The organism is Providencia sp. 6390, assembly GCF_058148425.1.
Map to the genome: position 1 here is coordinate 1 of NZ_JBYVYL010000002.1, position 57,671 is coordinate 57,671.

45 protein-coding genes and 3 tRNA genes (1 of these 48 running past the window's edge) are annotated in these 57,671 nt (G+C 40.5%); 31 read left to right on the plus strand and 17 right to left on the minus strand.

What is annotated here, in order from left to right; translation table 11 throughout:
• The 4 genes from AC3Z9T_RS05105 to cycA form a co-directional block, all read left to right on the plus strand.
• Positions 1–2,122 (plus strand): thioesterase domain-containing protein (locus tag AC3Z9T_RS05105; protein ID WP_490125150.1); only part of this gene is annotated, 2,122 nt, incomplete at its 5' end.
• Between the two features lie 85 nt (positions 2,123–2,207).
• Positions 2,208–3,872, plus strand: coding sequence for a cyclic peptide export ABC transporter (locus AC3Z9T_RS05110; protein WP_490125151.1), 1,665 nt, complete (start codon positions 2,208–2,210; stop codon positions 3,870–3,872).
• A 216-nt stretch (positions 3,873–4,088) separates the two neighbouring features.
• Entirely contained in the window at positions 4,089–4,826 is a 738-nt protein-coding gene (locus AC3Z9T_RS05115) for a 4'-phosphopantetheinyl transferase family protein (protein WP_490125152.1), read from the plus strand.
• Between the two features lie 477 nt (positions 4,827–5,303).
• Positions 5,304–6,707 (plus strand): D-serine/D-alanine/glycine transporter, encoded by a 1,404-nt coding sequence (cycA, locus tag AC3Z9T_RS05120; RefSeq protein WP_490125153.1) that lies wholly within the window; start codon positions 5,304–5,306, stop codon positions 6,705–6,707.
• Between the two features lie 64 nt (positions 6,708–6,771).
• Here the strand turns inward: cycA and putP are convergent, their stop codons facing one another.
• The gene (putP, locus tag AC3Z9T_RS05125; protein WP_490125154.1) at positions 6,772–8,256 is read right to left on the minus strand and encodes a sodium/proline symporter PutP; all 1,485 of its coding nucleotides are present in this window, start codon (positions 8,254–8,256) and stop codon (positions 6,772–6,774) included.
• A gap of 768 nt (positions 8,257–9,024) precedes the next feature.
• On the opposite strand from putP, the gene putA reads away from it, so the two are divergent.
• Positions 9,025–13,008: a trifunctional transcriptional regulator/proline dehydrogenase/L-glutamate gamma-semialdehyde dehydrogenase gene (putA, locus tag AC3Z9T_RS05130; RefSeq protein WP_490125155.1), complete on the plus strand. Its 3,984-nt coding sequence runs from the start codon at positions 9,025–9,027 to the stop codon at positions 13,006–13,008.
• Positions 13,009–13,457: 449 nt separating this feature from the next.
• On the opposite strand, the gene fliZ is transcribed toward putA, so the two are convergent.
• A complete protein-coding gene (gene fliZ / locus AC3Z9T_RS05135; protein ID WP_070924709.1) occupies positions 13,458–13,970 on the minus strand; it encodes a flagella biosynthesis regulatory protein FliZ in 513 nt (170 codons plus the stop codon).
• A gap of 1,165 nt (positions 13,971–15,135) precedes the next feature.
• On the opposite strand from fliZ, the gene AC3Z9T_RS05140 reads away from it, so the two are divergent.
• The gene (locus tag AC3Z9T_RS05140) at positions 15,136–15,447 is read left to right on the plus strand and encodes a DUF5339 domain-containing protein (protein ID WP_490125156.1); all 312 of its coding nucleotides are present in this window, start codon (positions 15,136–15,138) and stop codon (positions 15,445–15,447) included.
• Between the two features lie 209 nt (positions 15,448–15,656).
• Complete coding sequence (locus tag AC3Z9T_RS05145) at positions 15,657–16,649, plus strand: hypothetical protein (RefSeq protein ID WP_490125157.1); 993 nt, start codon at positions 15,657–15,659, stop codon at positions 16,647–16,649.
• A 97-nt stretch (positions 16,650–16,746) separates the two neighbouring features.
• Here AC3Z9T_RS05145 and mgtA read toward each other — a convergent pair whose 3' ends face one another.
• The 4 genes from mgtA to cspE all read right to left on the minus strand — a co-directional run bounded on the left by mgtA (position 16,747) and on the right by cspE (position 21,458).
• Complete coding sequence (gene mgtA / locus AC3Z9T_RS05150) at positions 16,747–19,449, minus strand: magnesium-translocating P-type ATPase (protein ID WP_490125158.1); 2,703 nt, start codon at positions 19,447–19,449, stop codon at positions 16,747–16,749.
• 150 nt (positions 19,450–19,599) lie between these two features.
• Positions 19,600–20,298 (minus strand): MgtC family protein, encoded by a 699-nt coding sequence (locus AC3Z9T_RS05155; RefSeq protein WP_490125159.1) that lies wholly within the window; start codon positions 20,296–20,298, stop codon positions 19,600–19,602.
• Between the two features lie 522 nt (positions 20,299–20,820).
• Positions 20,821–21,012 (minus strand): protein DsrB, encoded by a 192-nt coding sequence (gene dsrB, locus AC3Z9T_RS05160; protein WP_490125160.1) that lies wholly within the window; start codon positions 21,010–21,012, stop codon positions 20,821–20,823.
• A 233-nt stretch (positions 21,013–21,245) separates the two neighbouring features.
• Positions 21,246–21,458, minus strand: coding sequence for a transcription antiterminator/RNA stability regulator CspE (cspE, locus tag AC3Z9T_RS05165; RefSeq protein ID WP_008911725.1), 213 nt, complete (start codon positions 21,456–21,458; stop codon positions 21,246–21,248).
• Between the two features lie 471 nt (positions 21,459–21,929).
• Here cspE and AC3Z9T_RS05170 point away from each other — a divergent pair, with 471 nt between their 5' ends.
• Entirely contained in the window at positions 21,930–22,448 is a 519-nt protein-coding gene (locus AC3Z9T_RS05170) for a YlaC family protein (protein ID WP_490125161.1), read from the plus strand.
• A gap of 122 nt (positions 22,449–22,570) precedes the next feature.
• Positions 22,571–22,646 (plus strand) — tRNA-Asn (locus AC3Z9T_RS05175).
• 34 nt (positions 22,647–22,680) lie between these two features.
• Here the strand turns inward: AC3Z9T_RS05175 and AC3Z9T_RS05180 are convergent.
• Both AC3Z9T_RS05180 and AC3Z9T_RS05185 read right to left on the minus strand, forming a co-directional pair.
• On the minus strand, positions 22,681–23,862 hold the full coding sequence (locus tag AC3Z9T_RS05180; protein ID WP_490125162.1) for an anaerobic sulfatase maturase: 1,182 nt from the start codon (positions 23,860–23,862) through the stop codon (positions 22,681–22,683).
• 12 nt (positions 23,863–23,874) lie between these two features.
• Positions 23,875–25,590, minus strand: coding sequence for an arylsulfatase (locus tag AC3Z9T_RS05185; protein WP_490125547.1), 1,716 nt, complete (start codon positions 25,588–25,590; stop codon positions 23,875–23,877).
• A 222-nt stretch (positions 25,591–25,812) separates the two neighbouring features.
• Between AC3Z9T_RS05185 and AC3Z9T_RS05190 the strand changes: the two genes are divergently transcribed.
• From AC3Z9T_RS05190 to AC3Z9T_RS05210, 5 genes are all read left to right on the plus strand, one after another.
• A tRNA-Asn gene (locus tag AC3Z9T_RS05190) sits at positions 25,813–25,888 on the plus strand.
• A gap of 197 nt (positions 25,889–26,085) precedes the next feature.
• Positions 26,086–26,161 (plus strand) — tRNA-Asn (locus AC3Z9T_RS05195).
• Positions 26,162–26,346: 185 nt separating this feature from the next.
• Positions 26,347–27,390: a dihydroorotase gene (pyrC, locus tag AC3Z9T_RS05200; RefSeq protein WP_490125163.1), complete on the plus strand. Its 1,044-nt coding sequence runs from the start codon at positions 26,347–26,349 to the stop codon at positions 27,388–27,390.
• 190 nt (positions 27,391–27,580) lie between these two features.
• Positions 27,581–27,835 (plus strand): biofilm formation regulator BssS, encoded by a 255-nt coding sequence (bssS, locus tag AC3Z9T_RS05205; protein WP_490125164.1) that lies wholly within the window; start codon positions 27,581–27,583, stop codon positions 27,833–27,835.
• A 425-nt stretch (positions 27,836–28,260) separates the two neighbouring features.
• Positions 28,261–28,854: a LuxR C-terminal-related transcriptional regulator gene (locus AC3Z9T_RS05210; protein WP_490125165.1), complete on the plus strand. Its 594-nt coding sequence runs from the start codon at positions 28,261–28,263 to the stop codon at positions 28,852–28,854.
• Between the two features lie 66 nt (positions 28,855–28,920).
• Here the strand turns inward: AC3Z9T_RS05210 and trhO are convergent, their stop codons facing one another.
• Entirely contained in the window at positions 28,921–29,967 is a 1,047-nt protein-coding gene (gene trhO / locus AC3Z9T_RS05215) for an oxygen-dependent tRNA uridine(34) hydroxylase TrhO (RefSeq protein WP_490125166.1), read from the minus strand.
• A 268-nt stretch (positions 29,968–30,235) separates the two neighbouring features.
• Here trhO and AC3Z9T_RS05220 point away from each other — a divergent pair, with 268 nt between their 5' ends.
• Together AC3Z9T_RS05220 and AC3Z9T_RS05225 are read left to right on the plus strand one after the other, a co-directional pair.
• Complete coding sequence (locus AC3Z9T_RS05220; protein WP_490125167.1) at positions 30,236–30,868, plus strand: DUF1007 family protein; 633 nt, start codon at positions 30,236–30,238, stop codon at positions 30,866–30,868.
• Positions 30,859–31,884: a nickel/cobalt transporter gene (locus AC3Z9T_RS05225; protein ID WP_490125168.1), complete on the plus strand. Its 1,026-nt coding sequence runs from the start codon at positions 30,859–30,861 to the stop codon at positions 31,882–31,884. The genes AC3Z9T_RS05220 and AC3Z9T_RS05225 overlap by 10 nt, the downstream gene beginning before the upstream one ends.
• 376 nt (positions 31,885–32,260) lie before the next feature.
• Here the strand turns inward: AC3Z9T_RS05225 and ttrA are convergent, their stop codons facing one another.
• The 3 genes from ttrA to ttrB are packed head-to-tail and all read right to left on the minus strand — an operon-like array spanning position 32,261 to position 37,105.
• Positions 32,261–35,347, minus strand: a complete 3,087-nt coding sequence (gene ttrA / locus AC3Z9T_RS05230; RefSeq protein WP_490125169.1) for a tetrathionate reductase subunit TtrA — start codon at positions 35,345–35,347, stop codon at positions 32,261–32,263.
• A complete protein-coding gene (ttrC, locus tag AC3Z9T_RS05235) occupies positions 35,340–36,368 on the minus strand; it encodes a tetrathionate reductase subunit TtrC (RefSeq protein WP_490125170.1) in 1,029 nt (342 codons plus the stop codon). The genes ttrA and ttrC overlap by 8 nt, the downstream gene beginning before the upstream one ends.
• The gene (gene ttrB / locus AC3Z9T_RS05240; RefSeq protein WP_490125171.1) at positions 36,368–37,105 is read right to left on the minus strand and encodes a tetrathionate reductase subunit TtrB; all 738 of its coding nucleotides are present in this window, start codon (positions 37,103–37,105) and stop codon (positions 36,368–36,370) included. The genes ttrC and ttrB overlap by 1 nt, the downstream gene beginning before the upstream one ends.
• A 251-nt stretch (positions 37,106–37,356) precedes the next feature.
• Between ttrB and ttrS the strand changes: the two genes are divergently transcribed.
• From ttrS to AC3Z9T_RS05305, 13 genes are all read left to right on the plus strand, one after another.
• The gene (ttrS, locus tag AC3Z9T_RS05245) at positions 37,357–39,090 is read left to right on the plus strand and encodes a tetrathionate respiration histidine kinase TtrS (protein WP_490125172.1); all 1,734 of its coding nucleotides are present in this window, start codon (positions 37,357–37,359) and stop codon (positions 39,088–39,090) included.
• A 56-nt stretch (positions 39,091–39,146) separates the two neighbouring features.
• On the plus strand, positions 39,147–39,743 hold the full coding sequence (ttrR, locus tag AC3Z9T_RS05250) for a tetrathionate respiration response regulator TtrR (protein WP_490125173.1): 597 nt from the start codon (positions 39,147–39,149) through the stop codon (positions 39,741–39,743).
• 142 nt (positions 39,744–39,885) lie between these two features.
• Positions 39,886–40,830: a Kdo(2)-lipid IV(A) acyltransferase gene (locus AC3Z9T_RS05255; protein WP_490125174.1), complete on the plus strand. Its 945-nt coding sequence runs from the start codon at positions 39,886–39,888 to the stop codon at positions 40,828–40,830.
• 53 nt (positions 40,831–40,883) lie between these two features.
• Positions 40,884–42,104: a multidrug efflux MFS transporter MdtG gene (gene mdtG / locus AC3Z9T_RS05260; protein WP_490125175.1), complete on the plus strand. Its 1,221-nt coding sequence runs from the start codon at positions 40,884–40,886 to the stop codon at positions 42,102–42,104.
• 403 nt (positions 42,105–42,507) lie between these two features.
• Positions 42,508–44,040 (plus strand): peptide MFS transporter, encoded by a 1,533-nt coding sequence (locus tag AC3Z9T_RS05265; RefSeq protein ID WP_490125176.1) that lies wholly within the window; start codon positions 42,508–42,510, stop codon positions 44,038–44,040.
• 124 nt (positions 44,041–44,164) lie between these two features.
• A complete protein-coding gene (locus AC3Z9T_RS05270; RefSeq protein ID WP_490125177.1) occupies positions 44,165–44,956 on the plus strand; it encodes a PhzF family phenazine biosynthesis protein in 792 nt (263 codons plus the stop codon).
• A 91-nt stretch (positions 44,957–45,047) separates the two neighbouring features.
• Entirely contained in the window at positions 45,048–45,461 is a 414-nt protein-coding gene (locus AC3Z9T_RS05275) for an acyl-CoA thioesterase (RefSeq protein ID WP_490125178.1), read from the plus strand.
• A gap of 184 nt (positions 45,462–45,645) precedes the next feature.
• Positions 45,646–46,101 carry a DUF1097 domain-containing protein gene (locus AC3Z9T_RS05280; protein WP_490125179.1) on the plus strand — a complete coding sequence of 152 codons (456 nt, stop codon included), beginning with the start codon at positions 45,646–45,648 and terminating at the stop codon, positions 46,099–46,101.
• A 451-nt stretch (positions 46,102–46,552) separates the two neighbouring features.
• Positions 46,553–47,599, plus strand: a complete 1,047-nt coding sequence (locus tag AC3Z9T_RS05285; RefSeq protein WP_490125180.1) for an aliphatic amidase — start codon at positions 46,553–46,555, stop codon at positions 47,597–47,599.
• A gap of 76 nt (positions 47,600–47,675) precedes the next feature.
• Positions 47,676–48,698, plus strand: a complete 1,023-nt coding sequence (locus AC3Z9T_RS05290) for an AAA family ATPase (protein ID WP_490125181.1) — start codon at positions 47,676–47,678, stop codon at positions 48,696–48,698.
• Positions 48,699–48,701: 3 nt separating this feature from the next.
• Positions 48,702–49,187, plus strand: coding sequence for an AmiS/UreI family transporter (locus AC3Z9T_RS05295; protein WP_490125182.1), 486 nt, complete (start codon positions 48,702–48,704; stop codon positions 49,185–49,187).
• A 362-nt stretch (positions 49,188–49,549) separates the two neighbouring features.
• On the plus strand, positions 49,550–50,116 hold the full coding sequence (locus tag AC3Z9T_RS05300; protein ID WP_490125183.1) for a tetratricopeptide repeat protein: 567 nt from the start codon (positions 49,550–49,552) through the stop codon (positions 50,114–50,116).
• A gap of 306 nt (positions 50,117–50,422) precedes the next feature.
• Positions 50,423–50,860: a universal stress protein gene (locus AC3Z9T_RS05305; protein WP_490125184.1), complete on the plus strand. Its 438-nt coding sequence runs from the start codon at positions 50,423–50,425 to the stop codon at positions 50,858–50,860.
• Positions 50,861–51,275: 415 nt separating this feature from the next.
• Here the strand turns inward: AC3Z9T_RS05305 and agp are convergent, their stop codons facing one another.
• On the minus strand, positions 51,276–52,529 hold the full coding sequence (gene agp, locus AC3Z9T_RS05310) for a bifunctional glucose-1-phosphatase/inositol phosphatase (RefSeq protein ID WP_490125185.1): 1,254 nt from the start codon (positions 52,527–52,529) through the stop codon (positions 51,276–51,278).
• A gap of 282 nt (positions 52,530–52,811) precedes the next feature.
• Here agp and AC3Z9T_RS05315 point away from each other — a divergent pair, with 282 nt between their 5' ends.
• Together AC3Z9T_RS05315 and AC3Z9T_RS05320 are read left to right on the plus strand one after the other, a co-directional pair.
• Positions 52,812–53,249, plus strand: a complete 438-nt coding sequence (locus tag AC3Z9T_RS05315; RefSeq protein WP_490125186.1) for a GNAT family N-acetyltransferase — start codon at positions 52,812–52,814, stop codon at positions 53,247–53,249.
• Between the two features lie 13 nt (positions 53,250–53,262).
• A complete protein-coding gene (locus AC3Z9T_RS05320) occupies positions 53,263–53,823 on the plus strand; it encodes a GNAT family N-acetyltransferase (protein ID WP_490125187.1) in 561 nt (186 codons plus the stop codon).
• Positions 53,824–53,831: 8 nt separating this feature from the next.
• On the opposite strand, the gene AC3Z9T_RS05325 is transcribed toward AC3Z9T_RS05320, so the two are convergent.
• From AC3Z9T_RS05325 to fdnG, 4 genes are all read right to left on the minus strand, one after another.
• Positions 53,832–54,290 (minus strand): YbaK/EbsC family protein, encoded by a 459-nt coding sequence (locus AC3Z9T_RS05325; protein WP_490125188.1) that lies wholly within the window; start codon positions 54,288–54,290, stop codon positions 53,832–53,834.
• 160 nt (positions 54,291–54,450) lie between these two features.
• Complete coding sequence (gene fdnI, locus AC3Z9T_RS05330) at positions 54,451–55,110, minus strand: formate dehydrogenase-N subunit gamma (RefSeq protein WP_490125189.1); 660 nt, start codon at positions 55,108–55,110, stop codon at positions 54,451–54,453.
• Positions 55,103–55,984, minus strand: a complete 882-nt coding sequence (gene fdxH / locus AC3Z9T_RS05335; RefSeq protein ID WP_490125190.1) for a formate dehydrogenase subunit beta — start codon at positions 55,982–55,984, stop codon at positions 55,103–55,105. Before fdxH ends, fdnI begins: the two co-directional genes overlap by 8 nt.
• A gap of 12 nt (positions 55,985–55,996) precedes the next feature.
• On the minus strand, positions 55,997–57,671 hold the 3' portion of the coding sequence (fdnG, locus tag AC3Z9T_RS05340; RefSeq protein ID WP_490125191.1) for a formate dehydrogenase-N subunit alpha. 1,373 nt of this gene lie beyond the right edge of the window; the window shows 1,675 of its 3,048 coding nt (coding positions 1,374–3,048); its start codon lies beyond the right edge, outside the window; the stop codon is at positions 55,997–55,999.

Consider the following 57,671-nt stretch of genomic DNA (forward strand, 5'->3'; position numbering starts at 1 on the left):
TGCAGGCGATACCCGACTGGTGGCTTACCTCTGCCCACAATCCGGTATCACACTTGAACCTGCCGAGCTGCGCAAGCAGCTCTCGGTGCACTTGGCCGACTATATGCTCCCATCCGCCTTTGTGATGCTTGAAACATTCCCCCTGACCCCTAACGGCAAACTTGATCGCAAGGCATTACCAGCCCCAGACCAATCCGCGATAGTAAGCCACGTGTATGAAGCGCCACAAGGTGAGCTAGAGTGCGCATTAGCGCAAATTTGGCAAACGCTGCTGGGGATTGAGCGTGTCGGGCGACATGATCACTTTTTCGAACTCGGCGGCCATTCATTGCTAGCCGTACAGTTACTAAACCATATGCGTGAACAGCGCATGGAAGTTTCGCTTGCTACGCTCTTCTCTCACCCCACTTTCTGCGATCTGGCCTTTGAAATCGGCCGTAATACATTAGCGGTTTCAGATTCTCCATTTGATGTAAACCCTGTACCGCTCAGACCTGAAGGAGATCTCCTTCCACTCTTTTTGATACATGAATCGACGGGAGACCCGTTAGTGTATTCAACTTTCGCTACATTGCTGCCTTCAACCTTACCTGTCTACGCACTTCAGGCGTTAGGTCTGCATATGTTGCCGTCACCTCCAACCTCAATAGAAGAACTGGCGAAACACCATGTGAATGCGATACGTCGTATTCAGCCTCATGGCCCTTATCACCTTGCGGGATGGTCATTAGGCGGGTCGATTGCCTATGAAATAGGTCTACAGCTGATTAATAGCGGTGAGCAAGTCGCGTTTCTTGGCATGATAGATTCCTATAATTTCAATCGGGAAGTTCCTCAATTTAATGAGCAAAAAAGTGTTTATTTCTCTGGAGATCTCAATGATGAACAGGAAAATATCAATATATTCCTTGCCTATTTACGTAATCATCGGACAATCGCCGATGAGCAAGATTTGGAGGATCTGCGCACATTAGGCAATATAGAGAAAATTATCGCGCACTGTTACGAACGTAAATGGCTTCCTTCAGGCATCACCAAACAAGATATTCTTCTGCGTATTAACAGCCAAAGAACTATCTTGCAATTATCCCAGCATTACCGAGCTAGCGCTTCGTCATTATCAGTCCATCTCTACCGCGCTGAATACACCTCTCATGACGATATTTGGGGAGAATGGCAAGGTATTGTCGGTCAGCATTCCATGCTTCACCCGATTGGTGGCACCCACTACACCATTATGCAGCCGCCATTGCTTAATCAAGTTGCAGACTCGTTTAGTGAGTTCCTATTGCCGACCAACTATACACCAAACATTGTTATCCAGAACGGTTCGCAAGGCGTTCCTCCACTCTTTTGTATCCCTGGTGCAGGCGCCAATGCCTCAAGCTTTATTGAGCTGGCGTTAACACTACCAACACAACAACCTATCTGTGCGTTACAGGCTCGCGGCCTGACAACCCTCAATCAACCGCCTTATCGCAGCGTAGAAGGTGCAGCACGTGCTTATATTCAGGGAATACGGCAAAAACAACCCCATGGGCCTTATCACCTGTTGGGGCACTCTTTTGGTGGCTGGATCGCCTTTGAAATCGCATTACAGCTACAAGCTCAGGGAGAAACGATCGCCAGTTTGATATTGGTGGATACCGATGCGCCAAATAAGCAAGAGGACTCACTAAAATCTGTCAATCGCGTTGAAGCCATTATGAAACTGATAGATATCTATAACATGCTTTTGCCACAACCTTTAACGCTAACAGAGGTTGATTTCATGGATAGCACACCTGACGCGCAGATAACACTATTGCATAGTGCATTAGTGAAAGCAGGTATTTTCTCTGCACACACCCCTACATCGCTGTTGCAGGGTATTGTTCAGGTTATGAGGGCCAATTTGAACACGGTGTATCTACCGCGCGAGCGCTACCAAGGATATCTCTACTTAGTAAATGCCAAAGAGGGCGATAACGATGAAAGAATGACAAATGAAAGCGAATGGAGAATGCATGTTTCCCAGTTATACCCAATATTGATGCCAGGTAACCACATGACGATGCTCTCTACACCACAGGTGGAACAGCTTGCTGATTGGCTATGGCAAACCTTGAACAAACATAAATAGCGAAATCAGAATAGTAGCGCGGCCAGCAATGAGGCTGGCCGTAGCTCTGGGCATTAAGTACGTCTTAATAACGTGTGGACACAATATGAAAACTTCAACAACTAAAAACCCAGCACTAACGCTTTTACTTTCACTCCTGTTCAATTCACGGTGGATATTGGCAATTGCCACCGCTGCCAGCGTCATAAATGGTATTGCCAGCGTTTCACTGATTGCTTTAATCAACAAAGCACTGATCATGCCTGCTGCTGATTATGTACCACTGGCTAGCTATTTTGCCTTATTAACGGTATTGGCCATTGCTTGCCGTATTTTTAGCAGCGTCATTTTCGCAAGGCTAAGTCAGGGGACCATGGCAAAAATGCGTGAGCTGATTTCACTCCGTGTAGCTCGTGCTCCCTTTCGTCAAATAGAAAAGCTGGGCGCTTCGCGTGCACAATCAATTATTACGGATGATTCAACTAACGTTTCACTGTTATTTTTCACCCTGCCAAACATAGTGATGCAAGGTTCTATCGTTATCGGTTGTTTGGGATACCTTGCTTGGCTATCACTTCCTATTTTTTTTCTCGCACTAACCATAATTATTGTTGGTTCATTAGGTTATAGTCTTGGTGGCAGTTCCGCCTTTTCTTCTCTAAGAGCAGCAGGCCAAGCGCAAGATCGCTTATTTACTCACTTCAATGCCCTTTTTTCAGGTGCAAAAGAACTTAAGCTACATGTTTCTCGTGCACATACCTTTCTTAATCAATCACTGGGTAAAGAAATTGATGCTGTGCGCAAAAATCGAACTCGAGCCTTTGGTATTTATGCCTTTGGCGTTGGTTGGATCCTCTTTCTTTTCTATAGCTTTCTTGGCCTAGTTATTTTTTCCCCTACCTTATTACCAGGGCTTGAATCTAGCGCGCTTGCAGGTTATATCATCGTATTTTTATTTATGCTGATGCCACTGGAAGGATTACTTAATAGTATTCCAACATTAAATGCAGCTCGTGTTTCATTACGTAGGATCAGTGCCATATTATCTGAACTGGATGAGCGTGATCCCATCGATAATACCGTCTGCGCGGGTGAATTTGGCAATGCTAACACTATTTGTCTTTCTAGCGTTATCCATAGCTATTATCGTGAAAAAGAAGATAGCGTGTTTCAGTTAGGGCCCATTGATATCACACTGAAACGAGGAGAAATTACCTTTCTCATTGGAGGTAATGGCAGCGGAAAAACCACCCTTGCCAAGCTACTGGTTGGCCTGTACACACCAGAGCACGGTACAATTATGGTTGACGGGCACGAGGTTGTTGAACGTAATCGTGCCAACTATCGGCAACTTTTCTCTGCCGTATTTTCTGACTTTCATCTTTTTGAATCATTGATCGGCTTAAATAATACCGACGCAATGCTAGACTCACGCGCGAATGCACTACTAGCTAAACTTCATCTTGAGCATAAGGTGACGGTAAAAAATGGCTATTTTTCTACTCGTGACCTCTCGCAAGGGCAACGTAAACGACTCGCATTGGTTGTCACCTATCTTGAGGATCGCCCTTTCTATCTGTTTGATGAATGGGCAGCAGATCAAGACCCTCTCTTTAAACGTATTTTTTATCAAGAGCTTTTGCCTGAGTTAGCCGCGCAGGGTAAAGCTGTATTAGCTATCACGCATGACGATCGTTTTTTCCACTTAGCCGACCATTGCATTAAGCTTGAAAATGGCCGACTCATCATTGATAAAGGTGATGCTGTTTAGCACTGGCGCTCGAATGCTTAACTGAGACGTTTGAAAAAATATTGAACGTCAGTAGATTACGCCCCCATTTTCGTATCAGTACAATGTGATATGAATTGACAGGATAAGTGATAGTAATCGATTTTTTGTGAAAGTGTGACTGCTCCCCGTCGTAAACAGCGAAGGTTTACGGCGAAGAGCAGTCACTAAAGAATCTCTATAGTAAGGGTCACCACAATGTTTAGTTTTAAGGAAAATTTGCCCACAGACGCATTTATCCGTTCATTCAAAACAGGGATTGTTATACCAGAACCATCAATACATATTTGTCAGCTTCAGTTTGCTATTTCAGGTTACGACGATGCCTTATTTTCAACATTTGCCGTAGAATTCCCTGAATCACTTTCTTCATCTGTGATAAAACGGCGAGCCGAATATCTTGCAGGAAGAGTTGCAGCACAAACGTTACTCTTGAAAGAGGGGGTGAGTAAAAAAGTCACACTTAGTAACGACAGAAGCCCTAAATGGCCAGAAGGCTGGAGGGGAAGTATCTCCCACACTGAACAGTATGCATTAGCGGTTATTTCACCACGACCAATAGGTTTTATGATAGGTATAGATATAGAGAACCTTGTTCCTGAAACAATGCAGAGCACAGCCGATGTGTTTACAACAGAAAAAGAGAGAAACTACTTGTTCAATAGTGGGATAGATTATCACCTTGCATTACTTATCGCCTTTTCAGCCAAAGAGAGTCTCTATAAAGCACTTTATCCTGTAGTTAAGTTTTTCTTTGGTTTTGAGAACGCGATAATAACGCAAATTAATAGCCAGTATAACACCTTCACTTTGCAATTGACTCGCTCATTATCTACTACATTCTCTGCTGGTGAATATTTTTGGGGCCACTATCATTTTTATGACAATAAAGTGACGACACTAATCTATCGACACCATGATTACACAAAAAATTGATTTTTATAATAAATCTATAATTCCAGCATAATATTAACGTGTGTAACACGACCAATATCGCGGTTGCACCTCGTTATCAATTTATTCATCCATAATAAGTTCAGATGATATCTTTTTGGATGAATATTAGGTGAGTTAAAAATTAGTAAATATCGAAACTAGGTCTTACAAACCGTTTAATACCAAGAGTTCAACTTTCTGGGATCACTTTACATTTGATACGTATCACAATGGCTAGATTCAACATATCAGCTAATCTCAATATTCTGCTATTTTTAGTTAGGTAATTAAATTTTAGTTACTAATGTTAATGTAGTGTTATTGTTAGATTAAGATGTCGCCACTTCGATGACAGTACGTTAAGTTTTCCTTACTCTAATTGAGATTTATGTCACAATATTTTATGCAAACACCGTCACACAACTAAAAATACACTGTGACTGCACATTACTCACCGTCTTGCTTGGATAGATACATATGGAAGAAAATCAACCCGCAATGTCAACGCACTCCTCAGCTGATCGTCATCAGCTAAAACGTAGCCTCAGTAATCGACATATCCAGCTTATCGCCATAGGTGGCGCTATTGGGACTGGTTTATTTATGGGGTCAGGTAAAACCATTTCTCTTGCAGGGCCATCAATCATTTTTGTCTATATGATTATCGGCTTTATGTTGTTTTTTGTTATGCGAGCAATGGGAGAGCTACTACTTTCAGACCTTAACTATAAATCATTCAGCGATTTCTCCGCTGATCTGATTGGGCCATGGGCCGGTTTTTTTGTCGGATGGACTTATTGGTTCTGCTGGGTGATCACTGGAATTGCCGATATTGTTGCTATCACATCATATGTCAGTTTCTGGGTGCCCGATTTCCCTGAATGGGTTACCTCATTTATTTGTGTAATGACATTGTTGACTCTAAATTTAGTCTCAGTCAGGCTATTTGGTGAACTTGAGTTTTGGTTTGCTATGATAAAGATTGTTGCCATTATTGCTTTGATCGCTGTAGGCGGAACATTGATTGCGATGAATTTCCAATCACCAGCTGGTCATACTGCATCTTTAAGCAATATCTGGAATGATGGTGGAATGTTCCCGATGGGGATCAGTGGTTTCTTTGCTGGCTTCCAAATCGCTATCTTTGCTTTTGTAGGGATAGAATTGGTGGGCACCGCAGCAGCTGAAACTCGTGATCCTGAAAAATCGTTGCCAAGAGCGATTAATGCCATTCCATTTAGGATCATTGCGTTTTATGTGTTATCACTGATTGTGATTATGGCGGTCACTCCATGGCGTACCATTTTGGCAGACAAAAGCCCGTTTGTTGAAATGTTTGTACTAATTAGCTTACCAGCTGCAGCCAGTGTGGTTAACTTTGTGGTACTTACATCAGCAGCATCCTCTGCAAACAGTGGTGTTTTTTCCACCAGCCGTATGTTGTTTGGTTTATCTAAAGAAGGTGATGCGCCAAAGCAATTTAGCCGTTTATCTAGCAAAGCAGTTCCTGCTACAGGGCTGATTTTTACCTGTATCTGCCTAAGTTTTGGTATTGTTCTTATCTATTTTATTCCAGATATCATGCACGCTTTCACACTGGTTACCACTGTGTCAGCTATTCTGTTTATGTTTATTTGGAGCATGATTTTGCTTAGCTATCTGAAGTTTAGAAAGCATCGCCCACAGTTGCATAAAGCATCACACTACAAAATGCCTGCTGGAATTGTGATGTCATGGATTTGCTTAGCTTTCTTTGTGTTTATGGTGATTATATTAGCATTTCAGCATGATACGAGACAGGCATTGATGGCAACACCGGTGTGGTTTGTTATCTTGCTCATCGGCTATCATTTCGCTAAACGCCACAAAAAAGCACAATAATAGATTTAAATAGCAAGAAAAAAGGCCGAATAATAATTATTCGGCCTTTTATTTATTTTATCATTTACTTAGTTTTATATTCGGCTTCTGCTTCTTCAAAGCGAGCCTGAGCTGCTGCACTCGGTGCTTTGGTCAGCAAGCTAACAACGACAATCGCAATAGTTGCTAAAATAAAGCCAGGAATGATTTCATATAGCGCAAACCATTTGTATTTCATCCATACCAATACAGTTACCGCACCCACGATCATACCCGCAAGCGCACCTGTACGAGTCATGCGTTTCCATAACACAGACATCAGGACGACTGGACCAAATGCAGCACCAAAGCCAGCCCATGCGTTACTGACTAACGCAAGGACTTTGCTGTTAGGGTCACGCGCGATATAGATAGCTATTGCTGCAACTAACAGCACCATAAAACGCCCGACCCAAACTAACTCTTTTTGGCTGGCATTCTTACGAACGAAAGGCTTATACAAATCTTCTGTTAATGCACTTGCGCATACTAATAATTGGCAGCTTAAAGTACTCATCACAGCGGCTAAAATTGCTGATAACAAAATACCTGCAACCCATGGGTTAAATAGAATTCCAGCAAGCTCCATAAAGATCCGCTCATTGTTGCCCATCACCGATGAAGCTAATGCAGGGTTCATTTCAAAATAAGCAATCCCAAAGAAACCAACCGCAGTTGTACCGCCAAGGCACAAGATCATCCATGTCATACTGATACGACGAGCCGAACGGATAGTGCGATGTGAATCAGCCGCCATAAAGCGAGCTAAAATATGCGGTTGCCCAAAATACCCTAATCCCCAGCCTAACAGTGAAATAATTGCGACAAAGTTTAACCCTTTAAACATATCCAAGTATTCAGGATTTTTCGCTTTAATCACCTCAACAGCAGTATCCATGCCACCTAATGAAAGGATGATCACAACAGGGGTTAAAATCAAAGCAAAAATCATCAATGAGGCTTGAACGGTATCCGTCCAACTTACCGCTAAGAAACCACCGAGGAAGGTATAAGCGATAGTGGCTAATGCACCTAACCACATGGCTTTCTCATAGCTAATATTGAAAGTACTTTCAAATAACAAGCCACCAGCAACGACGCCAGATGCACAGTAAATCGTAAAGAAAACTAAGATCACAACAGCAGAAATAATACGTAAGATTTTGCTATTATCTTCAAAGCGGCTAGTAAAGTAGTCAGGCAAAGTAAGTGCATTATTGTTCTTTTCAGTTTGAACACGCAGCCGCCCTGCCACAAACAACCAGTTTAGATAAGCCCCTAAGCTTAAACCAATCGCGATCCAACTTTCTGAGATACCCGCTAAGAAGATAGCGCCAGGTAACCCCATTAGCAGCCAGCCGCTCATATCAGAGGCCCCTGCTGATAATGCGGTGACGACGCTTCCTAAACTTCGTCCGCCAAGAATATAATCATCAAAGTTTTTTGTTGAGCGATAAGCTAAGTAGCCAATAAGTAACATGCCAGTAATGTATACGATGAACATAATGATCATCGGAGTGCTTACAGTCATTCGCCTTCTCCATAGAATTTTTGTTCCCCGCCTATTTATATTTAATAAAAATATTTGGGATTTATACTCGTCATACTTCAAGTTGCAGGGCTTTTCATTAAGGTATTGTGACTGCGCTACGCTCACCGAGCCACATAGTTTATCTATGCTCCCCGACTATATTCGCTTGTCGCCTACCTGTACCTTGAATTATTTAGAGTACATATTTATTAAGCAGTGATATTCTTTAATTTGTTGCACTTAATTGCACATCTGCTAATTAAATAATAAATGTTATGTGTATTGTGATTATGTTGTGTTGCACTTAATTAAAAATATTACCCCTGCATGCTAGACAAACTCATTTGAATTTAACAAGAAATTAACGTTATTTTGTTCCATAAACGATATCCGCATCACAAATGTTACAATTTTGATAAATTAACCAATAGATTGATTAACTTACAACCGAAAAACAAAATTCAATTAACACAATGATTTTAATCGAAAAATAACAAATTAAACTGCCAACCATCCAATTTAACCAATAAAAATACGATATGTTTCACACTTCAGTTAGAATTGGCTTTAACAATGTTGCACAAAGTTGCAACATGATGCTATTAAGGTGTAACTTTTCTTACATACTCTAAATAATTCAACATTTAGTTATTAGATGACCAGTGAGCAAGTGGCCAGCCGCATACAGATGCGCCTAGTACGAGTGAACGCAGTCAACAACATAGCAATTTGAAAGATGATGAGTATCAATCATTCGAGGAAATAGGGATGAGTAGTACAACAACTATGGGTGTTAGGCTTGATGAAGCGACTCGTGAACGCATTAAAACTGCTGCTCAACGTCTTGATCGCACACCCCATTGGTTAATTAAACAAGCTATATTCAATTACCTTGAACAACTGGATAATCAGCAATTCATCCCTGAAATTTCCGCGGGACAAGATAGCAAAGACGCTTCAATATCAGAAGAAGAATCATTAACTGAATCGAATTATCAGCCTTTTTTGGATTTTGCAGAGCATATTTTACCCCAATCGGTGAAACGTTCAGCAATCACCTCTGCTTATCGAATTCCAGAAACGCAAGCATTGCCAATGTTATTACAACAAGCGCAACTGCCACCAGAGCAAGCCGATGCAGCGCATAAATTAGCCTACTCTATTGCTGAAAAACTACGTAACCAAAAAAATGGTATTGGGCGTTCAGGTCTAGTGCAAGGCTTGTTACAAGAATTTTCCCTTTCTTCACAGGAAGGTGTCGCATTAATGTGTTTAGCAGAAGCGCTACTACGCATCCCAGACAAAGCCACTCGTGATGCCCTGATCCGCGATAAAATCAGCACGGGTAATTGGCAATCACATTTAGGTCAAAGTAGCTCAATGTTTGTCAATGCAGCAACGTGGGGCTTATTGTTTACAGGAAAACTAGTTTCAACACACAATGAAGCCAAACTATCTAACTCTTTAAACCGTATCATCAGCAAAAGTGGTGAGCCACTCGTCCGTAAAGGCGTTGATATGGCCATGCGTTTGATGGGTGAGCAATTTGTAACGGGTGAGACCATTGCCCAAGCTCTAGCTAATGCGAGGAAACTCGAAGAAAAAGGTTTCCGCTACTCTTATGATATGTTGGGTGAAGCCGCACTCACTGAAAAAGACGCTCAAGATTACATGGTGTCATACCAACAAGCGATCCACGCCATTGGTAAAGCCTCTAATGGTCGAGGTATTTATGAAGGCCCAGGCATCTCCATTAAATTATCAGCGCTACATCCACGCTACAGTAGAGCGCAGTATTCACGTGTGATGGAAGAGCTGTATCCGCGTTTATTGTCATTAGTGTTACAAGCACATCAATACGATGTAGGAATTAACATCGATGCTGAAGAAGCCGATCGCTTAGAGATTTCACTCGACCTACTCGAAAAGCTGTGTTTTGAGCCACAACTAGCAGGTTGGAATGGTATTGGTTTTGTCATTCAAGCCTATCAAAAACGCTGCCCATTTGTGATTGACTCGATTATTGATCTCGCGGAGCGCAGCAAACGCCGTTTAATGATCCGACTAGTGAAAGGCGCTTATTGGGATAGCGAGATCAAACGTGCTCAAATGGATGGTTTAGAAGGTTATCCAGTTTATACACGCAAAGTGTATACGGACGTTTCTTATCTCGCCTGTGCGCGTAAATTATTATCGGTTCCTAACCTAATTTATCCTCAATTTGCAACCCATAACGCACATACACTGGCTGCAATTTATCAACTTGCAGGTAAAAACTACTACCCAGGCCAATATGAGTTCCAATGCTTACATGGTATGGGTGAACCTCTGTATGAACAAGTGGTTGGTAAAGTGGCTGATGGTAAACTCAATCGACCTTGCCGTATCTATGCGCCTGTTGGAACACATGAAACATTATTAGCCTATTTAGTTCGTCGCTTATTAGAAAATGGTGCCAACACGTCTTTCGTTAACCGCATTGCAGATGCCACCATCCCTCTTGATGAGCTAGTGGCTGATCCAGTTAAAGATGTTTTAGAAATGTCTAAGACTGAAGGGCAAATTGGCTTACCGCACCCTAAAATTGCACTGCCTCGCGACCTGTATGGTAAACGTCGAGTCAACTCAATGGGGCTAGATATGTCAAATGAGCACCGTTTGGCTTCCCTCTCTAGCGCACTTTTAACCGCGGCAATACAAGAAAAATTAGCGCAACCATTATTAGGTGGCAATTTTAAAGCGACTGAAGCAACAGAAAGTGCCTACCCCGTTATTAACCCTGCTTGTCACGCTGATACTGTGGGTCACGTTCGTGAGGCGACAGTTGAAGAAGCGGATCACGCACTCAATATTGCCAACGATGCAGGAGCGATTTGGTTTGCAACTCCACCATCAGAACGTGCCGCCATTCTATTACGTGCCGCTGATATCATGGAGCAACAGCTACAGCCACTACTGGATGTGTTAGTGCGTGAAGCAGGAAAAACCTATGTAAACGCCATTTCTGAGGTACGTGAAGCCGTTGATTTCCTCAACTATTATGCGACACAAGTTAGAGATGATTTCGATAACAATACCCACCGCCCATTAGGTCCAGTCGTTTGTATCAGCCCATGGAACTTTCCATTAGCGATTTTCACTGGCCAAATTGCCGCTGCCCTAGCCGCAGGTAATACCGTACTAGCAAAACCAGCTGAACAAACACCGCTTATTGGTTCTATTGCAGTATCAATGTTGCATCAAGCGGGTATTCCACGAGAAGTACTACAATTCTTACCAGGTAAAGGTGAAACGATTGGTGCCAAATTAGTCGGTGACCATCGAGTACGGGGTGTTATGTTTACTGGCTCAACAGAAGTTGCCGGTTTATTACAACGTAACATTGCAGGCAGACTTGATGCACAAGGTCGCCCAACGCCGTTAATTGCTGAGACTGGTGGTTTAAATGCCATGATCGTCGATTCATCAGCACTGACAGAACAAGTTGTGACAGATGTTGTTGCCTCTGCATTTGATAGCGCGGGTCAACGTTGCTCTGCGCTAAGGATCCTGTGTGTCCAAGAAGATGTTGCTGATCGCACTATCCGCATGCTAAAAGGCGCAATGGAAGAGTGCCGCATGGGTAACCCTGAACATCTTTCTACTGATATTGGCCCTGTGATTGACAACGAAGCCAAAGAGAATATTGAGCAGCATATCCAGCAAATGCGCAGTAAAGGCAAAGATGTCTTCCAAGCAGCATTCAATAGCCTCGATGACCATCGCGAGCAGCTAGAAGGTACTTTTGTTAAACCAACATTGATTGAATTAGATAATGTTGCTGAGCTGAAAAAAGAGATTTTTGGTCCTGTACTACATGTGATCCGCTTTAAACGTGAACAGCTTAGAGAACTAGTCGATCAAATTAATGCGGCTGGATATGGGTTAACATTGGGTGTTCATACTCGTATTGATGAAACTATCAATCAAGTAGTTGCAAAAGCGAAAGTCGGTAACCTTTATGTCAACCGTAACATGGTAGGAGCTGTGGTTGGTGTGCAACCATTTGGTGGGGAAGGTCTTTCTGGAACAGGTCCTAAAGCAGGTGGTCCATTGTATTTATACCGCTTACTTAGCGAGCGCCCTGACAATGCCGTCAGTCGCACGTTAGAAAGACAAGACAATGAATTACCAATGGATGCAAGTGCTCGCCCTATTCTGCTTGAAACCTTTGACGCGTTCTCAACATGGTCAGAGAAGCAAGAAAATGGCGTTGCCCCTGCCTTACTAGAACGATTTGCACGCCAAGCCCAAGCCGGTACTTCACGGTTATTACCAGGCCCAACCGGTGAAAGAAACACGTATACTTTAACCCCAAGGGGCACAATACTTTGTCTCAGCGATAATGAAAAAGATTGTTTAGTACAGCTAGCTGGGGTATTAGCTAGCGGCTGCCAAAGTTTATGGCCTGAAAGTGAGATGCATCAACGACTGTATAAAGCACTACCTGAAAAAGTTCGCCATGCTGTTTCAATCAGCAAAAATTGGTCTGAACATAGCCAACACATTGAAGCCGTTATCTATCATGGCGACAGTGATCAGCTTAAAGTTGTATGTGAAACTATAGCGCAACGTAAAGGCCCTATTATTTCGGTGCAAGGATTTGAGCGTGGGGAGACTAACTTGCTTCTAGAAAGATTAGTCCATGAGCGTTCATTAAGCATTAATACCGCAGCCGCAGGTGGTAATGCAAGCTTGATGACTATCGGCTAACCAAAGAGCCTGAGCCTTTCGGCTCAGGCTGAGGTTGTTGACGAAGCGGGATAAAAGCGTGGTTTTTCCCGCTCCGTGTTATCAGCCGAAAATCAATAAATTGATTTTCCTCGTTGATTTCAAAAACCTTAACGACCGCCGACAAACAAAATACGTTTGTCAGCAGTCTGAGGCTAAGCCTTTCGGCTCAGACTCTATTTAATATATTATTCTTCAATTCAATAACAATATCAGGTTATAAAATATAAAATTGTTATTTTTTATTCAATTTATATATTGTGGTTAATACTTATTCTTAATATGAGATTACAAATAGGATTAAAAATTTCTATTGGTTATTATTTATATAATAGAGTGCCACAAAAACAAAAAGGTGCCCTATAAGGGCACCCTAGATATTTTAACTATTTTGCTTTGAATAAGTCGTTGAACTAATTCGTAGTTAATAATTAGTTTTTTTCTGATTCCCAGAACAAATATTGCTCATATTTACGTAGTGCAATATTGTAATTACTGAATGCTGATTCAGTCATTCTATCGCTTAATTGTTCTTGGATTTTGCTCGCTGTAAACTCTTTCATTGAAAAATTCGATGATGAAAGGAGTTCATCAAGGCGGCGCAAACGAACAACGTATTCACGAACGGTGCTATGGCTCATTTCAGTCTGTAAAAACAGGTACTGTTTAAATGACATAATGTCAAAAAAATCAGTATCGCTGTTGCAGTAAATTTCGCTACAAAAGCGACAAAGTGCGGTAAATTTATCTTGTAAATCAAGCCATGCACCTTCATCGACAAGTTCTGTCATCTCAGCAATAGCTTCTTTATTCAAGATAGCATCGTTAAAGACAAGAGAAATACGATCCAGTGTTTTATGGCAATGCGCACAATGCGTTTGGCTGTGTTTAAAGTCTTTGATATAACGACTCAACGGCCGTTTCTTAACAATAGAAGCAGACATGATGATAAAGCCCTGTGTGTAAGTCTAAAATTAAAATAGTAATGTGGCATATCACATTACATACTGAGTATGCCCATAACATTATTATTATCCGCTATGTGACATGTTGATACAGATGACTCTGTATCAAGTACTTTTGCTTTTACTTAAGGAATAAGTTCATACTAAAAATACATTGTAAGGACTACTTTCCCTCGGTGAAAAGCATTCTATCGCGTCTATCGCTCTTTGGCGAATTTCTGCGAAGACTAGAGTTTGGTACGAATTTCATTTAGCGTCAACCTATTAAACCAGTCCTTTATTGTCTTTGCCTACAAACAAAAATCAATAAAGCATTATCAGACACTAACGATACCAACCGCTAAGCCAGAGACTTTACCTGATAATAGACAATGCATTCAATAATAATTTGATTTAAAAATCAGTTTGATAGCCTATTGCGAGTTAAAATGATAAAACTGTGAACCAGCTCACCTAACATAACCAAAATTTAACTATTTATCCAATAGCTGTTTATTTTTTAAATATCTAATAAGCTGCTACAAAAAATAAGATGTAAATCTTTTTTTACATACTAAGCTAAATTCGCTCTATGAATTTATTTTCTTACTATATGCAAAATAGTTATAGTTTATGGTGAAAAGTTATATTTCACACGTAGCTTATCCTTTGTATTTCATTATAAAAAACGAAACTCATTTACTTGGCTAGGTATATTCACTAATAACTCATTTATTAACCAGAGAAACTTTAGGTTTATTGTGGTAATAAAAACCCACAAACAGACCTTAAGTCTTTTTTACAATTTTTGTGAATAAATTAATTACTTAATCAAACATAAGCTGTTGAATAATTCTCCATAGCTTAAAATACATAAAAACAAATCTACGACATGTAAAAATCCAACAAAGTAGCACCCATCACAGGATGATAGTCAATAAAGCATTTATACCACCATGAGAACCTACTCACGATTATTAACAAACAGCATTTTTTTGGATTAAAACACTAAATAATGAATTAATTTCAAATATAAATTTTATTTAATACTGGTTTATGGGCGATTTTTCGAATTATTTTTTAGGATTTGTCACGTTTGATATTAAAGCGAACTCTTATATACTCGATTTTGCTACTTCAATAACTAATAATTTTAAGGTTAATTATGAAAAAGTTAATTCTAGCTTGTGGTATGGGTTTAATGGCGTTAGCTATCACTGCATGTTCAGACGAAGAGAAAAAATCCGAAGTTGCTGGTGCAACTGAAACTTGTAATGCTTACTTCGCTGAAGTCGATGCGCTAATATCTAAAGCATCTGAAAACCCACAAGCAAAAGCTCAGTTAGATGCGATGAAGGGTCAACTGGAAGAAGGTAAAAAACAAGTTGCAGCACTACCGAAAGATCAGCAAGACAAAGCTTGCCAACAAGGTATTGATGCAATGAAACAAATGAAATCTGCATTAGGTCTGCAATAATTAGATTTCTTTGAAGTATGGTGTCATAGATTTATGACACCATATATTTTATTATCAAATATCTCAAAATCCTAGTATCAACGCTATCTATAAAATCTCAATTTATAAAAGTAAATACCGAGCTATCATAGTTTTATGAAAGTCGTTAATCCATTCATAATATATACTTAAAATTATTAAATATGCACTTAATTTTAAGGAGTATTATATTGTACGTTAATACATTAGGCCGTAAAGTATCCATAGAATACTGCGAAAGACGTAAAGAAAATCAAATATTGATCCTTGGTTCCCATAATGATCCCGAAAGAATACATCATGAAAAAACCTTATCAGGTATCCCATTAGGTAAAAATAATAAACTCTCTATATCTTACAATGATAGTTGTAGTCTAAATAAAATTTATAAAAATATAAAATGTACCAAAAACATTTCTTCATCACCCCCACATCAGAACAAAAAATTTTATTTAGAGAAAAATTCTGTAGCCATTGATTTGACTAATTTATTTCTAAAAATCGATAGCAATATAATTAAGTCTTTAACGTTAGAAAAACAAGAAGACAATTCTATCGATAATAATAAATCAACTAAGGAAACAGCAAAAGAGTGGATTGCATTTGAATACCAACGGCAAGTATCAGCCATTTTCACTGAAGTATTGAATGAAAAACTTCCAAAATACATTAGTGCCAATGATAGAGAGAAAATAATAGAATTATTCAAAAATAAATTCAACATAGATATGGGAGAGTATCGATCTGAACCAAGATTCCCTAAGCAAATCAGAAGGATAATATTACTTGATAATAATATTACTAAATTTGTTAATAATACTCCAAAATTAAATGATACAAATTTTGAGAGCAAAAATAAAGACCCAGATGGTATAATAACACGCATAATAAATGAGATAATGTTTGACCATTATTTTACTCACACCACCTTTAAAAAAGTGAAGGAAATAGCAGAAGTTGTTATCAATAAGTATATTAGTATATTTGAAGAGTTTGATAACGCCAGTCAGAAAAATTTAATGTCAATACAAGAAGGTGAAGTTGTTCTACCCACCTATGAAACATTTTCTCTATTAAACCATAAGATACGACCTGACTTAGGCAGCTCTCGATTAAACAGAACAAAGAGAAATAAAAGCGTTATTTCTGCTGTTAATCACATTCTAAACACAGATTACCCATAAAGATAGATTATACACTTAGTACACACCCACTCTAACCAATTGAATAAACTAGCAAAATTTTTAAAAACAATCTTGCTAGTTTATTTTATTTAGTTATTTAAAGCCACGTTCCAAAACGTTTTATATAAAACTGTTTCATCAACTGTGCTACTACACAATAACTGACCAGTGTTAACACTAACCATGGGAAGTACTCGATAGGCAACGGCTGTAAGCCAATCATTTCACCAAATGGTGAGAACGGAATATATAAGCCAAGCGCCATAATTAGCCCTGTGGTTAATAATACCGGTAATGCCGCAGTACTTTGAATAAATGGAATTTTCTGTGTACGCAACATATGTACAACTAATGTTTGTGATAATAAGCCTTCGACAAACCAGCCAGACTGGAATAGTGCTTCATGAGCAACACTATTTGCTTGGAATACATACCACATCAACGCAAAGGTAGTAATATCAAATATCGATGACGTTGGCCCTATCCATACCATAAAGCGGCCAATATTTTTAGCATCCCATTTACGTGGACGTTTTAAAAATTCTTTATCCATTTTATCCCAAGGTAATGCTAACTGGGAAATATCATACAGCAGGTTTTGTACTAATAGATGAATGGCTAACATCGGTAAGAACGGAATAAATGCACTGGCAATTAAGACTGAAAACACATTACCGAAATTAGAACTTGCCGTCATATTTAAGTATTTAATGATATTACCAAAAGTCTCTCTTCCTTTAATAACCCCTTGCTCTAAAACCATTAAATCTTTTTCTAACAAAATAATGTCAGCAGACTCTTTAGCTATGTCAGTACCTGTATCAACAGAAATACCAACATCGGCATCTCGTAATGCAGGCGCATCATTAATGCCATCCCCTAAAAAGCCAACTGTATGACCATTTGCTTGCAATAATTTTAAAATTCTCGATTTTTGTAGCGGTGTTAACTTACAAAATACCGAAACTTGTTCAACCTTTTGTTTTAATTGCTCGTCAGATAATGCCTCAACCTCAAGGCCTGTCATAATTTCACTGATATTTAAGCCAACATCATGACAAATTTTTTCGGTAATAATCGCATTATCACCTGTTAAGACTTTGACTGTTACCCCATTTTCACGTAATGCCGCAATAGCTGATATTGCGCTTTCTTTTGCAGGATCGAGGAAAGTTAAAATACCCCGTAATTCAAGTTGCTGCTCCGCTAAGGCAGAAAGAGGCAAACTCGCTTCATCATTATTCAGCGAACGAGTGGCAAGTAACAACACACGAAAACCTTGTCGATTATAATCACTCACTAATTCTGTGATTTGTTCTCTCGCTTGTATATCAAGTGGCAACGATTGACCATTTTGTTGATAACTGGTGCATACTGCCAGCATCTCTTCCGCTGCACCCTTACAAATTAATAACGCATCGCCTTCCGGTGTCCTTACCGTGACAGAGAGCTTACGGCGTATAAAATCAAAAGGTAATTCATCGATTTTTTGGTAGGCTCGCAAATGTTCGATTTCATCCTTTCCCCTTCCACGACGAATGATCGCTTGGTCCATCATATTTTTTGCACCACTTTGGTTGAAGCTGTTCAACCAAGCCAATTGCAAAATTTGATTATCTTTTTGCCCATCGCTATCAAGATAATGTTCTAAGATAATCCGATCTTGCGTCAATGTCCCTGTTTTATCGGTGCATAGGACATCCATTGCCCCAAAGTTTTGGATCGCATTCAGCCTTTTCACTATCACCTTGTGTTTCGACATAGCAATAGCGCCTTTAGCTAAGTTTGAGCTGACAATCATTGGTAGCATTTCAGGCGTCAGACCAACGGCCACAGCTAAAGAAAATAGTGTTGCTTCAAACCAATCACCTTTCGTAAAACCATTAATCAGTAAGACAATCGGCACCATTACTAACATAAAGCGGATCAGTAACCAACTCACACTGTTGACACCGCGATCAAAAGCCGTTTGTGCACGACTACCAACAATTGACTTGGCTAGTGAACCGAGATAAGTTTTGCCACCTGTCGCAACCACAATCCCTCTTGCTGTGCCACTAGTGACGTTAGTACCCATCAAACAAATATTAGAAATCTCTAATAACTCATTTTCAGTAGGTGAAGTTGGCTCGATACTTTTAGCCGTTATATCACCTAAAGTGTCATATTTTTCAACAGGGATCGATTCGCCTGTCAGTATCGCCTGACTAATAAATAGGTCTCGTGATTCAATCAGTTTGAGATCTGCTGGCACCATATCTCCTGCTGATAACAACACGATATCACCGGGAACAAGACATTTAATTGGTATTTCTTTGCGAACAGAACGTCCTGTTTTGTTATCACGGCGAAATACAGTTGCAGTTGTACGAACTAAAGATTTCAGTGCTTCAGCGGCTTTATTGGTACGGTACTCTTGCCAAAACCGTAGTAATCCACTGAGTAACACCATAGTAACGATGATAATAACCCCTGTTAAATCTGTTTCTTCACCTTGTCGCTCAGGGATCAGGTAATCGGTAAAGAAACTGACTATCGCTAATGTCATTAGCACAAAAATAAAGGGATTTTTAAATGATGAAAGAAGCTGTTTCCATGCCGGTGGAGCTTTTTCATGGGCAACTTCATTTTCGCCTTCGGTAACGAGTCGATCCAATGCCTCATTATCAGACAAACCTAATAGGTTAGTTTGATATTCATTCAGCACTTGTTCCATTGTTTTACTTGCTTGTTCACCAACAATGAATTTTTGGCGTGTTGGCGTTTTAGCGCTTTTACGCTGATGCCTTATTTCAGTCATAACGTTTATCTCTATCGAGCACTGACTGTGCTTTTTTAAACGCTATCTAACTGAAAATAAGTTATTTATAGTTAGATAGCTCCCACGTTTTACTCCATGATGGAGGGTGATCGTCCATTTTGGCTCCTTTAGTTAATCATTATTCGGCAATCAGGCAGGTAGCTCTGATGCCACTTTCCAGTTGATAGCACTAACGCTTTGTTCAAGACTGATCCGACAAACCAGTGCTTCAATTTCTTTTTGTTCAGCAGGTGTAGCTAAAAATTCTGCAACCACTTCTAATTGTTCAGGTTTCAGTGTATCTGCACTACTTAATGACTGAAGACGAATATGTAGCCCATTGATGGCTTGTAAGATCAGTGTTCTGACTAAAATTTCATCACCTTGATGGCACATCACACGGATCTTATAACGTTGTTCAATATCAAGCGCTTGCTGTTGTGGCTGCTTATTAATACGTTGTGCGGCCTCTCTCAATAGAATGTTGGCGCAAAGAATGAGCAATGTTGCCATAATTGCCAATGAATATTGCCCTAATCCACATAACACTCCGATCCCCGCAGAACACCATAATGTCGCTGCGGTATTCAATCCACGAATGTTCATGCCTTCTCGCATAATCACCCCAGCTCCTAGAAAGCCAATTCCAGAAACCACTTGTGCCGCAATACGTCCAGGACTATCCGGTGATGTCGTGACAGAACTTAAAATAAACACTGCTGCACCCGTTGCGACTAATGCATTGGTGCGAAGACCTGCCATACGTTGGCGCCACTGGCGCTCAGAACCAATCAAAGCTCCTAAACACATTGCAGAAACTAAATTTAAAATTTCAGATGTAAATAACATGAGTTTTCCTCCAAAAATAAATATTTCGGATAACAAAATATATGGAATTAATTCCATATAGCCTTAAACCTGAATAGTTAAATAGCTATTCAGAGATTATTGGCTATTGCCTGGAGGAAATAATGAATAAAAATAGATCTTCATGATCCGTACTCGCAATAAAACTTAAGTCATTGATAATGAATGACTTTATAAAGGAGTATCGAGTGAACTAACGCTGGATACTGCCTACCGTGGAGGCAAGCAGTTAATAGAATAGATAATTAATAGCTTGCCAGTAAATTTAAATTTTTATTACAACTCTGACTGTCCAAGTAATTATCTCCTAAGAAAATTTGAATGGAGTATAGATTGCCAAATTTATTAAGTAAAGCTCAAAATGATTATTTATACTCTGAGTTATTCCAAATACAGCTAAGCGACCAGAGAATGAGATGCAAGAAGCATACATAAGTATGTAACTAGTGTACATGAACTTAGCTTAGAAACAATGCAATTTGCAGTATGAAGAATATAACAAATTTAATTTTCAACTGGGGTTACAAATACCCCCATTCCGCCTTCTTTTTCATTAAAAAACCAAATGCCACCAGGGTAATCGGGCAAAGAAACGAGATACATGGTGCCTTCATTAAACGGTTCAATCAGTAAGATTTTTCCTTCACGGCGCTCTTGTCCATCCGTTTTAACATAAACACGATCATGAATTTTCATTAGATAGTGACCTCCGATAAGTATACGAACTCTAAATAATTCGAAATGCAACTAAGCAACAAGTGAATGAGTCTCTGAGTACTCACTGAAGCAAGTCGTTACAGCCGCCATACTTTAACAAAAAGCATTGCAACTTGAAATATAACGAGTATGTACTGGAAGCTGGTGTAGCGGGTATGAAAAAGCCCGTCATTAAAAATGACGGGCTTTAGAAATCAGTTAAGCAATTAAGCTTAGATTGCAGTTACGTTAGCAGCTGCTGGGCCTTTTGCACCGTTTTCAATGGTGAATTCAACTTGCTGGCCTTCTGCCAGAGTTTTGAAACCAGCGCCCTGAATGGCAGAGAAGTGAACGAAAACGTCTTTGCTACCATCAGCAGGAGTGATGAAACCGAAGCCTTTAGACTCGTTGAACCACTTAACTTGACCTTTCATTTTGTCGGACATTTGACTTTTCCTATATAACATCAAAAAAAACTTGCCTTTTCGGCATATATGGGCCGGAGTCTACTATTTAACAGGAAAAAACCAAGATGAAGCGTCACGGTCAAAGGCTATCTGTGATAACTTTTTTCTTTCGAACACACTAACTCAGTAATCATACATCAAATAGGACTGCTAAACAGGCCGACACTCATTAACTCATGAGTTAAGGATAATAGCAACTATTTTGTATGGATTAACCTTAAAAAAATGCTGTTTTTTCGATTGTGTCACTTTTCCGATAATTGGGTTAACAAAAAATTCGCATTTTGTTGATATTTTAAAAGTTTTATTGAAATAAACCTCTTGCCTCTCAGTCAGATAATTCTGATCTTGAGACAATTACACTCAATATTTTTCATAACTGATATATAACAATTCCACTTACGCATGATACTCTTCAGGTATAGAAGTCTTACAAAGAGTGATCGCATCATGGATATTATTAAACAAATACTTATCGAAGATTTGGACACCATCAATAAAAATGAAAAACGTGATGGAAAACCTTACTTCAATAGCCAATTCATCGCTAACCATCCATATCTCTGTATCGGTATGGTTGCCGCTTATGTTCCACTGGCGCTCCTTGTACTCTACGCCCCCTACTTTGGCTTATACTGGATGCTCGGCTTTACGCTATTATTCATTATATTAGGCGCAGTTTTACTGTTTGATATCAAACCTGTTTATCGCTTTGAAGATATTGGCGTGCTTGATTTACGAGTTTGCTACAACGGTGAATGGTTTGTCACTGAAGAAGTTGCACCATCATCTATCCAGAAAATACTTGATTCAGATAAAGTTAATCATGCAATCAAGCAAGAAATAAACCGTTTGATGGCACTTAAAGGTACACTGTCGTTTTATGATATGTATCATATTGCCTATCCTGAAATTCCGTCGCAAGCAAAAGCAACGGTGATAGCTCAGAATAAAGCGCAATATCAATAAGCTAGAATAAAAATCAACCATAATGCACAGTCAGTAACCAAACAAATTATTTTTGTGTTTTTATCGTTGACAGCCTGAGATGATATCGCTAATATGCGCCTCGTTCTCAGGAACAAAGCAATTCCTCCATAGTTCAGTCGGTAGAACGGCGGACTGTTAATCCGTATGTCGCTGGTTCAAGTCCAGCTGGAGGAGCCAAATTTAAAAAGCCCGCTTTATAGCGGGCTTTTTGCTATCTAATACTTAACACTTCTCTGCGCCAACCTTGCACGCCTAGCGCATTACGAGGGAATTGTCTAACAGGCTCTAACACCTTACTAAAAAAAGCATAATACCCTTCACATAGTTGATTACGACCTGAATGATTAACATGGGCTGGACAGCCGCCTTGGCAAACCATTTTCACATCACATTGCTGGCACTCTTTACGGCGACTTTTATTTTGACCAAAAGGCAAAGCGACGGATGAATTAACGAAATCACTAAATCCACTTTCACCATTAAACACGCCTAGATAATGGCTTTGATCTGCTTGATGGTCACAGGCGTAAATTTCCCCTTTTGTCTCCATCATCATATTTGTGCCACAGCGTTCTGAATGTACGCAAGATGTACTCACTTGTGTGAAATATTGGCTATAAACCTGCTCAATATTCATCACGAATATTTTGCCAATATGATGTTTCTGCTGCCATTGTTGGTAGACAGTACTTAAAAACTTCCCCCAGTTATCAGCACTCAGTGTAAAACCTTGTCCAATGGCATCACCTTCTGACATGAGCGGTTGAAATTGAATATAACGTGCACCCAGTTGAACAAAATGAAGGTAAATTTCTCGACCAAGCTCAGCAACATCATCATGGACGACAGTCAGAATGTTAAACTCAATATCAAATTGCTGAAGTAAATGGATCCCATTGATGACTGCATCATAACTACCTGTATTTCCTCTTCTATCATGGCGATAGCGATTATGGATATTTGCAGGGCCATCGAGGCTAACACCTATCACAAAATCATGTTGTTTGAAAAAACGACACCATGCAGGGGTGAGTAATGTGGCATTCGTTTGTAACGTATTGATAATACGTACCCCCTGTGGAGCATACTTTTTCTGTAGTGATACCGCTCGCTTGTAAAAATCCAGCCCCGCTAATAAAGGCTCCCCCCCTTGCCATACAAAATTAATCTCTTTGCTATAAGCGGGCTGAGAAGCCACATAATTTTTGATAAAAGGCTCTAACATCGCTTTTATCATCGGAGCTGCTTTTTGCTGCTCCTGTTGTGGATAATAACAATAATCACATTTTAAATTACAACCAGCCCCAACGGGTTTTAATAAAATATGAAAAGGAATAGCCGATCTTAATGGCTTTGCCTGTAATACGGGAGGATCATAAAACGCGATCTTCATTTTATCTCTCCTTTATTTCACCGCTACAGATTCAATGCGTTTATTGGTTTTAGGATCAATACCAATATAACCGCCATTAGATTTATCGACACCGATATAATCAATCGCCTCACCTTTTGCTTCGATAATCATACCTGTCGCAGCAAACTGCTCGTACTGCTGTTGTAGTTTTTTAACGATGTCAGGGTGCTGTGCTGAAATATCATGAGTTTCAAGTGGATCGTCTTTTAAGTTAAATAATTGCCATGGCGCCATTTCTGCTTTTGGTGAGCCTTTAACTAAGCGCCTTAATTTCCAATCACCTTCAACCAAAGCCGCTTGATTGTGTAATTCAACCCCAAATGAATATTGTGGATTGACTTGTGCTTTATCAAGCAAATGAGATTTAAAACTCGTACCTAACATGGGAAGTGGATGAATATTTTTGATCTGTTTATTAGCGTCAATACCTGCAAATTCATATAATGTTGGCGCGATGTCATAAACAGCCATCGGTGTACTATCAATACTCCCTGCTTGGCCGATGCCCGGCCCCGTAATAATCAAATCAGTATTAATTCCACCTTGTGCACTGGTTGTTTTATGAAAATTCGCATAAGGGGCATTACTGACATTCGCCCAATGAGGCCCTACAGAAACAAATGAATTCTTACGACCGATATTTTCATAGCTATTATCAAACTGCTCCCAATATTCAGGCTCAGACTCATAATAAAAACCAGAAGCAGGGTTAGCGCCATTGTCTGTTGCAAAAATAACAATAGTGTTTTTATCTCTCCCTGTTTCTTTTAGGGTATTGAGCACACCACCGATCTGATCATCCATATAAGCAATCATTGCAGCATAAACTTGCATCGTTTTAGCAGCATAGCGCTTTTCTTCAGGGGTAAGCTGTTCCCATTCTTTATCAAGATCAAGATTCGGCATTGGTGTTTGATCATTGATAATGCCAAGCTCCTTCAGCCTGTTAATACGCTGACGATAAACCTTACCAAACCCTTCATCATATTTACCATCAAATTTGCTGATCCAATCGTCCGGAGCTTGAATTGGATCATGAGGGGCCGTGAAAGCAAGATAAGCGAATATCGGTTGGTCTTTTGGAGTTTGCTTAATCCATTGCTCAAGTTGCTGAGCGTAATTTTTACTTGAATAGAAATCACTTGGTAACGGTGTTTTTTCACCGTTTAATGTGTAATAAGTATGGAAACTTTCGACGGTGCCTAAAGGCATTGCATCATCAAAATGGCTAGTCCCCCCTCCCATAAAAGCAAATGCTTGGTTAAACCCTCTATCTGTTGGCCTAGCACCTTTGGTATAGCCTAAATGCCATTTACCTGACATTAACGTGTTATAACCCGCGTCTTGGAAACGCTCTGCCATTGTCACTACACGATCGGTCAAACGTAGCTCATAACCTGGTTGACCAACAGTATTTTCGTACCACCACATTCCGCCCATCCCAGCCTGCTGATTAGTAGCTCCCGTCATTAACATCGAGCGCGCAGGAGCAGACATCGGAGATGTGTAATATTGGCTCATTCTAACGCCTTGATCAGCCATGGTTTGCAAGTTTGGCGTTGGAATTTCACCACCGAATGGGCTGATGTCTGAATACCCCATATCATCAGCAATAATAATAAGGACGTTAGGTTTTTCGATTGTTTCAGCGAATGTCACCCCTGAAATGACTGAACTTAATGCAACTGCTAACATTGTTTTTTTAATCATAGCCCCATCCATTATTGTTAATTAATTGTAACCCTAACGTTAAATATTGTTTCACTCTCTGACTATCGTTCTTCGGTATGATGGCTATAGACCTATTTTTCGCCGACATAAGCAGCAGATTGCTTATTTAGCAATCACTTGGCGTTTTTTTTGATATTTATACTTTACAACTCACAACAGGATGGGTAATATGCGCCTCGTTCTCAGGAACAAAGCAATTCCTCCATAGTTCAGTCGGTAGAACGGCGGACTGTTAATCCGTATGTCGCTGGTTCAAGTCCAGCTGGAGGAGCCAAATTTAAGAAGCCCGCTTTATAGCGGGCTTTTTGCTTTTTCAGATTTACCTTTTCTACTGGTATCACCACTCTCAACATACCATTCCGTTGAAACTTGCATCGATTCGATCACATAACAGGCAATCAAACTTTTATTGTGGTTTCTTCTTTGACATTTCACATCGGTAACGCTACTATTCAACTCGCTTTAGGGAGTTCCTCCATAGTTCAGTCGGTAGAACGGCGGACTGTTAATCCGTATGTCGCTGGTTCAAGTCCAGCTGGAGGAGCCAACTTAAAGATCTCTTCTGTAATATTTCGCTAATTTTCCTCTATTATTCCCTTATCAAATATTTTCACCATCTGGCAAGATAATCATTAATTAACATAGATATTTTATCGTTTTCGTTTTATTATCCTGTTCCGGCTTGAGCACTCCTCGCTCATCACTTTATTTTCCCCTAACGGAGCCGGTTTCATGACAACTACTTTAACTATTCGCCGCCCTGATGATTGGCATGTACATTTTCGCGATGGCGAAATGCTGAAAACCGTTGTGCCTTACACCAGCCAGTTTTTTGGTCGTGCCATTGTCATGCCAAACCTTGTCCCACCAGTGACAACCATTGAAATGGCGAAGGCCTACCGTGAACGTATCCTGCAAGCTGTTCCTGCTGGCCAGCAATTTACCCCGTTAATGACCTGCTATTTGACTGATAGCACCAATGCCGATGAGTTGATCCGCGGTTTTAATGAAGGCGTTTTTACTGCATGTAAGTTATATCCAGCGAATGCGACAACAAACTCAAGTCATGGCGTCTCTGATATTAAAAATATCTACTCAGTACTGGGTGCAATGGAACAAGCAGGCATGCCTTTACTGATCCATGGTGAAGTCACCGCCAGTGATATTGATATTTTTGACCGTGAAGCACGCTTTATTGAACAAGTTATGGAGCCGCTCAGAAAAGCTTTCCCTCAATTGAAAGTCGTTTTTGAGCACATAACTACCAAAGAAGCAGCACAATACGTGCAAGAAGCAAGTGGCTCTTTAGCAGCGACACTAACGCCCCAACATTTGATGTTTAATCGTAATCACATGTTAGTCGGGGGTGTTCGCCCGCACCTGTATTGCTTGCCTATCCTGAAACGTAATATCCACCAAGAAGCCTTGCGCGCTGCTGTAGCCTCAGGGAGCGATCGTTTCTTTTTAGGGACAGATACCGCACCACATGCCCAACACCGTAAAGAGTCCTCTTGTGGCTGTGCAGGTGTATTTAACGCGCCAACAGCATTGGCTGCCTATGCAACAGTCTTTGAAGAATTAGGGGCATTAGCGCACTTTGAAGCATTCTGTTCATTAAATGGTCCAAAATTCTATAATTTACCCGTCAATGAAGGCTATATTCAGTTAACCAAAGAGCAAAATATCACTACCGAAATCATTGAGTGTGGTAATGATAAACTCATCCCATTCCTCGCGGGTGAAGATTCTCGCTGGACTGTACGTAATATTGATTAGTTGTTTTCAACGGGGAGCTTTGTTCCCTGTTGATTTTTGCATTAACTGTCATTAGTACACAAAAAAGTCTGTGATCCCCTTTTCAATTGGCAAAATCCCCTTATACTAACAAGTACTCATTGCATATGAGTTTTCGCCCTTAGTCAGTTATCGATAACTATTTATCACGCAGTATGATTAGGAGGTGTCCATGAATAGAAAAGATGATGTAATTCAGACCCACCCTGTTGTTGGCTGGGACATCAGTACTGTTGATGCTTATAATGCAATGATGTTACGTTTGCATTACCTCCCAGAAAAAAGTGAACAAAATGAGAATGCCATTGTTGATAAAACAATGTGGTTAACGACCGATGTAGCCAGACAACTAATTGATATTCTACAGGCCGGTATTGATAAAATTGAATCCGGCGATTACGTAGAGCCTGACTTTAAGACGCACTAGTGAAAGTAATGGATATTTGGTGTGTGCCAAATATCCATTAATCAGGGATATTTTTATATACTCGTTATACTTCAAGTTGCAGCGCTTTTCGTTAAGGTATACGAAGCTAGGTTTACTCACGCCATTCACCGTGTTTTCTAGGCTCCTAACGATTCGTTCACTTGCCGCCTAGCTGCACCTCGAATTATTGCTAATAACAGAGAAGCCACCAATTCCTCACATAATTTTATTTTGATATTATTTTAAATTTATTAATTTCATTATAACATTTGTTGCCATGTATTATTTATTACGATAATAATATATATAATTATTAACTTATTATAAAAAAACGATGTAAGTTAATCGTAATTTATAATTCATTTATTGACTTCAACATCCATTCCCATTTATTGTAACATTCTTTTAGAACAGGGATGTTCCTTATGAGAATATTAGTTATTGATGAATGTTATTACACTCGTGTAGGCATTACTGAGTATTTATCTTCTAATAAAAAATTAGAGTTTATCAGTGTAGGATGTATCAAAGAGGCTATTAATTGCATTAACAATAGTAAGCCAACCATTATTCTTGTGAATTTAACTTATTATTGCCATCACTCAAATTTTTGCTTAGTTTTAAAAAAACTGCTAAATAGTTCAAATGAAATAAGGTTCTATATTTATATTAATGCAGCCTACCCAATATCAGATAAACCATTGTTATTAAAAAACAACTACTTTATCATGTCTAAAAATATCATTATTCCCACATTGGATAAAGTCATTAATGAACCTGAACAAATTGAAGAAACGATAAAACTAACCAGTAATGCAAACTCTTCAATATTTACATTAAAAGAACAATGTATAATCAATAGCTGGATGAATGAAACCCCCAATCATATTATTTCAAAGAAATTGGGGATCAGTAATAGTACTGTTTATTCACAAAAAAGGCATATTGCCTCAAAAGTTTACGCTAAAAATCGCATCGAGCTGTTCTTTATTTATAATATTTTTAAATACCTGTATTAAAAAATAGCCCCCAATAATTGTTTAAAAAACTATTGGGGGCTAGAACAAATATAATTCTTATGATGATTATTTGTCGTTATTTAATAAACCATCTGATAAACGGTGACGTGATTTATTGAATATTTTATTACTGACCTCACGTCCAGCACGGCGAGCTCGTTGCTCTTCTTCTGGCAATTTCATCTCTTCTGTACATGCCGTGCTGCAACAACCTTCATATTTTTCTGCACAAGAAGGGCATTGAATAAACAACAAATGGCAACCATCGTTACTGCAGTTAGTATGTGAGTCACATGGCTCACCACACTGGTGGCAATGCGCTAACATATCATCGGTGATCCGCTCGCCCATACGGTTGTCGAATACAAAGTTTTTACCTTTAAAACGTAATGGTAACCCTTGCTCTTTTGCCTTACGTGCATACTCAATAATACCGCCTTCAACGTGGTAAACATTTTTAAACCCGTTATGCAGCATATAAGCACTCGCTTTTTCACAACGAATACCACCAGTGCAATACATCACGATATTTTTATCTTTTTGTTGCTGTAGCATTTCGACTGCCATTGGAAGCTGCTCTCTAAAAGTATCAGAAGGAACTTCAAGCGCATTTTCAAAATGACCAACTTCATATTCGTAATGATTACGCATATCAACAAAAATGGTTTCAGGGTTATCAATCATCTCATTCACTTCATGAGCTTTGAGATACTGCCCTGTATTCGCTGGGTTAAATGAGTCATCGGTTATACCATCAGCGACGACTCGCTCACGTACTTTCATACGTAAAACCCAGAAAGATTTACCATCATCATCAATAGCAATGTTAAGGCGTAAATCATTTAGTTCAGAACTCGTGGTATAAATCAGCTCGCGTAGTGCCTCAACATTAGATTCAGGTACGCTGATTTGCGCATTGATCCCTTCTTTAGCAATGTAAACGCGGCCAAAAACACCCAACGCTTTAAATTGTTTGTACCAATTGTCTCTGAATGCATCAGGATCTTGGATATTGAAATACTTATAAAAAGAAATCGTCGTGCGTGGCTCGGTCTCCGCCAACATACGCTCTTTCAGGATTTTGTTCGAGATTTGGTTATGTAACACTGGCATGGTGTTCTCAATTCCTTCGTAACTCATTGATATTGAATAAATTATTGATTTTATGGATTATATCATTATAACCTAAATCAATAACCCTCTATTATGACATGAAATTAACAAAACTTCTCCAATTTTAACAAAAACACGATTACATTTCGCATATTACAAGCGATCGATAAATAGATAATGATTGAATTTATTTCAAATAGAAATTAAGTTATATTATAACATTTGATTTATTGGCGCTGCTTTCACCAAACTTGTTGAACATATTATTATGAAATTCAATGTATTGTTTCTATTCTTCTCTCTACTTTTTACCACTAAAAGCCTTGCTCATCCTCATAGTTTCATCGATATGCAGGTGGCTCCAGATGTCAAAGAACAGCAATTTGTTGGGCTGACCTTCACATGGAAAATGGATCCGATGACTTCCGCGGACATCGCCTATGAACTAAAAAATAGTAAAGAAGATGAGCCCAAATGGCGAACCCAAGCAGCTACCATCATGGCGAATATCCTCGCACAAGACTATTTCACCGATTTCTATTCTCAGGGTAAAAAAATTGCCTTTCAAACTTTACCGACTGATTACCGACTACAACGTGATGGCCTACAACTCATTTTTTCATTTACCGCACGGTTGAAGCAGCCGATCCCTGTCGCAGGCGCCGATATTGAATTTATGACCTACGACCCCACTTTTTTTGTCAGTATGACCTACCCCGATCAAAAATCACTCCACGCATCTAAAGATCCTCAAACACAATGCAAAATCACTCTGCATGAACCTAACGTTACCGACGAGCTACGTTTTTACGCCTATTCTCTGGATATTAATCAATCGCCGGAAGAAGATGAAACACTTGGGTTGCAGTTTGCTCAGAAGGTAAAAATACAATGCCAATAACTCAATCCACTAATACATCTCGCTTAAAAATAATTGGCATAGCCTTATTTTTGGTTGTTATTGCAGGTGTGAGTTATCAAATTTATCAATACTGGCCATTATGGCTAAAAACCAGTGTCGTATGGCAACGACAGCTCAATTTATCTCTCACTGAACTGTTACAAGCCACTCGTGAGCAACCATTTCAGGCTGGATTGTTATTAATGGGTATCAGTTTTTTATATGGATTACTACATGCCATTGGCCCTGGGCATGGAAAACTGATTATTACGACCTATATTGCCACTCAGCCAACTCAATTAAAACAGAGTGTCATCCTGAGTTTATTGGCCTCGTTGCTTCAGGGGCTAGTCGCCATCATATTGGTATCAGTCATTTTAATTATCTTTCAGCTGTCAACTCGTCACTTACATATGGTCGGTCAATACAGTGAAAAACTTAGCTATGCATTCGTGATCCTATTAGGCGTATTGTGTTGTTTCAAGGCACTGCGCCAGTGGTGGAAAATTCGTCAAAAAAACATCACTTCAGCACTAAAAATTCATTCATTTGCAACGCTTAATAGCAAACCAAATGCAGTGATTAAACCATTGTCCTCTGTTGAACCTGTTTGTGGCTGTGGGCATCAACATGTACCATCTCACCATCAATTACAGTCCAACCTCAAAACACAAGCTATTGTGGTCTTGTCTATGGGGCTAAGACCCTGCTCAGGCGCTTTATTAGTGCTGCTTTTTTCTTATGTTATTGGTGTGTATCAATGGGGAATACTGGCGGCACTCGCCATGGCGGTTGGCACTGCCTTAACTATTTGCGCCATTGCATTGTTTGTCTATTGCATGCGAGGAGTCGCAACTCAGATTGCCAAATCGAAAGGTTTTGCATGGTCGCCCTATTGGGGGATCGCGATTAGCCTATGTGCAGGTTTATTATTTATTTTATTGGGTATATTGATGTACCAAAGTCTCATACTCAGTGAGGTGGTTTCACCGCTTCTGTCACCTCGTTCTCGATAAAAAAGCATAAAAAAAGGAGGGCTCCCCCTCCTAGGGGCTGTTTATCTTTGAAGGTGAATTTTTATTCGAATTAAAGACATTTTAGGCAAGAGCCTCTCAACGTAGCATCAAATGAGTGAAACGTTCTTTAATCGAACCCGTAGGGCAACATTCAAACATCATTTTTAACTCAAACCATAAAGAGTTAGTCTATTAAAATGATAAATCAACTAATCAGGCTGTTTTTCAATCTTTTATCGTTGTAAAAATCATCAGCAAAGATAAATAGCCCCTAAATATTTGCCGAAGTTACGATGAGGTAGCCACATCGTAAAGCGCAATATCAACTTTTTAATTATTGAGTGACCGGAGGCAGTGCTTCCGGTCACAATTTACATTAGGCAATTAACTCAATTTTAGCCGGTAAGCCTTGTCTTACCGAAGCACCTGAGACCCAATCTAACCAAGTGTTTGCCACTTCACGGGTTGGGTCAGCAAAACCTAAATCATTTAAGTTAATCCCTGATCCATTCGCTGCATTCATTGGTAATGGGCTACCATCAAGGTAATGTTGTTTGGCCCCCATTTCTTTGTGACCATAACCATGCTCAATAGCTAGCACCCCTGGCATCACGCCATCCAATACACTGATTTGCGCCTCTGCATAACCACCCGGTGTGGTGATTTTGACCCAGTCGCCATGTTTAACGCCCATTTTCTGCGCGTCATCAGGATGTATCGCAACCATGTTCGTTGGCTTCACATGACGTAAGCGCTCGATCATGGTGGTTGAGCTACTCATCACATGTGACTTAAATGACATCAGTTTTAATGGCCACTCTGCGGGTGGGAACACCTTGTTAATATCATCACCATTGGCTAAACGTGGTGGGTAATAGGTCGGGCAGCCACTGTAACGTTCACCGGTAATAGCATGGCGATTAATCGCAACCGTTGGGTTCCAAATTTGTAAGCCTTTTTTCCACTTCGGCCCTGTAGCCTCACCGTCCCATGCTTTTTCATAAGGTGCAAAACGTCCACCGCGCGTGTAGATATAAGCAACACGGCGTATTTCTTCAGGTTTTAATGTGTTGCTTATGGCAGGTAAGATACGTTCAACGCCACTGATTTGGATATCTTCGGTTGCCGCCTCTGGAACGGGTTTCTCACCCAACCATGCCATATTAGCGGCTACCCGTAGATAGTAATCTTCGGCACTATTTAATGGGTATTTATTACCATCCATATCTTCAATGACGTTATCACCAAATCCCGGAAGATTAAGTTCTTTGGCAACTGCAATACAGAAAGCCTCCATTGAAACAGGTTGTCCATCTGCAGTTTTCACAGTGCGTGATTCAACAATAGGCCAACGTGCTGTGCTCGCTTTTACCTGAACACCTGACCATGGAGCACTAAAACCCCAGCTCTCAAAGTTATGTGTATCGGGTACAATATAGTCTGCCAGTGCCGTAGTTTCGTTCATGAAAGCATCGATACCAATGATTAATGGCAGATGTTTTGGATCTTTCAGTTTTTCTTCCATGACCTGACGGATACCTGCGATACCATAAACAGGGTTGGTCATATTGGTGATCCAAGCCTTCAATGAATACGGATAGCCCATCAGAGCAGAAGCGAGCTGTTCAGTTAACTGCCCTTTTGCAAACGGATACCAAGGCGCTTTTGCGGGATATGGTTTTTCACCCGCAGCAATACGTGCTTTAAATTCATCCGATTTTTCATAAACTTCATTACTGCGTGATAATACCACCCCTTTTGGCTTCACTTTGCCTGCATAGCTTGCCATGTTGTAACGAGGGCCGTCATTTTCACCGTTAAATTTACCGCCACCAACCGATACCCCACCTTTTAAGTTTAGGTTACCAATTAATGCATTTAACATTATTACCGACCAAGCGGTATAGAAGCCGTTACCTCCCATCATACCACCGTGAGAAATGACTGCGGCTTTACGATCATAGGACGTCAATGCGCGACCCAATGATTCAATGGTTTTCACTGGTACTTGGCAGCGTTGGCTGTACTCATCCAACGTCATGCGATCTGCGGCATCTTTCAGGCATTGGAAACTTGATTTTACCGTGACTTCACTACCATCAAATAATGTGACAGTGCGGGTCACAAACAATTCGGCGTTGCCAACATCATCAGCCTGTTTTAACTCACCCGAAGCATCTTGTACCATATAGGCTTTTTGACTTTCTTCATCTTCAGCGGGTTGACCATTGAGATGGGATGCAATCAATAATTGCCCTGCTAATGGATGATTATCATCCGTGATCACCAAGTGCGTTGAGTTAGTCCAGCTTTTCTCACCCACGGCTTGCATCGATTTTTCACTTGGAACACTCAAGTAAGCGGCATTGTAGCGCTCGTTTTCAATGATCCAACGGATCATCCCCATCACTAATGCAGCATCAGTTCCCGGCTGTACTGGAACCCAATGACCATGATCATTAGCCAGCGTCGTCGTTAACGGTAACGCAGGTGCAACCACCACATAATTAAAGTTATCGCGTAAACGCGCAGAAGCTAGTTGGCGCCCTTGGCGTTTGAAAGGGTTACCTGATTGTGCAGGTGAAGTACCAATAAATAACGCAAAGCGAACATTGTCCCAATCGGGCTTAACGTGAGCGTTTTTATCTAAATCATCCATTAATGCACCGGAGCCCGCACGATAGGCTAAGCCGCAATACGAACCGTGTGCCCCAAAGTTTTTACTACCAAATGCGTTTTGTGCAAAACGGCGAATAAAACCATCACGACCATCATCGCCTGCGTTGGTGACCAACAATTGGTTAGCTTTAGGACCTAGTTTTGGCTGTAAGGGATCAAGGGGTGTTTCGAGATCACGGATCGCACGTAAACCATCAACATGGCCTTCACCGAACAGATCACCCCCTTCAACCACTTCTTTAATCAGTTGTTCAAAGCTGATGCGTTCCCATTTGCCTTCTCCGCGTTTACCGACACGTTTCATTGGCTCAAGGATACGTAGCGGACTCGTCAAACCTTCCATCAGAGTTGCACCGCGTGCACAAGCAGTTGAACGATTTTCTAATCCACTTTCACCGCCCATTTTATTGAACGCCGTTTTCAGCGGCATCCCATAGGGGAAGTGTTTTTCATGGGACAATGGGTGATAAGGGTTACCTGCAATACGCAGAACTTCATTTTTCGCGGTATCGACACGAGCACGAATACCACATTGCGTCCAGCAACCAAAACACTGGGTCATCGCAACCACTTGTTCAGGGTTTTCTTTCCACTCACCATTGGCTTGGCCTTCAGGGCGCAAAGAGTTTCCATTGATACGATCTAAGGTGACTTTACCTGATGTGCCATTGGCAAGGCCATCAACGGCACGTTTCGCCACATCACGATAACCAGCGCCGAACAGTGCTAACCCACCAACAACTAAACCACCTTTAAGCCATTGACGTCTTGAGAATTTAGCCATGTTGCACTCTCCTAGCAAACCAACGAACACCTTCACGAATAATAATGGTTAATGCGATCCACAAACCAAAGGTTCCAAGCAATGCTAATAACCCATCCGTCCCCATTGGGAAGTGATATGGGTTAACGAGAATGTTATATTTCGGCACAGCTTGAACTTCCATTAAGAACACCCAACGTAAGCTCCACGTTAACCCCATCGCCACTAATGCAGTAATAGTGATATAAACCATTGGGCGTGTTGATTTTAAGTTACCGATTGACATCGCTAGTGAAACTAACCACAGGGCGCAGATCCCCATTAACATCCACCAACCAGGGCTAGCAACATCGACTTGATGACGTACTGCAATACCTGAAATAGTATCACCTGACAGCCACAATGCGAAACAAACGGCTAATAACAGCAAGGTGATCACTTGCATACGTGCTAAACGTTGCTGATATTGTGGTTCACGACGTGCGCCTAAGCTGATCAGCGCTGGAACAGTTTGCATCGCACTTAAGAACATCAGAACAGGGATCCACCAGCTAAACCAAATAGGGCGTGCAATCAATACCGATGCTTCTCTACCTGTGTATAACAACAATCCAATCGCTGAAAGCGCAGATAACAACGCAACCCAACGAGTTGCTTTAAACTCTTTTTTCCAAATAAACTTCACCAGCAACGCAACAAAATAGAGTCCTGTGAATGTGGTAAATAATGGTAATAACACCGATCCCCACCACATCCATGACCATAACGTTGGATGTGCGTAAAAATGCCAAACACGTGCTGTTTGATGCAAGTCAGCAGTTAAGGCTAACGGCGCAGTGATCCCCATCGTGATGGTGATAAACACCGCAATCATTTCTAATCGACTGTTTTCACTTTTACCCTGCCAATGTAGGTAGCAAGCATATAGGGTTGCACAGGCTGCAATACCAATAAAAAAGAAATATTGAACTGCCCAAGGTAACCAGAAAAACTCTTGGGGTTGCGCCATAATTTCTGCAATATAGGTCACTTGTTCACTCATCAGAACACCTCCTGCCACAATGCGGGTTGCCCTTTACCAGCCAATGGTTGAACAAAAGCATCGTCCAGACCTAAATAAAACACTTGCGGCAAGGTGCCACTTTCCGGTTTTAGGACTTTAATTTCAGCTTCATGTTCCGCTAACATTTGGCGAATTGTACTGTTAGGGTCTTTGAGATCACCGATAATACGCGCCCCACCGACACAAGACTCAACACATGCGGGCAGTAAGCCAACTTCAAGGCGATGTGCACAGAAAGTACATTTATCCGCTGTTTGCGTCGTGTGGTTGATAAAACGTGCATCGTATGGGCAGGCCTGAACACAGTAAGCACAGCCAACACAACGTTCATTATCAATGACCACAATGCCGTCTTCACGTTGGAATGTTGCTTGTACTGGGCAGACAGGCACACAAGGTGGGCTATCACAATGATTACATAAACGTGGTAGTAGAACGTTGGTGAAACCTTCTTCCCCTTTCAAGGAGACTTGGTATTGGTTCACAGTAGTACGAAATTGCCCTTGCGGTGTTTGGTTTTCCACTGCACAACTGACAGTGCAAGATTGGCATCCAACACAACGGCGCAGATCAATCAGCATCCCATAACGCTTTTCAGGATTGCCTTCACGACGAGTTGGGGAGAAATTTAGCCCTGCTTCAGCAATCGGGATCAGCGATGCTCCCGCAGTGACTGCCCCTAATTGTTGTAGAAATTTTCGTTTACTCAGATCCATAATTGGCTCCAGTAGGACATTGCTAATGGCATAAACATGGTCATTATTGGTATATTTTTGGTTTTACAGGCTTTATTAGCCGTTATTTCAACCTATTTTGGATAACCACAATAATTTTTATTTCTCTTTAAAAACGGTGTGTTATCTTTAGTTGCTTGTATTGTATGAGGAGCCACGTAACCTCCCTATTGTGGTTTACCACATACCCGTAATTAACTTGATCTAACGCAACGAATAACTCAAATACGCCTATGTCTTTGTATCGATTAATGATAGTCATGCTTATTGCCTGGTCATTTCCTGCGATGGCTGCTGAATGGAAAATTGGCGTGCTAGCGTTACGGGGCGCGGCATCCACCCAATCTCAATGGCAAACACTTGCCGATACACTGAATGAATCACTGCCTGATGAACATTTCACTCTACTGCCTTTAAATCTTGATGAGATGCGCAATGCCATTTCAGAGCAAAAAATTGATTTTTTGCTGACCAATCCCGCACAGTTTATTCAGCTCGATAGCCGCTATAACCTGCGATGGTTGCTATCGCTACGCTCTTCAGTAGAGCCAGATAGTGCCACTCGCAATGTGATTGGCAGTTTGATTTTAGTTCGTACAGACAGTGATATTACTGAAGTCAAAAACCTGATTGGCAAGAAAGTTGGCGCTATTTCACCTGATGCTTTTGGTGGGTATCTATTAGGTTATAAAGTACTAAGGGATATGGGCTACGATGCTGAAAAAGATTTCAGAATGCAGTTTCTTGGCTTCCCCGCGGATGCCCTATTGTATGCATTGCGTGACCATTCACTTTCCGCAGCCATTATCCCTGTTTGCCTGTTAGAAAATATGGATAAAGAAGGCTTAATCGATAAAAAACAATTTCGTCCTTTAATTGAGCATGACAGCTCATTATCCTGTAAAACCAGCACTGAGTTGTATCCTAATTGGTCATTTGCGGCACTCAGCGATGTCCCTGATAACCTTGTTGATAAAGTCACCAAAACATTATTATCTTCTGATAAATTAGGTATGCGCTGGGGTGCACCTGCCTCGGTTAATCAAGTCGAAACCTTATTACGTGATGTCAATCAACACCCGCAGCAACGGCAAATTTGGCAAGACATCGTCAGTTGGGTGATCCAACATCAAATCGCTATTGCATTAGTGGCACTATTTTTTATTTTATTGGGTGTTAACCACGTTTGGATTGCATTTCTTGTCCGTCGCCGCAGCCGTCAGTTGGAAGAAGCACATAACCGTTTAAGGCAACAAGAGGCTAACCTTGAAAAAGCCCAACGACTGAATATCTTAGGGGAAATGGCTTCGGGTTTCGCTCATGAACTTAATCAACCCCTTTCGGCGATCCGTCATTACGCACAAGGCTCTATTTTACGCCTCACCAAAGAGTCCGCAGAACACCCACTTATTGGTACGCTGACTAAAATCGACAACCAAGCGCAGCGAGGGGCTGACATTATTCGCAACTTACGGTTATGGGCGGGAAAACCTCATCAAGAGATCACGTTGCCTTTACATCAGCAACCGGTTCTCGCGACCATCCAACATATTTGGCAACTATTGCGAGTTTCACAGCACTATCCACATGTAAAACTGATTTTACCCGATGATCACGATATTTCACTCAAACTGCCTGACACTTTGCTCGATCAGTTACTATCAAACCTAATTAGCAACAGCTTGCAAGCAGGTGCTAATACACTGCAATTTAGTTTTCACTTTGCGCCTGAGCGATTTTTACTCGTCCTGCAAGACGATGCAGGCGGTATGGGTACAGAACAACTCACGCAAGGTATCACGCCGTTTGCAACCACCAAAAAAGCAGGGTTAGGTTTAGGATTGGTGATTTGCCAGCGGCTTATTCAAAGCCAAGGCGGTGATATTCGCATTGAAAATAATGTCAGTGAAGAAGGCTTAAATGGCCTAAGAGTGACGTTGATATTTTCGTATAATGGCAAGAAATAACATACACAGTGCTAATATTAGACAACAAACATTAATCATAATGAATGAGACAAACTATGACGCTAATTCATCTGGTGGATGACGATCCTGATGTTACAGATGCCTGTCAATTCCTACTCGAAGCCCTCGGTTATCCTGTTATTGTTTGGAATGACAGCGAGCAATTTGTTCAGCAAGCCAATCTTTTTCAAGAAGGTATCGTGTTGCTCGATATGCGCATGCCTAAACTGGATGGCCGCCAAGTTCATCAATTACTGAAAGACCAACAGAGCACCCTCGCGGTCATTTTTCTCTCAGGCCATGGGGATATCCCAATGGCGGTAGAACAGGTCAAATTAGGCGCGGTAGATTTCTTACAGAAACCTATCGATAGCCAACAATTAGCAGCAACCCTTGAACAAGCACAAACCAAAACTGTGCAGGCAACAGAAAACTATCTTATTCAGCAGCGCTATCAAACGCTAACGCCAAGGGAAAAAGAGATCTGCCAATATGTATTACAAGGCCTCATCAATCGCGAAATTGCCGATGTCGCTTGCGTTTCAGTACGTACGGTGGAAGTCCATCGTTCACGTGTGATGGAAAAAATGGCGGTTCGAAATATCGCCGAGTTAATCAGTACGTTACAAACTGCCAAATTATTGAATGAATAGTTTGTTATAATAAAATGATCATTGATTACTTTTCAGTACTCATTCAGCCATCAAATACGAACTGAGTGACTGATATCAATGTACTAATTGCTGTTGCAATAAATAATATAACTCATAACACTAACCTGATTTTTGGAAACCGATGATACAAGCTCCAAAGTTTCATAAAAGTTTATTACATCCACGCTACTGGCTAACTTGGCTCGGGATTGGGCTGCTCTATGTGCTGGTCCTGTTACCCTACCCAATCATCTATTGGCTGGGAACCCGCCTAGGCTTATTTTCAAAACGCTTCTTAAAAAAACGCGCTCAAATTGCCGATCGCAATTTGGAGTTATGTTTTCCTGAAATGAGCCTACAAGAGCGTCAACGTTATATTGATAAAAACTTTGAATCTGTAGGCATGGGGCTTTTTGAGACTGGCATGGCATGGTTCTGGCCTGAATGGCGTGTTCGCCGCTGGTGCCGCACTGAAGGCCGTGAAAACATGTTAGCCGCTCAAGCAACGGGCCGAGGTATTATCGTTCTGGGTATACACTTTCTAACATTAGAGTTGGGCGGTCGTACCTTTGGCATCCACAACCCCGGTATTGGTGTTTACCGCCCCAATGACAACAAGCTGCTAGATTGGATACAAACACGTGGTCGCTTACGCTCTAACAAATACATGCTTGATCGCAAAGATATTAAAGGTATGGTAAGAGTTTTGAAGCAAGGTGAAATTATTTGGTATGCACCAGATCACGATTATGGTCCACGTAACAGTTCATTTGCACCTTTATTTGCGGTAGCGAATGCAGCCACCACGAATGGCTCAGCAATCCTATTACGCTTAGCAGATCCTTTAGTGGTGCCATTTACTCTTCGTCGTCTCCCAGAGGGGAAAGGCTATGAGTTATTAATACAACCAGCTGTTGATAATTTCCCAATCAAAGATGAAGTCGCAGTCGCCACTAAAATGAACAAAATCATCGAAACTGAGATCCTCAGAGCGCCAGAGCAATATATGTGGCTGCATAGGCGATTTAAAACTCGCCCTAAAGGCGAAGGATCTTTATACGGCGATTTAGATAAAATTCATCATTAGTTACACTGCGGCTGTTAAGCCGCAGTGCTTTTTCAAAAATACGTAAGGAGTCTATGTTAACCAAAAACAATTATTGGAAACGTAACCTTTATGTGGTGTGGTTTGGCTGTTTCTTAACCGGTGCCGCATTTAGCTTAATTATGCCTTTTCTTCCACTGTACATTGAAGAACTAGGGGTTACTGACCACAGCTCATTGAACCTGTGGACGGGTGCCGTTTTCAGTATTACGTTTTTGTTTTCTGCCATTGCTGCGCCATTTTGGGGGAGGCTCTCCGACCGTAAAGGAAGAAAGTTGATGCTACTGCGCTCTGCGTTAGGCATGGCGATTGTGATGGTGTTAATTGGCTTCGCACAAAATATTTGGCAACTACTTGCACTCAGAGCAATACTTGGGCTATTGGGTGGCTTTGTACCTAATGCTAACGCATTAATTGCGACCCAAGTGCCCGTGAAGAAAAGCGGTTGGGCAATGGGGGTGTTAGCGACGGGGGCTGTCAGCGGTGCGCTGATTGGCCCATTGATTGGCGGCCTGCTTGCTGACCAATACGGCTTGCGCCCCGTATTTTTTATCACAGCAACAGTCCTGTTTATCTGCTTTTTTGTGACGTTGTTTTACGTCCGTGAACGCTTTACCCCTGTTTCACGTAAAGACTCGCTTAATACCAAACAAGTTTTTGCCTCACTGAAAAACAAAAACTTAGTCATCAGCTTGTTTTTCACCACCATGATTATTCAAGCTGCAATGGGCTCGATTAACCCTGTTATTACCCTATATATCCGTGAACTGTCGAATTCAACAGAGAACCTCGCCTTTATCAGTGGTGTCATTGCTTCCATACCCGGTATTGCAGCCTTACTCAGCGCCCCACGCTTAGGTAAACTCAGTGATCGTATTGGCCCTGAAAAAGTCCTATTAGCCGTGTTAGGCGCCTCGATATTTGTATTGTTCCCTATGGGGTTGGTAAGTAGTTATTGGGAGCTCGGTGCTTTACGTTTTTTACTTGGCGCACTCAATGCGGCATTACTGCCTGCGGTACAAACCCTGATTATCTATAATATTTCCCACGAAGTGACTGGACGGATTTTTAGTTATAACCAAGCATTACGCGATGTAGGTAATGTTACAGGTCCATTAATGGGGTCGTTTGTTGCAGCAAGCTATGGCTTCCGTGCGGTTTTCTTTTTCACCGCTGCTTTAGTTTTATTCAATCTTATTTATTCATGGTATATGATCAAACGCCAAACACAGGGCTGTAAAGCACCTTCTATTTAGCTTTTTACACAAAAAAATTTATCGCCATTTTGATATTCGTAGTTTATTCATTTCCCTCATTTATTGTAGGTATAACAGCATTTTATGCAAAAACAGCAAAAAGCATACCTTAAGCTTATGTTTTTGAAAGCTATGCCTGTTTTATAATCTACTCTTTTCATGTCAACAAAATTCCTGTATCTTCGCCTACCTTATCGTGAGAAATGCGATTGATATCGACTTTTCACCTTAAAAAGATGCTTTTCACCATAAACATATTCTGTTTATAAGTGTTTTTATAATAATGTATGTTAAAAATATGTTTACATACTAACGTTAACATATCTCTATATTTTGGCGCCTTCAGCTTTGCAGGGCGTTTTTTCAAGCACAACCAAATCAAAAATAAATATCGGAGTTACAGATGAATACTTCTGCGACCAAAACAAAAACCTTCTTTGGGCATCCATACCCACTGAGTTCATTGTTCCTCACTGAAATGTGGGAACGGTTCTCATTTTATGGCGTACGTCCACTGCTCATACTGTTTATGAGCGCGGCCTTACTACAAGGTGGCATGGGCCTACCTATTGAGCAAGCATCCGCTATCGTTGGTATCTTTGCTGGTGGGGTCTATATCACCTCACTGCCTGGGGGCTGGTTAGCTGACAACTGGCTAGGTCAACGTAGAGCTGTTTGGTACGGCTCATTGATCATCGCATTTGGTCACTTATCCATTGCCATGTCTGCGTTTTGGAGTAATACCTTCTTTTTCGTTGGATTGCTGCTGATCGTTCTTGGTACAGGACTTTTCAAAACCTGTATTACCGTTATGGTTGGTACGCTGTATAAGAAAGATGACACACGCCGTGATGGCGGTTTCTCACTGTTTTATATGGGTATCAACATGGGGTCATTTATTGCTCCGCTGATCATCGGGCCACTACATGAAAAATACGGCTGGCACCTTGGCTTTGGTCTCGGCGGTATCGGTATGTTAATTGCCCTACTGGTGTTCCGTTTTTACGCTATCCCACAAATGCGTCGTTATGACAAAGAAGTTGGCTTAGATTCCACTTGGAACCGCCCAACCGTTGAGCGTAAAAATGTCGGTAAATGGGTTACCGTTGCCATGGCGTTACTGGCGGTACTGGTTATCTTAATCGATAACGGTACGATCCCATTTAATGCTTCTACAATCGCAAAAAGCTCTGCTTATATCATTGCGACCTGTGTTGCCATTTATTTCTTTTTCATGTTCTTCTTTGCTGGCCTTAACAGTAGCGAACGTTCTCGCCTACTTGCTTGCCTGATTTTATTAATCGCAGCAGCATTTTTCTGGTCAGCATTTGAGCAAAAACCAACTTCATTTAATATCTTTGCACGTGACTATACTGATCGCCAAATGGGTTCATTCGAGATCCCAACGATTTGGTTCCAATCAATTAACGCACTGTTCATTATTCTATTAGCACCGGTATTTAGCTGGTTCTGGCCTTCTCTTGCTAAGCGCAACCTAAACCCAAGCAGTATGACCAAGTTTGTTATTGGTATCCTATTTGCTGCGGGTGGTTTTGCAGTCATGATGATGGCGGCAAACCAAGTGTTAGCGACTCAATCAGGTGTATCACCGTTCTGGTTAGTCTCCAGCATTTTGTTACTAACACTCGGTGAGCTGTGCTTAAGCCCAATAGGGCTTGCCACGATGACGCTGCTAGCTCCACAAAAAATGCGCGGTCAAGTGATGGGTCTGTGGTTCTGTGCAAGTGCGCTAGGTAACCTTGCAGCAGGTATCATGGGCGGTAACATCAATAAAGAACAGCTGAATTCAATGCCTGAACTGTTCTCACATGTTTCAATGGCATTAGTTATCTGCGCAATTGTTCTGGCTGCATTAATTATCCCGGTCAGAAAAATGCTGAAAAACGCCGATGCTAATGAAGCCAAAGCGAAATAATTTCTGCTAGTTGTTTATAATAACACCCGATAAGCGATGAAACTTATCGGGTGTTTTTTATTTCGACGATTCATCATTTTAAAGTATATACTTTCCACCATTACTTTATTTTTTGGAATACAATATGAGTGGTCTATCGCTTCCTGTTTACTATGTCGATGCTTTTACTCATCAACAATTTCAAGGTAACCCTGCGGCTATCGTCTTGTTAGAAGAATGGCTTGCTGATGAGCAACTGATCGCGATCGCCGCAGAAATTAATCTCTCAGAAACCGCATTCTTAGTTAATGATCATATTCGTTGGTTTACTCCCAACCAAGAAGTAAAACTCTGTGGTCATGCGACCCTTGCATGTGCATTCGTACTCCATCAATTTAAACAATTGCCAATCACCCCTTTTACTTTTCAATCTCTTTCAGGCGAACTCACCGTTTATAAAAATCAGCAAGGTTTCACTCTCGATTTCCCGATCCTTGAAACCGAACAAGTTGCTGTGTCTGATTATCCACAACTGTCTGACCTATTGGGGGTTGAAATTGCCGCTTTGTGGCTAGCAAAAGATCGCTATGTCTGCTTTTTACACGACGCAACTCAGGTCGCCAACTGTAAACCTGACTTTATCGCGATGGCAAAACTTCCCTTATCAGGGCTAACCATTACCGCGGCAAGTGATGAAGCAAATGCTGATTTTGTGTCGCGCTACTTTGCACCGGCAAAAGGTGTCGATGAAGATCCGGTTACAGGTACCTCACACTGTGCAATTGCACCTCTTTGGGCCAAGCAATTAAATAAAACTCAGTTAATTGGCAATCAAATATCGGCGCGTGGCGGTATTGTTCGATGTTCTGTTGAAGGTGAGCGCGTGAAGTTAACTGGGGAAGCAACACTGTTTTTGACTGGCAATATTCACCTCTGATAAAGATCTCAAAAGTATTGTCAGTGTAATTTTTTTTGAAAGCATATTACACTGACAGCCTATTGTTTTTTATTATCGCTAAGGCAACATCATGTGTTCTGAAGTTGATGAGCTCATCACCCAAAAAATCAAAAATTCAATCACCAGTGTCTCCAAAGTTATCTTCCCTACCACCACCAACCATCATGACACCTTGTTTGGTGGCACTGCGTTGGCATGGATGGATGAAGTTTCTTTTATCACGGCGACACGCTTTTCCCGTAAGCGCTTAGTCACCGTTTCAACCGAAAAGATTAATTTCACTCACCCTATTCCTTCAGGCACCATTGTCGAACTGATTGGCAAAGTCAGTCGTGTGGGTCGAACCAGTTTAACGGTGAATGTTTCTATCTTTTTAGAAGATATGTACCGTGAAGGCCGCGAAGAAGTGATCCACGGACAGTTTAATTTTGTGGCAGTTGATGATAACGGTAAACCAACCCCCTTGTTTGATGCGCAGCAATAATCTCTCGGGTGGGGTAAATAATTCTGTTTATCCCACCTTCTGCATATATCTTGATCGAAATACTTTTTTTATCCTACAAGCTAATGATAGAATCCCCGCCCTTCGAGAAATCGATACGTGATAACAGCTTGGCCTCGCCATTGCTCTATTTGACTCAATCATAGCAATCATTGTAAGTACCACTGTGAAAATACTTTTTTCTATTTCGTTAACGACTGCAATACTTTCCGCTGTTTGGGCATGGCTAGCTAACTCATTAGGGTTAATTGGCTGGGCTGGTTTTTTAGGTTGCACCTCCTACTTTGCTTATCCAAAAGAAGGTTATAAAGGATTATTGATTACCTTGTTAACCGTTGCTAGTGGTGTTGTTTGGGGATTAGTGATGATCCACAGTAATAGCCTATTAAACAATATTCCAAATTTTGTGGAATATCTGATCACCGGTGTGGTGGCATTTATTATGTGCATTCAAGCTAAGAAGATATGGTTTTCTTATATACCAGGCACTTTCATTGGCGCCTGCGCCATATTTGCAGCTCAAGGGGATTGGCCCGTCACGTTATCATCACTACTGATTGGTGTGTTATTTGGTTTTTCAATGAAAAAAAGCGGTTTATGGCTATCTGAAAAACTCAAATAATCAATGGGGGTTGTTGCCTTGAAGTTCTGTGCAGATATTTCAACTGTGATTTAACCGATATAAACAACAACCCACTACTTGAAATATAATCGTAAAAAATCACTCCATCTGACTCATGGCAAGACGATTTATTACCTTTTTTTAACACCTCGATAAAAATCAAAATAAAACCATCAAAATAAGATGATTTAATGCTGATTTTTTTCTCATTTCCCACCAATTTAAATAGAGTTTTAATTTAGAACAAAACATAATTAATAACATAATCAATTGGTTAACCTTGTTTTCACTAGGTGGTGATCTCAATCACGGATTAACATATTCCACTCACACCCTCTCACTCGAATAGTTATATTTACCTAGTCATTTAACGATTATTAAACACTGTATTTTGACTGATCCAAGGCGTATCTAAGTCGCTTAAAACATGACGAGTATATAAGGAAACACTATGAGACATGGTGATATATCCAGCAGCCCAACTTCTGTCGGGGTTGCTGTCGTAAACTATAAAATTCCTCGCTTACACAGTCGTAAAGAAGTCATTGAAAATGCAAGTAAAATATCAGATGTGATCGCTGGCGTAAAAACAGGCTTACCAGGCCTTGATCTGATCATTTTTCCTGAATATAGCACTCAAGGGATCATGTACGACCATGAAGAAATGATGGAAACGGCAGCAACCGTTCCCGGTGATGAAACACGAATATTTTCCGCGGCTTGTAAAGCGAACAAAGTTTGGGGCGTTTTTTCAATTACAGGGGAGCAACATGAAGACCACCCTTTAAAAGCACCTTATAACACCCTGATCCTGATCGATGATAACGGCAATATTGTCCAAAAATACCGCAAAATTATTCCATGGTGCCCTGTCGAAGGCTGGTATCCGGGCGACAGAACCTATGTTTCAGAGGGGCCAAAAGGGTTAAAAATCAGTTTAATTATTTGTGATGATGGCAATTACCCTGAAATATGGCGTGATTGCGCCATGAAAGGTGCTGAATTGATTATTCGTTGTCAGGGCTATATGTACCCAGCCAAAGAGCAACAAATACTCATGGCAAAAACTATGGCATGGGCAAATAACTGCTATGTCGCTGTCGCGAATGGTACAGGCTTTGATGGCGTATATACCTACTTTGGACACTCTGCAATTATTGGCTTTGATGGTCGAACACTTGGCGAATGCGGTGAAGAAGAGATGGGTATTCAGTACGCTCAACTCTCCGTGACTGAAATTCGTGATGCACGCAAATATGATCAATCACAGAATCATCTGTTTAAAATTTTACATCGTGGCTATACAGGTATTTATAATTCGGGCGATGGCGATAAAGGATTAGCTGAGTGCCCATTTGAGTTTTATCGCAGCTGGGTATTAGATGCAGAAAAAACACGTGAACAAGTAGAAAGCATCACTCGTGATACTGTCGGTGTTTCAGAATGCCAAGTTTATGATTTACCCACTAGGGGAAATAAAACCAAAGATGTTGATTAACATTCATTAATAAAAAGTAGTAACTCACTGTCTACTAAGAGTTACTACTAAAATCGTCGTTATGTAGGAATAAACTATGCCTTTTATCAATGACATGTTGGCATCAAATCATCCACAATCAGAAAATGACGACGCCTCGCCATTACCGCAAGATTTGGGGCGATTTCGCTTTGTTTTTGATCCCGATAGCGTTATTCAATCGATAGAACAACAGATCATTGGTCAGAATGATGTATTAAAGCAGCTTAAAGATGTGTTGTACTGCATTAAAGCCAATATATTTGATCCCGATAGGCCACTGAGTACCTTGCTATTTTTGGGGCCAACAGGAGTAGGTAAAACAGAAACGGTTATTGCTTTAGCAAAAGCTCTCAATAATGGCAAAAATCTCTCTTGTCGCATTAACATGAATACTTTGTCCCAAGATCATTATGCAGCATCATTATCAGGTGCTCCCCCCGGTTATTCAGGGAGTAAAGAGTCCTATTCCTTATTTGATAGTGACAAAATAGCCGGCAGTTATAGCACGCCGAGTATCGTTTTGTTTGATGAAATAGAAAAAGCCAGCAAAGAAGTGATAACAACATTACTCAACATTCTTGATACGGGGGAATTAAGCCTTGCCAATGGGCAAAAGAATATCAGCTTCAAAAATTCGATTATTATTATGACATCTAATTTGGGATCAAAAGATATCCTGAATGAGCAACCAACACTATTCAATTTTTTTAAAGTAAGGTCTCAGCAACAAAAAATGCTTAAGCGGCTTGAACAACGCTTTGAGCCTGAATTTATTAACCGTATTGACCGAAAAATCAGTTTCAAAAAAATAGGCCCAGAACAAGCTATCAAAATTATTGAGTTAGAACTATCAAAACTAAATAAAAGGATCGCACGCTCTTCCATCACTGTGGCACTGGACAGCGCAGCAAAAGTAAAAATAAATTCAATGTGTGACCGTCGTTATGGTGTCCGAGATATAAAGCGCGTATTTAAAGTCCATATAGAACCTTTAGTGGCTAACATAATCTTGAGTGGAAAACAGAGTCAATACATCGAATTTACTGTAGATGATAACCAATTGACCCTCAAGAGGTGATATATGGGTGGCATATTACTCATTTTTATCGGTAGTGTTTTAATCGTAAATGGTATTTCTATCATTAAAGGATATGATGATAAAGAAACTGGAATTTTCAATGGTATTATTGGTTTTTTCTGCTTAATCGGCAATATTGTCTTAATGCTCCATGCTAAAGGGCATGCTGACTATATCGAGATTGCACAATCTATGTTATTTACTTTCACCTACTTATTTCTCAGTCTAGTAAAAATCTACTCATTATCAGGGAAGTTATTTGGTTGGTATTGCTTATTTGTCTTCTTTAATGCTTTATTCTATGCCTATTATACCAGCTCAGACCCTCGAATGGTTGCGTTATGGTTGCTCTGGGCGGCACTTTGGTTTTTATTTTTCTGCACTTTTTCCCTCAATAAACAAATCAGGTACTTAGGTAATTTAACGCTCATGATAGGGATCATCACTTGCACTATCCCTGGGTTGATGATGGTGACGAACAATTGGTAATAAAAATATATACTCGTTATATTTGTAAATATCTCAAGCGCTTTTTACATCAAAAAAACACTTTTTTAGTGTAATGTTACAATATATAACTAAGACTAACAGCATTATATAAAAAAACCTAAAACACATTGATATTCTACCCCCGTAGACGTAGAGTATTTAAAACAAAATAAGGTTGTTACTCGGTATATTAGCTACTGCTAACGTCGCTATGGTTGTTAAAACATTATATTAATGTATGCACTAAATAATTAAAGATGTGCTAATCACCCATTAAAAGTGTATGCAGCTACGTTAAAATACTAATATTATATGTATGTAACAATAAAAACTAACAAACTCTATAAGATTTAAATATCGCTATGTATAAAATTTGCTCATTGATTTTATTTTTTATTCTTTCTATCCATTCAAGTTTTGCAGCAGTTTCAAATGAAACACTTAAGCTGATTGAAAAAGAAGCACAAAAAGGGGATATCAAGGCCCAAGTCATGCTAGGTATTGGTTATTACCTTGGTAATGAAGTAAAGCAAGACTACCCTAAAGCCAAAAAATGGCTAACTATGGCATCGAATAAAGGAAACTCAGATGCACAGCTTTTTTTAGGTGATATGTATTTAAATGGTAATGGTGTGGAACCCAATATCGAAACAGCCATACAATGGTTTGAAAAATCAGCAACGCAAGGTAATGCCGAAGCTCAAAACTATATGGGACAAATTTATTATCAAGGTATTGGTGTTAAGCAAAACTACATTGTGGCATTCGATTGGTTTAAAAAATCTGCCGATAAAAAATATCCACCAGCACAGTATCAAATTGGCAAAATGTATGAAAACGGTGAAGGTACTGAATTAAATGATAAATCAGCAGCTGAATACCTCGATAAAGCCTGCAAAGGTGGCTTAAAAGAAGCCTGTAAAAAATAGTTTTCACGATAACCACTGCCACCATAATTGTGGTAGTGGTTATATTCCGCCACTGCCTCTCTCATCGCTTACTTTATTTATCATACTTCAAGTTGCAGCGCTTTTCGTTGTGCTATAAGTGATTACGTTCACTCACGCCAGCCACTGTATTTTCTATGCTCCTAGCGGTTCCCTCACATGTCGCCTAGCTGTACCTCGAATTATTTAGAGTATAAGCAGCTATTACATTGAAAATATTAACGATTCATTTCAATGTATACATAAATGATCTAAACTTAGAAAATAAGAAAATATAAAGGAGGATGTATGTACAAAACTATTCTAGTTCCGATTGATGTCACTGAAGATGCGTTAACAGACCTTGTTATCCCTCATGTTGAAGCCATCCAAAAATTAAACAATGCAGATGTCCATTTTCTCGCTGTTACCGCCCCAATTTCAAATTACCTACGTTACGGTGGTACCATTCTGCCGGGTGATTTCCCCGATGATGAAAAACAAGCAGAGATTATCCTTAATGAGTTAAAAGAGAAAGTGAAACGCTTCTCTCTCCCTGAAGATAAAATCCACGTCACCTCTTCTGTGGGTTCCGTTAAAGATGAAATACTCACTATTGCAGAAGAAGTTAACGCAGATATCATCTTAATTGGCTCTCGCCATCCAAGTATGTCCACTTATCTGCTAGGTTCAAATGCCGCTTCAATCGTCCGTTATGCAAAAACATCTGTCTTAGTGATCCGCTAATTTTCTGCATATACTCTTACTCTATACCCTAAATAATTCAAGATGCAGCTGCTCACACGACGTCAACGTCAAGCGCTGCAGCTTGAAGTATGACGAGTATAGCTAAAAATAACAGTTTTAGCGGAATTACTAGTCTTTTAACTCTTTACGATCATCCTTAAAAGAGCAAGTCGAGAGATAATAAATACACACAATTTATAAGACTATTACACATGATTATAGGTTAGATTAAAGGCTCATAAACATTTTCGTGGCTTTCACGCCCTGCTATCCAGCAGGGTTTTTTCTGGTTTTTTAGGTATTTCCCCCTAAATTCCCCACCACACTACCTCAAATTGTCTATGTATTTCCTACCATCATGAAAACACAAAGCCCGCCAATGATATGGCGGGCTGACAACAAAATTCAACGATACCTATTGTTCTAATGCAGACTTCATCACTTTTTGGAAATCTTCCCAAGAACAATAGCCATTTTTATCAATTGGGCAATTTTTCATTTCTAAAGTAACATGCTTTGGTGGTGTCTCTAATGAGAGATAGCTGTTATTTCTTAGCTGATCTGCGGTTTGATATACATACTCCACCTTCACATAATCTTTTTTATCGCTCTTATCATGCCAACGTTGGAAAACTAATTTACCGCCAATTGGCGTGTGCTCATACTGATCCGCTAATTGATATGGTTTGAAATCCATCGCTGATAGTAAAGAAGCAATATTCGAATCATGGCCTACTAACATAATGAATTTAGCTGTTTCACCTTTGCTAGCAGAAGTAAAGCCCTTATTAATATAATTCAGCAGTGGGTGAGCAACGTTCTTAGCAATGAGTTTTGGCGTAAATAATGTTTCCTGATAACCATTTTTTAGCGTATTCAGTTTTTTCCATTTATCTGCGCTATTCACTAACCCCCAAGCAACTTGATCGGCTGGGAACCCTTCATAATATTGTAAATCAATGGCATCAACGGCAGAGTTAGCAATTTTCAATGAGCCTGTAACACCTGGTTCTTTATTAGCTTCAATAATAAAACTGTTGTCCTGTGATGATAAATCACACAGCTTATCAGCCTTACATTTCTGTGAATCTTTAATATTAAGAACAGTATCTAATTCATCATAACCCGGTTTAAGATTGAGCCCTTTTAAATGCTCAGCCATTGCAGCTAATGCTTTTTGCTTAAATTCAGGGCTATCATTAGTAATGATTGGATTAAAGACCGGATCCATCTTACCGATTTCAGGTTGATGATGAATTTTTACAGCACAGCCCGGAAATGCACCGGCAGTAAAGAACTGGGCAGTGGCAATAGTTCTTTGCAAACTATTGGTATAAACAAACAGATCCTCATTATTTGTCGGGCACAATTCATCAGCAACCAGTTTGTTTTGATCGATCCACTCCCTAAAATAGTGCCCCATATACACTTCAAGTGCACCGCCTTTAGTGGTTAGATAGCCACTTTGTGCATCCCAAGCAGGCCACTTTTTATCTGTGACTTCAGTCAAAATACCTGTATTAACAATCGGAGTCCGTAAATTATGACGACTTAATAATAAGACTTGTTCGAGTTGCATATTTTCAGCATTATCAGTGCTTGCAAGAGCAGGCGCCAGCGGTGCTAATAATGCAGCGGATAAACAAAGTGTTAAAACCTTATATTTCATCGAGATACCCCTACCATTTTGTTGTTTTACAGTCCTAAATTATCATCAATCATCTGCTCGAAATAACCAAGAGAGCTAACTGTAATAATAAATAAATTCTCTTCTTATCATGAAGTAATTGACTTTTTTTTCTGCGATTAATATCTCAAAAATAGATTTATCAAGACATTAACACTTAAATCGTATATTTGTTATTAGCAAAAATATTGAATAGACCTACCGTTGACATTGTTTGAAGACTCTTTAAGATGCTTTATTTATCGACAAGAGAATAAAAACATCATGAAAATCCTACCCGCTATCTCATCTCAATATCATGAAATTATTGATGTTTGGGAATCGTCAGTCAGAGCAACACACGACTTTTTACCAGAGAAAACATTGCAAGAACTAAAAGTGGCTATCCTTGAGCAATACTTGCCAAATCTCACCGTTTATGTTGCCTTAAATAATAATAATCACATCGATGGCTTTTTAGGTGTCGATGGAAATAAACTTGAAATGCTATTTATATCTCAAGATAATCGTGGCAAGGGAACTGGCAAACAACTACTGAACTTTGCGATTAATGAATTAAGGGTAACTGAGGTTGATGTCAATGAGCAAAACCCTCAAGCTGTTGGTTTTTACCAATATATGGGGTTCAAACAATTTGCCCGCTCTGAAAAAGATGGTGAAGGTAATCCTTTTCCAATTCTACATCTGAGGCTCAATTCCTGAATAAAGGGGCGATATGTCAATTATTGAATTAGAAACTTCTCGGCTGTGGCTGCGGGGCTGGACAGAGCAAGACAAACTGCCTTTTTTCCAAATGAACAGCGATACAGAAGTGATGCGCTATTTCCCTTCTGTATTGGATAAAACACAAAGCAATCAGCTAATGTCACAAATAATGGCGCGATTTGATTCACAAGGTGGATGGGGTTTCTGGGCTGTCGAATTAAAATTAACTGGTGAATTAATCGGTTTTGTTGGTCTGAATATTCCTGGATATCAACTCCCTTGCTCACCTTGTACAGAAATTGGTTGGCGATTACGCTCTGAGTATTGGCGGCAAGGTTATACAACAGAAGCCGCTCAAGTTGTCATCAAATTTGCATTTGAACACCTCAAATTGAAAGAACTGGTAGCTTTTACCGCCGTACCCAATACTCCTTCAGAAGCGGTAATGAAAAAACTGGGAATGCACAAAGACACTGAAAACTTCAATCACCCTGCGCTTGCTGAAGATCATTGGCTGAGTGAACATGTTTTGTATCGACTACAAAATCCAGGAATAGAGCACCTACCTTAAATACAAACTTATTGGCAGATATCAATCCAAGCCGCTTGAGTGAGCTCTAACATCCGCTGTGGTGAAATCCGTAATGCGCTATTAACGGATCCTGCCGCGGGTAAGACTTCGTTATATTGTTGTAGTGATATATCACAATACACAGGTAAAGCGTCAGGTAGACCAAAAGGACAAACACCACCAACTGGATGGCTCGTTAACTCAACTACCTCATCTGCTCGTAGCATTCTTGCTTTCGAACCTAGAGCTTGTTTGACCTTTTGATTGTCCAGTCTTGCTTCACCAGCACAAACGACCAATACAACTTCATTTTTCACTTTTAGTGATAAGGTTTTAGCGATTTGGTTAGGTTCTACATTATGGATTATCGCCGCCTGCTCAACTGTTGCAGTCACGCCCTCCGTTTCAATAATTTCAATATCAGGGGCATATTTAGCAATAAATTTTCTAACGGATTCAATACTCATAGTGAAGCTCTTTAATTATCGTTTGCAAGTAACCTTTAGTTTTAGCTTACCTGCCTCCTTTTTTGTATTGAAAAAATTTCAATAGCATCAATTCATTAAAACCAATAAAAAAGCCACTGCTTTTTACAGCAGTGGCTTAGCGCATATCAGACTCAAAATACTATGATTTATTCTTTTCTGCTTCCGCTTTTGCTTCTTTGGCCTCAACTTCACGATACCAACGTGGGTGGTGTTTTTTCGCCCAACGGCGACTCACTTTCCCCTCAATCATTCCGTTAATCGAACCTTTAACCCAAAATGCCATATACATATGGATCAGTATCGCATGAATCAAGATAATTGCCGCTGCCGCATGGACAAATAGGCTCCAACGCACTAACCACATTGGGAAAAGGTGCGCAAAATAAGGACGCCAGATGATAATCCCTGTCGCTAGCAGAACAAAAATCATACTCATGATGCTCCAAAACATCATTTTTTGCCCCGCATTGTATTTGCCTACATCTGCCACATGGTGTTCGTTACCTTTCAGCACCTCGACAATGTTTTTGATCCACGGTAAATCTTGTTTATCTGGAATATTATGTTTAACAAAGCGGAAAAACATAAACATCAACACAACAAAGATCAGAACACCAAAGAATGGATGTAAGATGCGCCCCATTTGAGGTGTACCAAAGGTTTCAGTCAACCATTTTAGTGTCGGGAAAAATAATGCGATCCCTGACAGGGCCACTAAAAAGAAGCTGATGACCACCGTCCAGTGACATGCTCGGTCAATAAATTTTGTCCGAACAATCATTTTGCTCTTTTTACTCATGGTCATCTTTCTCCTCTTCATCATCCACTTCTTTATTCGGACCAATTCCAACATAGTGGAAAATGAGACCAGCAAAAGTGGCAATAAAGCCCACCACAGAAAGTGGCTTGAGAACCCCCTTCCAAAGGTTAATCGGTGTATCTATTTGTGGATCTTTTGGTAATCCATGATAGAGCTGTGGATTATCGGCATGCTGTAGCACATACATCACGTGTGTGCCACCAACCCCTTGTGGATCGTAGATCCCTGCGTTGCTAAACCCTCGTTTTTGCAGTTTAGCCACGCGTTCCGAGGCGTATTCCAACATTTCTGTTTTAGTACCAAAATGGATGGCGCCTGTTGGACAAGTTTTTACACAAGCAGGCTCTTGTCCTACCGCAACGCGATCCACACATAAGGTACATTTGTAAACACGATTATCTTTCGGATTCAGACGTGGAATATTGAATGGACACCCTGCAATGCAGTAGCCACAACCAATACAGTGTTCAGATTGAAAATCGACAATACCATTTGCATACTGAATAATGGCCCCCGCTGAAGGACATGCTTTTAAGCACCCAGGATCACTACAGTGCATGCAGCCATCTTTGCGGATCAACCACTCTAACTTACCGTTTTCAGTGGTTTCGCTAAATCGCATCACAGTCCATGATTTCGCGCTCAAATCCATTGGGTTATCATAAACGCCAACACAATGGCCGACTTCATCACGAATGTCATTCCACTCTGAACAAGCAACCTGACAGGCTTTACAACCAATACAGGATGTCACATCAATCAGTTTCGCAACTTCAAACTTGTCATCACGCGCTTGTGGTGGAGGCGTAATACTGTTGGTCGCGGAACGTTTAATAATGTCTTGAGATTGCATTTGTTCCCTCCCTTACGCCTTCTCGATGTTAACCAAAAATGCTTTGTACTCAGGTGTCTGAGAGTTTGCGTCACCCACTGATGGCGTTAACGTATTAGTAATAAAACCTTTTTGCGTTGCACCTTCAAAGCCCCAATGGATCGGTAAACCAACGGTTTCAATCGGTTTGCCATCAACCATTAAGGTTTGTAGTCTTTGAGTGACCACGGCAACCGCTTTGATAAATCCACGTTTACTACTCACTTTGACTTTGTCACCATTAGCGATCCCTTTCGCATTGGCTAACGTTTCACTGATTTCCACAAATTGTTCTGGCTGCACGATTGCATTTAAACGTGCGTGCTTAGTCCATGTATGGAAATGTTCAGTCAAGCGGTATGTCGTACCGACATAAGGGAACTGTTCGTGGCTTCCAAGGCGTTGTTTATCATCCTCAAAAATACGCGCCGCTGGGTTTGAAACCACATTAGGGTGTAATGGATTCGTCCCCAGTGGTGTTTCAAATGGTTCATAGTGTTCAGGGAACGGGCCTTCTGCCATTTTATCAATGGCAAATAAGCGACCTAACCCTTCAGGCTGCATAATAAATGGCCCAGTACCCACTTCAGGCGCAGAGGCGTTAAAGTCAGGAATATCATTACCGACCCATTTTTTACCATTCCATTCGATTAAAGTGCGTTTTTTATCCCACGGTCTACCTTGTGTATCACAAGAAGCACGGTTATAAATTACGCGACGGTTTAGCGGCCATGCCCATGCCCAACCTAACGTGTTACCGATACCAGATGGGTCGCTATTATCACGATTTGCCATCTGGTTACCTTTTTCTGTCCAGCTACCCGTGTAGATCCAGCAAGATGAAGCCGTCGAACCATCATCACGTAACAATGCAAATGAACTGAGTAGCTCACCTTTTTTGGCTTGCAAATTACCCTCTGCATCATACAAATCAACCAATGCAACACCATTGTTCTCTTTGGCAACTTCTTCTGATTCAGGGTGGAATTGGCGTTTGTAATCCCAACGCATTTGCATTAGTGGGTCACGGCCTTTGCCCCCTTCTTGTTCATAAAACTCACGAATTTTGTATAAAATACCGGTTAATATTTGCCCGTCATTGCGTGCTTCACCCGGTGCGTCCGCAGCTTGCCAGTGCCATTGTAACCAACGGCCTGAGTTAGCGATCGAACCATCTTCTTCAGCGAAACATGTCGATGGTAAACGGAATACTTCAGTTTGAATTGAAGCAGTATCCACATCGTTCATTTCACCGTGGTTTTGCCAGAAGTTGGCGGTTTCGGTGACTAACGGATCGACAACCACAAGGTATTTCAGTTTACTTAAACAACTCACCACTTTGTTTTTATCAGGGAATGACGCAACTGGATTAAAGCCTTGGCAGATATAGCCATTGACCTGATCTTTACTCATCATGTCAAAGTACTTCATCACGTCATAAGCCTGATCCCACTTAGGCAACCAGTCATAACCCCATTGGTTATCTTTTTGAGCCGCATCACCGTAGAAAGACTTCATTAAACTTACAAAGAATTTCGGGTAATTGCTCCAATAGTTAACTTGATTAGGTAACGTCGCTTTTGGCGTATTTGCTGCCAGATAGCTGTCAACTGAAGTTAGTTTCTCAGAAGGTAGTGTTAAATAGCCCGGTAGGCTAGTAGATAACAGC

Coding starts and splice junctions, on each gene's coding strand:
- AC3Z9T_RS05110 (WP_490125151.1), top strand. CDS start 2,208: ATGAAAACTTCAACAACTAAAAACCCAGCACTAACGCTTTTACTTTCA.
- AC3Z9T_RS05115 (WP_490125152.1), top strand. CDS start 4,089: ATGTTTAGTTTTAAGGAAAATTTGCCCACAGACGCATTTATCCGTTCA.
- cycA (WP_490125153.1), top strand. CDS start 5,304: ATGGAAGAAAATCAACCCGCAATGTCAACGCACTCCTCAGCTGATCGT.
- putP (WP_490125154.1), bottom strand. CDS start 8,256: ATGACTGTAAGCACTCCGATGATCATTATGTTCATCGTATACATTACT.
- putA (WP_490125155.1), top strand. CDS start 9,025: ATGAGTAGTACAACAACTATGGGTGTTAGGCTTGATGAAGCGACTCGT.
- fliZ (WP_070924709.1), bottom strand. CDS start 13,970: ATGTCTGCTTCTATTGTTAAGAAACGGCCGTTGAGTCGTTATATCAAA.
- AC3Z9T_RS05140 (WP_490125156.1), top strand. CDS start 15,136: ATGAAAAAGTTAATTCTAGCTTGTGGTATGGGTTTAATGGCGTTAGCT.
- mgtA (WP_490125158.1), bottom strand. CDS start 19,449: ATGACTGAAATAAGGCATCAGCGTAAAAGCGCTAAAACGCCAACACGC.
- AC3Z9T_RS05155 (WP_490125159.1), bottom strand. CDS start 20,298: ATGTTATTTACATCTGAAATTTTAAATTTAGTTTCTGCAATGTGTTTA.
- dsrB (WP_490125160.1), bottom strand. CDS start 21,012: ATGAAAATTCATGATCGTGTTTATGTTAAAACGGATGGACAAGAGCGC.
- cspE (WP_008911725.1), bottom strand. CDS start 21,458: ATGTCCGACAAAATGAAAGGTCAAGTTAAGTGGTTCAACGAGTCTAAA.
- AC3Z9T_RS05170 (WP_490125161.1), top strand. CDS start 21,930: ATGGATATTATTAAACAAATACTTATCGAAGATTTGGACACCATCAAT.
- AC3Z9T_RS05180 (WP_490125162.1), bottom strand. CDS start 23,862: ATGAAGATCGCGTTTTATGATCCTCCCGTATTACAGGCAAAGCCATTA.
- pyrC (WP_490125163.1), top strand. CDS start 26,347: ATGACAACTACTTTAACTATTCGCCGCCCTGATGATTGGCATGTACAT.
- bssS (WP_490125164.1), top strand. CDS start 27,581: ATGAATAGAAAAGATGATGTAATTCAGACCCACCCTGTTGTTGGCTGG.
- AC3Z9T_RS05210 (WP_490125165.1), top strand. CDS start 28,261: ATGAGAATATTAGTTATTGATGAATGTTATTACACTCGTGTAGGCATT.
- trhO (WP_490125166.1), bottom strand. CDS start 29,967: ATGCCAGTGTTACATAACCAAATCTCGAACAAAATCCTGAAAGAGCGT.
- AC3Z9T_RS05220 (WP_490125167.1), top strand. CDS start 30,236: ATGAAATTCAATGTATTGTTTCTATTCTTCTCTCTACTTTTTACCACT.
- AC3Z9T_RS05225 (WP_490125168.1), top strand. CDS start 30,859: ATGCCAATAACTCAATCCACTAATACATCTCGCTTAAAAATAATTGGC.
- ttrA (WP_490125169.1), bottom strand. CDS start 35,347: ATGGCTAAATTCTCAAGACGTCAATGGCTTAAAGGTGGTTTAGTTGTT.
- ttrC (WP_490125170.1), bottom strand. CDS start 36,368: ATGAGTGAACAAGTGACCTATATTGCAGAAATTATGGCGCAACCCCAA.
- ttrB (WP_490125171.1), bottom strand. CDS start 37,105: ATGGATCTGAGTAAACGAAAATTTCTACAACAATTAGGGGCAGTCACT.
- ttrS (WP_490125172.1), top strand. CDS start 37,357: ATGTCTTTGTATCGATTAATGATAGTCATGCTTATTGCCTGGTCATTT.
- ttrR (WP_490125173.1), top strand. CDS start 39,147: ATGACGCTAATTCATCTGGTGGATGACGATCCTGATGTTACAGATGCC.
- AC3Z9T_RS05255 (WP_490125174.1), top strand. CDS start 39,886: ATGATACAAGCTCCAAAGTTTCATAAAAGTTTATTACATCCACGCTAC.
- mdtG (WP_490125175.1), top strand. CDS start 40,884: ATGTTAACCAAAAACAATTATTGGAAACGTAACCTTTATGTGGTGTGG.
- AC3Z9T_RS05265 (WP_490125176.1), top strand. CDS start 42,508: ATGAATACTTCTGCGACCAAAACAAAAACCTTCTTTGGGCATCCATAC.
- AC3Z9T_RS05270 (WP_490125177.1), top strand. CDS start 44,165: ATGAGTGGTCTATCGCTTCCTGTTTACTATGTCGATGCTTTTACTCAT.
- AC3Z9T_RS05275 (WP_490125178.1), top strand. CDS start 45,048: ATGTGTTCTGAAGTTGATGAGCTCATCACCCAAAAAATCAAAAATTCA.
- AC3Z9T_RS05285 (WP_490125180.1), top strand. CDS start 46,553: ATGAGACATGGTGATATATCCAGCAGCCCAACTTCTGTCGGGGTTGCT.
- AC3Z9T_RS05290 (WP_490125181.1), top strand. CDS start 47,676: ATGCCTTTTATCAATGACATGTTGGCATCAAATCATCCACAATCAGAA.
- AC3Z9T_RS05295 (WP_490125182.1), top strand. CDS start 48,702: ATGGGTGGCATATTACTCATTTTTATCGGTAGTGTTTTAATCGTAAAT.
- AC3Z9T_RS05300 (WP_490125183.1), top strand. CDS start 49,550: ATGTATAAAATTTGCTCATTGATTTTATTTTTTATTCTTTCTATCCAT.
- AC3Z9T_RS05305 (WP_490125184.1), top strand. CDS start 50,423: ATGTACAAAACTATTCTAGTTCCGATTGATGTCACTGAAGATGCGTTA.
- agp (WP_490125185.1), bottom strand. CDS start 52,529: ATGAAATATAAGGTTTTAACACTTTGTTTATCCGCTGCATTATTAGCA.
- AC3Z9T_RS05315 (WP_490125186.1), top strand. CDS start 52,812: ATGAAAATCCTACCCGCTATCTCATCTCAATATCATGAAATTATTGAT.
- AC3Z9T_RS05320 (WP_490125187.1), top strand. CDS start 53,263: ATGTCAATTATTGAATTAGAAACTTCTCGGCTGTGGCTGCGGGGCTGG.
- AC3Z9T_RS05325 (WP_490125188.1), bottom strand. CDS start 54,290: ATGAGTATTGAATCCGTTAGAAAATTTATTGCTAAATATGCCCCTGAT.
- fdnI (WP_490125189.1), bottom strand. CDS start 55,110: ATGAGTAAAAAGAGCAAAATGATTGTTCGGACAAAATTTATTGACCGA.
- fdxH (WP_490125190.1), bottom strand. CDS start 55,984: ATGCAATCTCAAGACATTATTAAACGTTCCGCGACCAACAGTATTACG.